The 55,563-nt window shown below is 70.4% G+C and carries 57 protein-coding genes and 1 riboswitch (2 of these 58 running past the window's edge); of the genes, 26 read left to right on the plus strand and 31 right to left on the minus strand.

Annotated features, from left to right (window positions below; all coding sequences use genetic code 11):
• On the plus strand, positions 1-966 hold the 3' portion of the coding sequence (locus ACZ6TB_RS36685; RefSeq protein ID WP_465562489.1) for a M14 family zinc carboxypeptidase. Its footprint begins 1,746 nt before the window's first position; only the last 966 of its 2,712 coding nucleotides appear in the window; the start codon falls outside the window, past its left edge; it ends in the stop codon at positions 964-966.
• Between the two features lie 37 nt (positions 967-1,003).
• On the opposite strand, the gene ACZ6TB_RS36690 is transcribed toward ACZ6TB_RS36685, so the two are convergent.
• Positions 1,004-1,498: a VOC family protein gene (locus ACZ6TB_RS36690; RefSeq protein WP_465562492.1), complete on the minus strand. Its 495-nt coding sequence runs from the start codon at positions 1,496-1,498 to the stop codon at positions 1,004-1,006.
• A 54-nt stretch (positions 1,499-1,552) separates the two neighbouring features.
• Between ACZ6TB_RS36690 and ACZ6TB_RS36695 the strand changes: the two genes are divergently transcribed.
• Positions 1,553-2,596: a LacI family DNA-binding transcriptional regulator gene (locus tag ACZ6TB_RS36695; RefSeq protein ID WP_465562494.1), complete on the plus strand. Its 1,044-nt coding sequence runs from the start codon at positions 1,553-1,555 to the stop codon at positions 2,594-2,596.
• 15 nt (positions 2,597-2,611) lie between these two features.
• Here ACZ6TB_RS36695 and ACZ6TB_RS36700 read toward each other — a convergent pair whose 3' ends face one another.
• The 5 genes from ACZ6TB_RS36700 to ACZ6TB_RS36720 all read right to left on the minus strand — a co-directional run bounded on the left by ACZ6TB_RS36700 (position 2,612) and on the right by ACZ6TB_RS36720 (position 8,739).
• Complete coding sequence (locus tag ACZ6TB_RS36700) at positions 2,612-4,426, minus strand: glycoside hydrolase family 127 protein (RefSeq protein WP_465562496.1); 1,815 nt, start codon at positions 4,424-4,426, stop codon at positions 2,612-2,614.
• Positions 4,423-5,307 carry a carbohydrate ABC transporter permease gene (locus ACZ6TB_RS36705; RefSeq protein ID WP_465562498.1) on the minus strand — a complete coding sequence of 295 codons (885 nt, stop codon included), beginning with the start codon at positions 5,305-5,307 and terminating at the stop codon, positions 4,423-4,425. Before ACZ6TB_RS36705 ends, ACZ6TB_RS36700 begins: the two co-directional genes overlap by 4 nt.
• Positions 5,304-6,182 carry a carbohydrate ABC transporter permease gene (locus ACZ6TB_RS36710; RefSeq protein WP_465562500.1) on the minus strand — a complete coding sequence of 293 codons (879 nt, stop codon included), beginning with the start codon at positions 6,180-6,182 and terminating at the stop codon, positions 5,304-5,306. The genes ACZ6TB_RS36705 and ACZ6TB_RS36710 overlap by 4 nt, the downstream gene beginning before the upstream one ends.
• A gap of 15 nt (positions 6,183-6,197) precedes the next feature.
• A complete protein-coding gene (locus ACZ6TB_RS36715; protein WP_465562502.1) occupies positions 6,198-7,472 on the minus strand; it encodes an ABC transporter substrate-binding protein in 1,275 nt (424 codons plus the stop codon).
• 124 nt (positions 7,473-7,596) lie between these two features.
• Positions 7,597-8,739: a DUF1996 domain-containing protein gene (locus ACZ6TB_RS36720; RefSeq protein ID WP_465562504.1), complete on the minus strand. Its 1,143-nt coding sequence runs from the start codon at positions 8,737-8,739 to the stop codon at positions 7,597-7,599.
• A 122-nt stretch (positions 8,740-8,861) separates the two neighbouring features.
• Here ACZ6TB_RS36720 and ACZ6TB_RS36725 point away from each other — a divergent pair, with 122 nt between their 5' ends.
• Together ACZ6TB_RS36725 and ACZ6TB_RS36730 are read left to right on the plus strand one after the other, a co-directional pair.
• Positions 8,862-9,092 carry a TM2 domain-containing protein gene (locus tag ACZ6TB_RS36725; protein WP_465562505.1) on the plus strand — a complete coding sequence of 77 codons (231 nt, stop codon included), beginning with the start codon at positions 8,862-8,864 and terminating at the stop codon, positions 9,090-9,092.
• Between the two features lie 69 nt (positions 9,093-9,161).
• Entirely contained in the window at positions 9,162-9,908 is a 747-nt protein-coding gene (locus tag ACZ6TB_RS36730) for a class I SAM-dependent methyltransferase (protein ID WP_465562506.1), read from the plus strand.
• Position 9,909: 1 nt separating this feature from the next.
• Here the strand turns inward: ACZ6TB_RS36730 and ACZ6TB_RS36735 are convergent, their stop codons facing one another.
• Positions 9,910-10,788: a Kelch repeat-containing protein gene (locus ACZ6TB_RS36735; protein WP_465562508.1), complete on the minus strand. Its 879-nt coding sequence runs from the start codon at positions 10,786-10,788 to the stop codon at positions 9,910-9,912.
• A 63-nt stretch (positions 10,789-10,851) separates the two neighbouring features.
• On the opposite strand from ACZ6TB_RS36735, the gene ACZ6TB_RS36740 reads away from it, so the two are divergent.
• The 5 genes from ACZ6TB_RS36740 to ACZ6TB_RS36760 all read left to right on the plus strand — a co-directional run bounded on the left by ACZ6TB_RS36740 (position 10,852) and on the right by ACZ6TB_RS36760 (position 16,381).
• Entirely contained in the window at positions 10,852-11,523 is a 672-nt protein-coding gene (locus tag ACZ6TB_RS36740; RefSeq protein ID WP_465562509.1) for a helix-turn-helix domain-containing protein, read from the plus strand.
• Between the two features lie 171 nt (positions 11,524-11,694).
• Positions 11,695-12,282 (plus strand): hypothetical protein, encoded by a 588-nt coding sequence (locus ACZ6TB_RS36745; protein WP_465562511.1) that lies wholly within the window; start codon positions 11,695-11,697, stop codon positions 12,280-12,282.
• Between the two features lie 4 nt (positions 12,283-12,286).
• On the plus strand, positions 12,287-12,643 hold the full coding sequence (locus ACZ6TB_RS36750; RefSeq protein ID WP_465562513.1) for a hypothetical protein: 357 nt from the start codon (positions 12,287-12,289) through the stop codon (positions 12,641-12,643).
• Between the two features lie 90 nt (positions 12,644-12,733).
• Positions 12,734-14,218, plus strand: a complete 1,485-nt coding sequence (locus ACZ6TB_RS36755) for a M1 family metallopeptidase (protein ID WP_465562515.1) — start codon at positions 12,734-12,736, stop codon at positions 14,216-14,218.
• 78 nt (positions 14,219-14,296) lie between these two features.
• Positions 14,297-16,381, plus strand: coding sequence for a M14 family zinc carboxypeptidase (locus ACZ6TB_RS36760; RefSeq protein ID WP_465562517.1), 2,085 nt, complete (start codon positions 14,297-14,299; stop codon positions 16,379-16,381).
• 135 nt (positions 16,382-16,516) lie between these two features.
• On the opposite strand, the gene ACZ6TB_RS36765 is transcribed toward ACZ6TB_RS36760, so the two are convergent.
• From ACZ6TB_RS36765 to ACZ6TB_RS36830, 14 genes are all read right to left on the minus strand, one after another.
• Positions 16,517-17,524: a sugar phosphate isomerase/epimerase family protein gene (locus ACZ6TB_RS36765; protein WP_465562519.1), complete on the minus strand. Its 1,008-nt coding sequence runs from the start codon at positions 17,522-17,524 to the stop codon at positions 16,517-16,519.
• 146 nt (positions 17,525-17,670) lie between these two features.
• Entirely contained in the window at positions 17,671-18,678 is a 1,008-nt protein-coding gene (locus ACZ6TB_RS36770) for a hypothetical protein (RefSeq protein ID WP_465562521.1), read from the minus strand.
• Positions 18,679-19,192: 514 nt separating this feature from the next.
• Positions 19,193-20,359 (minus strand): Gfo/Idh/MocA family protein, encoded by a 1,167-nt coding sequence (locus tag ACZ6TB_RS36775; RefSeq protein ID WP_465562524.1) that lies wholly within the window; start codon positions 20,357-20,359, stop codon positions 19,193-19,195.
• A gap of 11 nt (positions 20,360-20,370) precedes the next feature.
• Positions 20,371-21,411, minus strand: a complete 1,041-nt coding sequence (locus tag ACZ6TB_RS36780) for a substrate-binding domain-containing protein (RefSeq protein ID WP_465562526.1) — start codon at positions 21,409-21,411, stop codon at positions 20,371-20,373.
• Between the two features lie 40 nt (positions 21,412-21,451).
• Positions 21,452-22,456 (minus strand): ABC transporter permease, encoded by a 1,005-nt coding sequence (locus tag ACZ6TB_RS36785; protein WP_465562528.1) that lies wholly within the window; start codon positions 22,454-22,456, stop codon positions 21,452-21,454.
• Positions 22,453-23,973, minus strand: a complete 1,521-nt coding sequence (locus tag ACZ6TB_RS36790) for a sugar ABC transporter ATP-binding protein (protein WP_465562530.1) — start codon at positions 23,971-23,973, stop codon at positions 22,453-22,455. The genes ACZ6TB_RS36785 and ACZ6TB_RS36790 overlap by 4 nt, the downstream gene beginning before the upstream one ends.
• On the minus strand, positions 23,970-25,190 hold the full coding sequence (locus tag ACZ6TB_RS36795; RefSeq protein WP_465562532.1) for an ROK family transcriptional regulator: 1,221 nt from the start codon (positions 25,188-25,190) through the stop codon (positions 23,970-23,972). The genes ACZ6TB_RS36790 and ACZ6TB_RS36795 overlap by 4 nt, the downstream gene beginning before the upstream one ends.
• A gap of 1,159 nt (positions 25,191-26,349) precedes the next feature.
• The gene (locus ACZ6TB_RS36800) at positions 26,350-27,501 is read right to left on the minus strand and encodes a YihY/virulence factor BrkB family protein (protein ID WP_465562534.1); all 1,152 of its coding nucleotides are present in this window, start codon (positions 27,499-27,501) and stop codon (positions 26,350-26,352) included.
• A gap of 554 nt (positions 27,502-28,055) precedes the next feature.
• Positions 28,056-28,865: an ABC transporter permease gene (locus tag ACZ6TB_RS36805; RefSeq protein ID WP_465562537.1), complete on the minus strand. Its 810-nt coding sequence runs from the start codon at positions 28,863-28,865 to the stop codon at positions 28,056-28,058.
• Between the two features lies 1 nt (position 28,866).
• Positions 28,867-29,616: an ABC transporter permease gene (locus ACZ6TB_RS36810; protein WP_465562539.1), complete on the minus strand. Its 750-nt coding sequence runs from the start codon at positions 29,614-29,616 to the stop codon at positions 28,867-28,869.
• Positions 29,616-30,539, minus strand: a complete 924-nt coding sequence (locus ACZ6TB_RS36815; RefSeq protein ID WP_465562541.1) for an ABC transporter ATP-binding protein — start codon at positions 30,537-30,539, stop codon at positions 29,616-29,618. The genes ACZ6TB_RS36810 and ACZ6TB_RS36815 overlap by 1 nt, the downstream gene beginning before the upstream one ends.
• 43 nt (positions 30,540-30,582) lie before the next feature.
• A complete protein-coding gene (locus ACZ6TB_RS36820; protein ID WP_465562543.1) occupies positions 30,583-31,104 on the minus strand; it encodes a hypothetical protein in 522 nt (173 codons plus the stop codon).
• Positions 31,101-32,960 (minus strand): DNA primase, encoded by a 1,860-nt coding sequence (dnaG, locus tag ACZ6TB_RS36825; protein ID WP_465562546.1) that lies wholly within the window; start codon positions 32,958-32,960, stop codon positions 31,101-31,103. The genes ACZ6TB_RS36820 and dnaG overlap by 4 nt, the downstream gene beginning before the upstream one ends.
• A gap of 143 nt (positions 32,961-33,103) precedes the next feature.
• Complete coding sequence (locus ACZ6TB_RS36830; protein ID WP_465562547.1) at positions 33,104-34,399, minus strand: deoxyguanosinetriphosphate triphosphohydrolase family protein; 1,296 nt, start codon at positions 34,397-34,399, stop codon at positions 33,104-33,106.
• A 44-nt stretch (positions 34,400-34,443) separates the two neighbouring features.
• On the opposite strand from ACZ6TB_RS36830, the gene ACZ6TB_RS36835 reads away from it, so the two are divergent.
• Positions 34,444-36,033 (plus strand): methyl-accepting chemotaxis protein, encoded by a 1,590-nt coding sequence (locus ACZ6TB_RS36835; RefSeq protein ID WP_465562549.1) that lies wholly within the window; start codon positions 34,444-34,446, stop codon positions 36,031-36,033.
• Here ACZ6TB_RS36835 and ACZ6TB_RS36840 read toward each other — a convergent pair.
• Positions 36,030-36,383, minus strand: a complete 354-nt coding sequence (locus ACZ6TB_RS36840) for a VOC family protein (RefSeq protein ID WP_465562551.1) — start codon at positions 36,381-36,383, stop codon at positions 36,030-36,032. The genes ACZ6TB_RS36835 and ACZ6TB_RS36840 overlap by 4 nt on opposite strands.
• 166 nt (positions 36,384-36,549) lie before the next feature.
• On the opposite strand from ACZ6TB_RS36840, the gene ACZ6TB_RS36845 reads away from it, so the two are divergent.
• From ACZ6TB_RS36845 to ACZ6TB_RS36865, 5 genes are all read left to right on the plus strand, one after another.
• Positions 36,550-37,032, plus strand: a complete 483-nt coding sequence (locus ACZ6TB_RS36845) for a hypothetical protein (protein ID WP_465562553.1) — start codon at positions 36,550-36,552, stop codon at positions 37,030-37,032.
• Positions 37,033-37,173: 141 nt separating this feature from the next.
• Positions 37,174-37,521 (plus strand): hypothetical protein, encoded by a 348-nt coding sequence (locus tag ACZ6TB_RS36850; RefSeq protein WP_433302048.1) that lies wholly within the window; start codon positions 37,174-37,176, stop codon positions 37,519-37,521.
• Positions 37,522-37,538: 17 nt separating this feature from the next.
• Positions 37,539-38,579 (plus strand): DUF4388 domain-containing protein, encoded by a 1,041-nt coding sequence (locus ACZ6TB_RS36855; protein WP_465562555.1) that lies wholly within the window; start codon positions 37,539-37,541, stop codon positions 38,577-38,579.
• A 50-nt stretch (positions 38,580-38,629) separates the two neighbouring features.
• Positions 38,630-39,118 carry a roadblock/LC7 domain-containing protein gene (locus ACZ6TB_RS36860; protein ID WP_465562557.1) on the plus strand — a complete coding sequence of 163 codons (489 nt, stop codon included), beginning with the start codon at positions 38,630-38,632 and terminating at the stop codon, positions 39,116-39,118.
• A gap of 203 nt (positions 39,119-39,321) precedes the next feature.
• A complete protein-coding gene (locus ACZ6TB_RS36865) occupies positions 39,322-39,693 on the plus strand; it encodes a hypothetical protein (protein ID WP_433302043.1) in 372 nt (123 codons plus the stop codon).
• A gap of 78 nt (positions 39,694-39,771) precedes the next feature.
• Here the strand turns inward: ACZ6TB_RS36865 and ACZ6TB_RS36870 are convergent, their stop codons facing one another.
• The 4 genes from ACZ6TB_RS36870 to ACZ6TB_RS36885 form a co-directional block, all read right to left on the minus strand.
• A complete protein-coding gene (locus ACZ6TB_RS36870; protein WP_465562914.1) occupies positions 39,772-41,448 on the minus strand; it encodes an MFS transporter in 1,677 nt (558 codons plus the stop codon).
• A gap of 84 nt (positions 41,449-41,532) precedes the next feature.
• Complete coding sequence (locus ACZ6TB_RS36875; RefSeq protein ID WP_465562559.1) at positions 41,533-42,675, minus strand: DUF2786 domain-containing protein; 1,143 nt, start codon at positions 42,673-42,675, stop codon at positions 41,533-41,535.
• Positions 42,672-43,805, minus strand: coding sequence for a tRNA dihydrouridine synthase DusB (dusB, locus tag ACZ6TB_RS36880; RefSeq protein ID WP_465562561.1), 1,134 nt, complete (start codon positions 43,803-43,805; stop codon positions 42,672-42,674). Before dusB ends, ACZ6TB_RS36875 begins: the two co-directional genes overlap by 4 nt.
• A gap of 58 nt (positions 43,806-43,863) precedes the next feature.
• Positions 43,864-44,556 (minus strand): hypothetical protein, encoded by a 693-nt coding sequence (locus tag ACZ6TB_RS36885; RefSeq protein WP_465562564.1) that lies wholly within the window; start codon positions 44,554-44,556, stop codon positions 43,864-43,866.
• A 133-nt stretch (positions 44,557-44,689) separates the two neighbouring features.
• Between ACZ6TB_RS36885 and ACZ6TB_RS36890 the strand changes: the two genes are divergently transcribed.
• A complete protein-coding gene (locus ACZ6TB_RS36890; protein ID WP_465562567.1) occupies positions 44,690-45,142 on the plus strand; it encodes an XdhC family protein in 453 nt (150 codons plus the stop codon).
• Here the strand turns inward: ACZ6TB_RS36890 and ACZ6TB_RS36895 are convergent.
• The 3 genes from ACZ6TB_RS36895 to ACZ6TB_RS36905 all read right to left on the minus strand — a co-directional run bounded on the left by ACZ6TB_RS36895 (position 45,139) and on the right by ACZ6TB_RS36905 (position 47,598).
• A complete protein-coding gene (locus ACZ6TB_RS36895; protein WP_465562569.1) occupies positions 45,139-46,518 on the minus strand; it encodes a glycine--tRNA ligase in 1,380 nt (459 codons plus the stop codon). The genes ACZ6TB_RS36890 and ACZ6TB_RS36895 overlap by 4 nt on opposite strands.
• A 68-nt stretch (positions 46,519-46,586) precedes the next feature.
• On the minus strand, positions 46,587-47,093 hold the full coding sequence (locus ACZ6TB_RS36900) for a hypothetical protein (RefSeq protein WP_465562571.1): 507 nt from the start codon (positions 47,091-47,093) through the stop codon (positions 46,587-46,589).
• A gap of 163 nt (positions 47,094-47,256) precedes the next feature.
• Complete coding sequence (locus tag ACZ6TB_RS36905) at positions 47,257-47,598, minus strand: antibiotic biosynthesis monooxygenase family protein (RefSeq protein WP_465562573.1); 342 nt, start codon at positions 47,596-47,598, stop codon at positions 47,257-47,259.
• Between the two features lie 32 nt (positions 47,599-47,630).
• On the opposite strand from ACZ6TB_RS36905, the gene ACZ6TB_RS36910 reads away from it, so the two are divergent.
• The 7 genes from ACZ6TB_RS36910 to ACZ6TB_RS36940 are packed head-to-tail and all read left to right on the plus strand — an operon-like array spanning position 47,631 to position 51,841.
• Positions 47,631-47,888, plus strand: coding sequence for a DUF6703 family protein (locus ACZ6TB_RS36910; RefSeq protein ID WP_465562575.1), 258 nt, complete (start codon positions 47,631-47,633; stop codon positions 47,886-47,888).
• Between the two features lie 54 nt (positions 47,889-47,942).
• A complete protein-coding gene (locus ACZ6TB_RS36915; RefSeq protein ID WP_465562578.1) occupies positions 47,943-48,836 on the plus strand; it encodes a metal ABC transporter substrate-binding protein in 894 nt (297 codons plus the stop codon).
• Entirely contained in the window at positions 48,833-49,615 is a 783-nt protein-coding gene (locus tag ACZ6TB_RS36920; RefSeq protein WP_465562581.1) for a metal ABC transporter ATP-binding protein, read from the plus strand. Before ACZ6TB_RS36915 ends, ACZ6TB_RS36920 begins: the two co-directional genes overlap by 4 nt.
• The gene (locus tag ACZ6TB_RS36925; protein ID WP_465562583.1) at positions 49,615-50,484 is read left to right on the plus strand and encodes a metal ABC transporter permease; all 870 of its coding nucleotides are present in this window, start codon (positions 49,615-49,617) and stop codon (positions 50,482-50,484) included. Before ACZ6TB_RS36920 ends, ACZ6TB_RS36925 begins: the two co-directional genes overlap by 1 nt.
• Positions 50,485-50,496: 12 nt before the next feature.
• Entirely contained in the window at positions 50,497-50,796 is a 300-nt protein-coding gene (locus ACZ6TB_RS36930) for an ArsR/SmtB family transcription factor (protein ID WP_020512692.1), read from the plus strand.
• Positions 50,793-51,200, plus strand: a complete 408-nt coding sequence (locus ACZ6TB_RS36935; protein WP_465562587.1) for a Fur family transcriptional regulator — start codon at positions 50,793-50,795, stop codon at positions 51,198-51,200. Before ACZ6TB_RS36930 ends, ACZ6TB_RS36935 begins: the two co-directional genes overlap by 4 nt.
• Before the next feature lie 26 nt (positions 51,201-51,226).
• Complete coding sequence (locus tag ACZ6TB_RS36940) at positions 51,227-51,841, plus strand: hypothetical protein (RefSeq protein WP_465562589.1); 615 nt, start codon at positions 51,227-51,229, stop codon at positions 51,839-51,841.
• Here ACZ6TB_RS36940 and ACZ6TB_RS36945 read toward each other — a convergent pair.
• A complete protein-coding gene (locus tag ACZ6TB_RS36945) occupies positions 51,801-52,361 on the minus strand; it encodes a DUF6328 family protein (protein WP_465562591.1) in 561 nt (186 codons plus the stop codon). The genes ACZ6TB_RS36940 and ACZ6TB_RS36945 overlap by 41 nt on opposite strands.
• Positions 52,358-53,179: an alpha/beta fold hydrolase gene (locus tag ACZ6TB_RS36950; RefSeq protein WP_465562917.1), complete on the minus strand. Its 822-nt coding sequence runs from the start codon at positions 53,177-53,179 to the stop codon at positions 52,358-52,360. The genes ACZ6TB_RS36945 and ACZ6TB_RS36950 overlap by 4 nt, the downstream gene beginning before the upstream one ends.
• 141 nt (positions 53,180-53,320) lie before the next feature.
• Positions 53,321-53,425, plus strand: a riboswitch (TPP riboswitch).
• Between the two features lie 55 nt (positions 53,426-53,480).
• Here ACZ6TB_RS36950 and ACZ6TB_RS36955 point away from each other — a divergent pair.
• The 3 genes in view from ACZ6TB_RS36955 to ACZ6TB_RS36965 are tightly spaced (at most 20 nt apart) and all read left to right on the plus strand, a layout consistent with a single transcriptional unit that may run on beyond the window.
• Complete coding sequence (locus ACZ6TB_RS36955) at positions 53,481-54,065, plus strand: ECF transporter S component (RefSeq protein WP_465562594.1); 585 nt, start codon at positions 53,481-53,483, stop codon at positions 54,063-54,065.
• 20 nt (positions 54,066-54,085) lie between these two features.
• Positions 54,086-55,516, plus strand: a complete 1,431-nt coding sequence (locus tag ACZ6TB_RS36960; RefSeq protein WP_465562596.1) for an ABC transporter ATP-binding protein — start codon at positions 54,086-54,088, stop codon at positions 55,514-55,516.
• Positions 55,513-55,563: the start of an energy-coupling factor transporter transmembrane component T family protein gene (locus ACZ6TB_RS36965; protein ID WP_465562599.1), read on the plus strand. 735 nt of this gene lie beyond the right edge of the window; 51 of the gene's 786 nt are visible here — the first part of the coding sequence; it begins with the start codon at positions 55,513-55,515; its stop codon lies beyond the right edge, outside the window. Before ACZ6TB_RS36960 ends, ACZ6TB_RS36965 begins: the two co-directional genes overlap by 4 nt.

Raw genomic sequence — 55,563 nt, forward strand, 5'->3', positions numbered from 1 at the left:
GGCCTGTTCCGCGGCACCGGCGTCTCGACCACATCCGGCTCCTACGGCGAGGCCCGCTACGTGCTCGGTCAGCGCTGGGGCCTCGACCTGACGCCCGTCACCACGGCCGACATCAACGACAACACGCCCGCGTTCACCGGCCGTACGGTGCTGCTCGTGCCCGACGGCAGCAGCGCGACCGGCGGTCTGACCGCGAGCGGCCAGGCCAACCTGCGGAACTGGATCGCCCAGGGCCACACGTACGTCGGACTGCGCAACGAGGGCACCCGGGTGGCCCGGTCCGCCGGGCTGACCTCCACCACCGAGAAGGCCAAGCCGGACGACTACCTGGTGATCGGCTCGCACCTGCGGGTCGACGTCGACCCGAGCAGCCCGGTCGCGCTGGGCCGCCCGGCCGAGGACTTCGAGTTCAACAACGACGACCCGATCCTCAACCCGAGCACCACCGGCACCAACGTCCTGACCTACCCGGCCGGCGACACGTTCTGGCACAACGGCTACACCGTGGACGCCGACACCCTCCGGGGGACGGCGGTCGTGGTGGACGAGCCGACCGGCGCCGGGCGCGCGGTGCTGTTCGCGTACAACCCGCTGTTCCGCGCCTACAACGAGAGCGGCCTGCAACTGGTGGCCAACGCGCTGCTGACCCCGGCGGCGTCGCCGGCGCCGCTGCGCACGCTCGGCGCCGATCCGGCCCGCGCGGCCGCGGCGGCCGAGCCGGCTCCGGCCAACCTCGGCGGCGAGTGGCGTCCCGGTCGCATCCGGGTGGCGGCGGCCGACGCCGACCGTACGCGGCAGATCGTCGCCCGGTACACGAGCACGGCCACGATCTCGGTCGTGGGCGACTCGGCGTACCTGACGATTCCGAACCCGCAGGGTCTCGCGTTCGACGAGCACCCGTTCCTGCGGGACCTGGTGAGTGACCTGCGCGCGGCACGCATCCCGTTGCGTTCCGTCGTGGGCTGAGCAGTTCCGGCCGGGGCCGCGAGGCCCCGGCCGGCGCTTACAGCACCTTGGCGCCGTACATCTCGCCGAGCGGATCGGCGAGCAGCTCCAGGCGCGCGCCGTCGGGGTCGCGGAAGTAGATCGACGTCCCGCTCTCCTCCTCGTACGGCACGTTCGCGGCGCCGAGCCGGTCCCGCAGATGCCGCCATTGCTCCGGCGTCACCGAGATGGCGAGGTGGTGCAGCCCGCCGAGGACTTCCGCGTACGGGCCGAGGTCGAGACCCGGCAGATCGAAGAACGCCAGCAGATTGCCGTTGCCGATGTCGAAGAAGAAGTGGTTCGAGCCCGGGTAGTCGCGGTTCTCGAAGATCTCGGTCAGCGGGAACTCGAGCACCCCCTGGTAGAACTCGATGGTCCGCCGCACATCGGAGCAGATGAGCGCGAAATGGTGCAGGCCGCGGGCGCTCGTCGGCGGCCGCCCGGGCGCGGGGTGAAGGTAGTCGTCACGGATGCGGTCACGCTCGGCCGCGATGGCTTCGAGATCAATCGTCATGGCCGTTCCTCCCGACGCAATCGTATGCGCGCATACCGGTGTAGGCTCGCGCCGATGCCGAATCACGCGCGCCCGGTGATCACCATGCGCGACATCGCGGCCGCGTCCGGGGTCTCGCAGAGCACCGTGTCGCGCGTGCTCAACAACGCGCCGACCCGGGTGCCGATCGCGGCCGAGACCCGCGAGCGGGTGATCGAGGCGGCCCGTCACCTCGGCTACCGGCCCAACCCACTGGCCCGCGGCCTGCGCGGCGCGTCGACGAACCTGATCGGGGCCGTGGTCCGCGACTTCAGCGACGTCTTCTACGCCGGCGTCATCGAGTCGCTGGTGGTCGAGTCGATGGCCCACGGCTACAACGTGGTGCTCGGCCACGTCCACGGCCAGGTCGGCGAGGGCGCCCCGCTCACCACCGTGCTCGAGACGCGGCACACCGACGCGATCATCTTGCTCGGCGACATGCGGGCCTATCCGGAACTGCTCGCCGACCTGCGCGACTCGCCGGTGCCGGTGGTCGGGCTGTGGCAGGGCACGAGCCCGCTCGACTTCCCGGCGGCCAACCCCGACGACCGCGCGGGCGTGCAGGCCGGGCTCGAGCATCTGGCGTCGCTCGGGCATCGGCGGATCGGTTTCCTGAGCGCGGAGCTGCCCAACGAATACCGGATCCGCGAGGACGCGTACGTCGATTTCATGCGCGAGCGGTTCGGCGGGGTGCCCGACGGGTACCTGCAACGCTGCCCCGGCACCCTGGACGGCGGCGAGTCGGCGCTGACCGCCTTGATGAGCCGCCCCGAGCCGCCGACGGCGGTGGCCGCGTCGACCGACCTGGTCGGCGTGGGCGCGTTGCACGCCGCGCACGGCCTCGGCATCCCGGTGCCCGCCGGCCTGTCGGTGGTCGGCTTCGACGACATCCTCATCGCCGCCCACACCGTCCCCGCCCTCACGACCCTCCGGATGCCGATCGCCGAGATCGTCGGCTGGGGCGTGTCCCGCGCGGTGGCCCTGGCCAAGGACCCGTCCGGTGTTCACGACCCCGCCACCGCCGAGTTCCCGCTGCACCTGATCGTCCGCGGCTCGACCGCCCCGCCTCCGCAACCCTGATCCGCACGGCCCTGATCAGCGCGGTATCCAGACGCGCATACCGCCGGCGCCGCGGTTTCCCCAGGCGAAGTACGGAATCGCGCCGGCCGAACCGCCGCCGGACACCGGGACGGTGACGCCGACCATCGACTCGGCGAGGTCGGGTCGAGGCGCCGACCGCAGCGGCCGGCCCGGATCCCAGGAGAGCTCCTCGATCTCGGTCAGCGGCGGGGCGTCCGCCGCCTCGACGCAGTAGACGAGCGGGCCGCGTTCGACCGCCACGCAGCCGCGCACGGCGTCGACGCGGGGGTCGGGCTCGGTGATCCGGGGCGGCAGGTCGAGGCTCAGCTCGACGACGTCGCCGGGCTGCCAGCGCCGGTGCCGCTTCACCACGCCGGCGTCGACCGCGAGCGTGCCGTCCGGGCTGGTCAGGGTGGCCGACCGGCACCATCGGGGCACGCGCAGGGACAGGGTCCACGGCTCGGCCGGCGTTTCCACGAAGCGGACCGTGACGCGGCCGTCCCACGGGTAGCCGGTGCGCACCTCGAGGCGGGTCCGGTCGGAGGCGACGTCGGCCGACGCGTACTGGTGAATCTGGATGCCGCTCTCGTCGTACGTCGCCAGATATTGCGGCCAGGAGCTCAGCATGCGCATCAGGTTGGGTGGGCAGCAGGCGCAGCGATACCAGGCCCGTCGCTCGCCGGCGCCGCCCGGCGCGCGATGCGTGCGCCGCTGCAGGGGGTTGGTGTAGAAGAAGCGCGTCCCGTCGAGCGAGAGCCCGGGCAGCACGCCGTTGAACATGGTCCGCTCGATCGCGTCGGCGTAACCGACCTCGCCGGTCGCCAGCAGCAGCCGCCAGGCCAGCATCACGCTCGCGATCGCCGCGCAGGTCTCCGCGTACGCGCGATCGGGCGGCAGCTCGAACGGGTCGCCGAACGCCTCGTCGCGATGCCGGCTGCCGAGGCCGCCGGTCAGGTACGCGCGGGTGCGCATCATGTCGTCCCAGCGGCGGCGCACGGCGGCCAGCAGCCGGTCGTCCCCGAGCTCGACGGCGACGTCCACGGCGCCGCAGTCCAGGTAGAGCTGCCGGACCGCATGACCGGCGACCGAGGCGGCATCCCGTACCGGCTCATGGTCCTGGAAGTAGGTCGCGCCGAAGCGCTCCGCCCCGGCGAGCGTCCCCCGGCCACGCAGCTCGAGCATCCGGGCGGCCGTCGCCAGATGGCTCCGGTCGCCGGTCACCCGGGTGAGCTCCACGAGCGCCATCTCGATGCCGGGATGGCCGTCGATCAGCCCGGGCGGCACGTGCGCGGCGGCGCGGACCGCGATCGACAGCAGCCGGTCGTCGTCCAGCGCGCGGTGCCACGCCACCGCGGCCTGGATCAGGTGGCCGAGGCAGTACAGCTCGTGACCCCAGGACAGATCGCGGTACGGCTCGCCGCCGCTGACCACCTGGACGTAGCTGTTCAGGTAACCGTCGGGGCGCTGGGCCGCGGCGACGATCCCGATCACCTCGTCCGCCGCCTCGGCCAGGCCGTCGTCGGGCCGGCGGGCCAGCTCCCACCCGACCGCCTCGAGCCACTTGTACACATCGGAGTCGAGGAACGGCAGGGTGCCGCCGACCGAATCGGCCGAGGCGCGGTACTCCCCCGCCGAGTTCCCCGCCTTTTCGGCGGCCAGGCGGAGGTTGTTCAGGGTGCCGGCCGACCGCAGCTGGTCGAGGCCGTGCGGGATGGTGCGTTCGCGGTTGATCCGGATCCGGTCGCCCCAGAACCCGCCCACGAGCGAGACCTGCGGCGCGTCGAACGGGGAGAATCGGGCCCGGGAGGGCTGGACGACGACGACGCTCATTTCACGGCTCCGCTCATCAGGCCGGCCATGTAGTACCGCTGAAGCAACAGGTAGACGAGCACGCACGGGAGGATCGAGATGGTGACGCCGGCCTGGAGCATTCCCCAGTCGGTGCCGCCGAGGCTGGTCTCGGTGCGCGCGGTCGCGAGGATCACGGGCAGGGTGAACTTGGCGCTCGAGCTCATCATCACCAGCGCGCCGAGGAACTCGTTCCAGGACGTGATGAAGGCGAACAGCGTGACGGTGACGACGGCCGGCACGGTGGGCGGGATGAAGATCCGCCAGAGCGTCTGCAGCGACCCGGCGCCGTCCATGACCGCGGCCTCCTCGAGCTCGCGCGGCACCGCGGCGAAGCTGTTGCGCAGGATGTAGAGGCTGAACGGCAGCTGGATCGTGGTGTGCAGGACGGCCAGCCCGACCAGCGAGTTGGTCAGGCCGATCTTGGCGAACATCAGGAACATCGGGGTCAGCAGCGCCTGGTACGGCACGATCAGCGAGAGCAGGAGCACCACGAAGATCAGCTCCTTGCCCGGAATCGGAAACCGGGCGAGGGCGTACGCGGCGGGCACCGTGAGCGCCAGCGTGAACAGGATCGTGAGGACGGCCGTACCGAAACTGTTGCCCAGGTAGGTCAGCAGTCCCTCCTGGTAGTCCCACAGGCGCCGGTAGCTGTCCAGGCTGAACCCGTGCGGCAGGTACGTCGGCGGGGTGGCGGCGGCCTCGGCCGTCGGCTTGATCGAGGCCAGCACCGAGTAGAGCAACGGCAGCAGCATGACCACGCCGATCGCCACACAGCCGGCCGCCACCAGATAGCCGGCGCGCCGGACCGGCATGCCCCTCGTGGCGGCCCGGATCCGCGCCCGTTCCAGCGTCGCCGTCACGACTCGCTCCGGCGGGTCAGCACGAGCTGCACGATCGTGAACGCCAGGATCGTCACGGCGAGCATCAGCGACAGGGCGGCGCCGTAGCCGAGCTTCAGGTACGGGAACGAGTTCAGGTAGACGAAGAAGACCGAGGTCGCCGTCTCGTTCTGCGGCTGCCCGGCGGTCATGATGTAGAACTGGTCGAACGCCAGCAGCGAGCCGATGACGCTGACCAGGGTGACGAGCAGGACGGTGCGCATGGTGAGCGGCAGAACGACCCGCCCGATCCGCTGCCAGTAGCCGGCGCCGTCGACCAGGCTCGCCTCGGTGATCTCGGTCGGCACGGCCTGGATCGCGCCGACGAACAGGATCATCCCGAAGCCGATCACCTTCCAGACCACCGAGGTGCTGATCGCGAAGTTCGACGTGCCGGCGTCCACCCCGAGCCAGAGCACCGGGTGGTCGACGATGCCGAGGTCGAGCAGGATCCGGTTGATGACGCCGAAATTCGTGCTGAACAGCCAGTACCACAGCAGGCTCGAGACGCCGAGCCCGATGACGACCGGGACGAAGATGACCGTACGGGCAAATGCTCGTGCCCTTGATTTCGGCGCCGTCAGCAACGCCAGCAGGTAGCCCCCGACGATGAGCACGGGCGTGATGAAGACCGTGTATTTCAGCGTGAACAGGAACGACACCCAGAACTGCCGGTCGCCGAACGCCTGCCGGTAGTTGTCGAGCCCGATGAACCGGGGCTCGGTGATGAGCGACCAGTCGTGCAGCGACATCCACATCATCCGGCCCAGCGGATAGACCGTGAACGCCAGCACGAACGCGAGCGCCGGCGCCACGTAGGCCAGCCCGATGTACCGATTTCTGCGGGTGCGCTGCACGACTGTCCCCCTCACTCAGGATTTCGCTGCGATCTCCTTCATGGACTTCTTCGCGTCGGCGATGACCGCGTCGAGGTCGTCGTCGCTGTAGTAGGCGCGCTGGAGCATCTTGAGCCAGGGCCCCTGCGGCGAGTTGATCTGCTCGAAGAACGTGAGCGTGTACGGCGTGCGGCCGACGGTCAGCGCCTTGGCCACGTCCTGGACCAGCGGCTCGGACTTGAAGTACTTGTTGTCGACCATGTCGCTGCGCGTCGTCAGGTTCAGCGCCTTCGCGTACACCTCGACCTGCACCTCGTCGGAGAGCAGGAACTTCATGAAGTTGACCGCGTCGTTGACCCGCTTGCTGCCCTTGGGCACCACCACGAGGTCACCGCCGATGAACGAGGCGTTCTTCCCCGGCTCCATGCCGGGCAGCAGGGCGATGCCGAACTTCATCGACGGGTTCTGCTGGCGGGCGAGCGTGATGTTGAAGTTGCCGGTGCCCATCATGCCGACCTTGCCCGACCCGAACTGGAGGTGGAACGTCTCGCCGTTCTCGGTGCGGTCGCCGGCGTGCACGTTGCCGGCCTTGACCATGTCCCGCTCGAACTGGAGCACCTGCTTGACGCCGTCGCCGACGAGCGGCTCGTCGCCGGGGCCGGCCGCCTCGATCTTCGCGCCCGAGGCCCACATCAGCGGCCCGACCGTGAAGATGTTGCAGCCCGCGCAGTTGCCCGGCAGGTAGTAGCCCTTGATGTCGCCGCCGAGTGCGGTGATCTTGTCGGCGTCGGCCCGCAGCTCGGGCAGGCTGGTCGGCGGCTTCTCCGGATCGAGGCCGGCCTTCTTGAAGAGATCCTTGTTGTAGAACAGCGCGGAGACGTCGGCGTAGAGCGGGACGCCGTAGAGCCGCTTCTCGTAGGTCGCGACCGTCATGTGCCCCTTGCTGGCGGTCGCCAGCTCGGGCCAGCTCGAGATCCGGTCGGTCAGGTCGACGAGCTGCTGCGCCTTCTCGAACTGCGGCGCGTAGATGAGGTCCATCCCCATCAGATCCGGGACCTGACCGGACGCGATGCCCTGCGCGATCTTGCCGACCATCTCGGTGTGCGGGATGTAGGTCAGCTTGACCTTGCAGTCGGGATTCTTGGTGTTCCACGCCGCGACCAGCATGTCCACCATTTCCTTGTTGCCGCCCGAACGCTCCCACATGGTGAGCTCGCCCTTCGAGGCGCAGCTCGTCGTGGCCGCCACGTTCTGGCCGACCGTGGAATCCGGTGAATCAGCCCCCTGCGAGCAGCCCGCGACCACGATCACGGCCGTGACTGTAAGGAGGGACATCCTTCTCATCCGCGTGCCTCCCGTCTTCCGGTTGCCGGGGACGGTATCGCGACCGCATACGTTTGCATACATACGTTTGCGGCGGATGGAAAAACTCCTATTAGCGGAGATAGCCGTCGTTGTCGCAGGTGCGGCGCTGGACGACACAGTCCTTCGTGCGCTTGTTCATGGCGTCGGCGTCCCACACCAGGAACGCGTCGCCATGCATCGACGAGGCGCTCTTGCCGACCGGGTCCGAGGACAGGTAGTAGCCCTGCGTCGTGCCCCTCACCCCGTACTGGATGTCGAAGGTGAGCGCCGGGATCCGCACCGGATGATCGGCCGGGCAGCCCTTCTCCCTTGCGAAGGCGACGTGGTCCTTGTGGTTGGGGCTGTCCAGGTGCTTGCCGTCCCAGCAGTCCGGGAACTGGAGCATGAAATGCAGGGTGGCGGGCTCGCCGCAGATCGGCCAGTTGCCGTTGGCGCTGCGCGCGATGCCGTCGAGGTCGCCCGGGCCGTAGAAGGCGCAATAGAACTGGCCCTGGGCGCCGCGCGGGGTCGGCGTCTTCTTCTTGGCGTCGCCGGCGATCATCCGCAGTCCCGTGGGGATCGGCATCACGTCCGCCGAGCTGCCGCGGAGCGATCGGTAGTAGACGCGGAAGCCGGTGGTCTCGACCGGTTTCTTGGTGGCGGCGTCGTAGAGGGTCGGCACCCAGTACGAGGAATGGTCGACGCCGGGCTTGCAGGTGGAAGCGGTGAACCTGGTCAGGTCCGCGGCGGTGGTGTCGGCGTCGACCGCCTTGTTGCCGACGAAGGAATGCATGTGCGAGGCGCCCGGCAGGCCCGGGAAGACGATCGGGTCGTCGGCGCGGCGGTGGCTGTAGGTGCAGTCGGCGCGGAACTCCGGGAGATTGCCCACTCCGGACGGGACCGGGTCGATTTTGCGCGCCTTGAAGGCTGCTACCTGCTTTTGCCAGGCCGCCTTGTCGACGGGGATCCAGCCGTTGGTCTCCTTTTCGGCCGGCTTGCTCGCGGCCGGGCTCGCGGCCGGGCTCGCGGCCGGGCTCGCGGCCGGGCTCGCGGCCGGGCTCGCGGCTGGACTCGCTGCCGGGCTCGCTGCCGGATTTGTCGCCTCAGCGGCTTTTGCGGTCGCGGCCGTCGGCGGCTCCGGATTGCTCGCGGCCGGGTGCGCGCACGCCCCCGCCCCGGCGAGCAGAAGAACGACCAATGCACTGCCCCAGAAGGGCTTCGCGGTGTTGGACACCCTTGGGAGACCGCCGCTTCCGCCCGCCATAACACAAACAACCAGCGATCTTGCCAACGCCCGCGGCGGCTCGCTATCGTGCATCGCTTTCGACGCATCTCAAAATAGGGAGACCCGACATAATGACCGCCACCCAGACCGCCGCCACCGGCTCGAAGTCCTGGATCGCCGCGCTGCTGATCTGCTTCTTCCTGGGCTCGCTCGGCATCCACCGCTTCTACGTCGGCAAGGTCGGCACCGGCATCCTGATGCTGATCACCTTCGGTGGCCTCGGCGTCTGGACCCTGATCGACTTCATCACGATCGCCGTCGGCAAGTTCTCCGACAAGCAGGGCCAGGCCCTCGCCCGCTGACCCGCGTCTCGCCGGGCGTCCCCGCGTTCGGGGGCGCCCGGTTGTCGTTTGCCCTGTTAGCGTGCGTCGATGGAGCGGGTCGACTACGACGCGAGACAGCACGCGGTCTACGCCACCGGGCGGGCCATGCCCGACGACATGCGCGAGGCCTGGGCCCGGGTGTTCGCCTCCTGGGCGCCGCCCGCGCGGCCGCTGACGGTTCTCGACCTCGGCTCGGGCACCGGGCGGTTCACGCCCACGCTGGCCGGCACGTTCGGCGGGCCCGTCTACGGCGTCGAGCCGTCGGCGCGGATGCGGGAGCAGGCCGCCGCGCACCCGCGGGTCGCATACCTGGCCGGCAGCGCCGAAGCGATCCCGCTGCCGGACCGATGCTGCGATCTCGTGCTGATGTTCCTGATGTTCCACCACGTCGTGGATCGGCCGGCCGCGGTGGCCGAGATCCGGCGGGTGCTGCGGCCGGGCGGGCGGGTCCTGCTGCGCAGCACCTTCGCCGACCGCATGCCCGATCTGCGGTGGCACGACTTCATCCCGGCGGCGCGGCCGGTCGAGCAACGGATGTTTCCCACCCTGACCGAGGTGGTACGCCTTTTCGAGGCGGAGGGCTTGTCGATGGTGGCGATCGACCGGGTACGCGAGACGTTCGCCCCGAGTCTGGCCTCTTACGCGGCTCGGATGCGGCTGCGGCCGATCTCCACCTTCGAGCACCTCGCCGAGGACGACATCGTCCGCGGGCTCGCCGCCCTGGACCGCGCCGCCGAGGCGGAGACGATCCCCGAGCCGGTGACCGCCGAGGTCGACCTGCTCGTCCTCGGGTAGATCAGATCTCCAGGGCCTCGACGCGGGCGGACGCCACCGGGGAGCCGGCCGGCACCTCGAAGCCGCCGAACGCCACCAGATGGCCGCGGACCACGGCCGCCGACAGCGAGGCCCGGCCGACGGCGAGCGGGGCGTCGATGGTCCGCCACCGATCGGCGTGCGGGTCATAGATCTCGGTCGTCCGCAGCGGGCCGTCCGAGCTCGCCCCGCCGACCACGAAGATCCGCCGATCGCCCGCCGCCACACCCGGATTGCCGCGGCCCGTGTGCAACGGCGCGACCTTGCGCCAGGTGTCCGCGGCCGGGTCGTAGCGCTCCACCGTCGGCTGGAAGACCTTGATGTCGACGCTGCCGGCGATCGCGTACAGGTGACCGTCGAGCACCTCGGCCTTGAGCACGCCGCGCGCCGTCGGCATCGGGCGCACGTCGTGCCACGAGTCGCGCTTGATGTCGTAGTAGGCGACCGCCGTGGTCGCGTTGTCGTCCGCGTCGAAGCCCCCGACCACGTAGACGCGCTCGCCGATCGCGGCCGCCGCGGCCCCACCACGCGCGCCCGGCAGCGGCCGCCCGGTGCGCCAGCGGCCGGTCCGGTGATCGAGGACCTCGACCACGTCGACGGTCTTGTCGCCGACGAATCCGCCGAGCACGTAGACGTCACCGTCCCGAGCGGTCGCCGCGGCCGGATTGCCGCGCGCGGTCGGCATCGGCCGGATCTTGGTCCACCTTCCGGTCGCCGGGTCCAGCCGCTCGACGGAGTCCAACTCGGCCTCGAAGCCCGAGGTGAAACCCCCGATCGCGTACGTGATGCCGGTCGTCGTCCCGATCAGACCACCGCGCGCCTCGTTCAGCGATGGGCGGGCCTGCCATTCGTTGTGTCCCATGCTCTCCACGCTGCCGTCCGCTGTGCGACAGGCGCCATACGACGTACGTCGTAGGGTCACGCTGTGGCCATCGCGCTCGGTGACAACACACTCCGGCGGCTGCTCGCCCCGTCGCCGACGATCGACGACGTCCTCTCGGCCGCGGCCGAGGCCATCCCGTGCGACGTCGTCTCCTGGTCGCGGCTCGACGTGGCCGGCCGGCGAGTGCTGGACAGCGTGTGTTCCCTCCCGGATTCCGACGATCTCGAGGACGCCTTCTGGGCGACCTACCACGAGCACCCGCTGTGTCACGGTCGCGGCGAGCCGCTGCCGGTCTGCGCGATCGGCGACCTGCTGTCACCGCGGGAGTGGCACCGGACGGCCATCTACGCGGAGTACTTCCGGCCGTGCGGGATGGAACACGAGCTGGGCGTGAAGCTCGCCCACCCACCCGGCCAGACGAACGTGGTGCTGTTCGACCGCGGCCCCGGGCCCGACTTCGACGACCACGACCGCCTGGTGCTGACGCTGCTGCGCCCGCACCTGGAGGCCGCGATCCGGCGCATCATCACGCCGTCGCCGTCGCTCACCCGCCGCGAGAAGGAGGTGCTCGACCTCGTCCGCCACGGCCTGACCAACCAGGCAATCTCCCGGCGGCTCGGCATCTCGCCGCACACGGTGCGCAAGCATTTGGAGAACGCGTACGCCCGCCTGAACGTACACAGCCGCACCGAGGCGGCCTACCAGGGACATTGATGGACGCCGCTTGTTAGCGTCGGAAGACATGGACGCCGCCGAGCGGACCCACCGATGACGGCCCACCCGCGCCGACCACACGGCGGCGGTGGCGACGACGGCGGCAAGCCACCCGGCCACCGCCCCGGCGGCCCCGGAGGCCCGGATGACTTCGGCAGCGTGCGCGGCGCCATGGAAGCCGCCGAGCGAAGACTCTCGGCGAGCAGACCCACCTCGCCCCCGGGCGGAACACCCCGCGCCGCCGGCAGCCACCCCGACGACGTGCGACTTCAAAGCATCATGCGTCGGTACGAACTACTCGGCGACGATCCGCCCAAGTTCAATATCGCGAACAACGACGCCGCGCACGAGAAGGCACACACGCTCGATCACCACGGTCCGGACATGCCCATGACCAGGGATCCGAACGCCAAGACCGTCGAGGGCCGGATTTACGGCGATACGGGATGGGGCAAGGCGGCGAGCGGGTCCTACAAGTGGACCGATCACACGATCATGAATCGCGAGATCAACCAGTACGTCCGCGACAACTGGCCGGCCATCCGCGGCGATCTCGCCATCGACGGATCGCACGAGAGCGTCTTCGACGCCGGTCATCGGATCGGCGTGGGCTACTACAACAAGGGGATGTTCGGCGCGGGACCGCGTCAGTCGCAATACGACGTGACCAGCCTCGTCCGGATCCGCATCAAGGTCGCGGAAGGCTCGGATCCCCCGATCCCGTTCGTCCTCTCCGCCTTCCCGGCCGGACTAGGGTAAGCCGATGGATACGTCTGGCCTGCCGGAATCGGTCCGGGCGCGCATCGCGGAGCGGTCGGCGCTTCCCGCGATCGAGAAGGTGCGGGCACTGCTGCACGGATACGTCGCCGATGCGGAGACGTTCGAGGAGATTCGGGGAGATCTCGCGAGCACGGCGAGGACCGACACGCTGTTTCTCCGTCAGTATCTGTCGGCCCTCGAGACGATCCTCGGCGAGCCCCAGCCGGCCGGAACTCTCCTGCGACTGGTCGAGGGCGACGGCAACTGGGGGATCGACCGCGACCCGACCGACGCCGGGGCGGCGGGCTTTCTGCGGGAGCTGGCCGCCATGCTGCGGGACGTGATCGACCAGGCCGGGTAGGGCCGCACTTATCGGTGAACTTCGATATGTTCGCCGGGGACAGAGACCACGTCGGGCCGTGATCCGGTCCGCCGACGGAAGGAAGTTCCCGTGCGACGACTGCTTGTGGGCTTGATCGCCACGGCGTTGGCCCTGGCCGGGACGGGGGTGGCCGCTCAAGCGGCGCCCGCGCCCGGTGGGTCGGGTATCGGCGACAGCTACTACCCGGACTACGGCAACGGCGGGTACGACGTCTCCCACTACGACATCCGGCTCCGCTACACGCCGGCCACCGACAAGCTGACCGGCACCACGACGATCCTGGCCACCGCCACGCAGGACCTCAGCCGGTTCAACCTCGACTTCCTGCTCGACGTCTCCTCGATCTACGTCAACAACAGGCCGGCGGCGTACGCGCGAGAAGGCGACCACGAGCTGGTGGTGACCCCCGCCCGGACCGTCGCCGCGGATGCCCCGATGACGGTCGTCGTGCAGTACTCGGGTGTGCCGTCGACGAAGGTGGCCGAGGGTTTCACCGCCTGGATCCGCACGCCGGACGGGGCGATGGCGGTCGGCGAGCCGGAGATCGCCTGGTGGTGGTACCCGAGCAACGACCACCCGCGGGACAAGGCCACGTTCGACGTCTCCGTGTCGGTGCCGGACGGGGTCGAGGCGATCAGCAACGGGACGATGCCGCGGCCGCCCGTACGGGAAACGCTCGGTTACACACGGTGGAGCTGGCGCTCGTTGAAACCGCAGGCCACGTATCTGACCTTCCTCACGATGGGTCAATACGACGTCACTACTGACACGGCTGCGAACGGGGACACGGTCTACAACGCGTACTCCCAATTGCTCAGTCCCGACTTCCGCGACGCGGCCCGGGCGAGCGTCGAGCGCACCGCCGAGATCACCGATTGGGAGAGCACCGTCTTCGGCCCGTGGCCGTTCGAGGCCCGCGGCGGCATCGTCGCACCGCCGAACACGCTGGGCTTCGCGCTGGAGAACCAGACGAGGCCCAACTATGCCGCCTCGTTCTTCCGGCGCGGGTCCAACACGTACGTGATCGCGCACGAGAACGCGCACCAGTGGTTCGGTGACTCCGTGTCGGTGGCGGACTGGCAACACATCTGGCTCAACGAGGGCTTCGCCAGTTACGCCGAGTGGCTGTGGTCGGAGAAGAACGGCGAGGGCACGGCCCAGGAGATCTTCGACTACCTCTACGCCACGTATCCGGACGACGCCACGATCTGGGCCACGCCGCCGGCCGATCCGGGCGTGCCCGAGCTCTTCGGCGACGCCGTATACGACCGCGGCGCGATGACCCTGCACCAGCTGCGGCTCGCGGTCGGCGACGACAACTTCTTCACCATTCTCCGTACGTGGACCGCCGATCACCGCTACGGGAACGGCACCACGGCCGAGTTCGTCGCGCTGGCCGAGAAGATCTCCGGTCAGGATCTCGGCGCGCTGTTCCAGGCCTGGCTCTACACGCCGTCGAAGCCGGTCGTGGCCGCACTGAGCGCGAAGAAGGCCACGAAGGCGCCGAAGTCGTGGGCACAAATCAGCCGGACCCACGCGCTCCTGCAGGAATAGAAGTCCGTACCGATTGACAGTCCTGAATGGTCATCGACAGGGTGGAGAGCGACATCCTTCGATGACGCAGGAGGTTCGATGTCTTCTCGGGTCCGTTGGACGGCGGCGCTCTCCGCCGTCCTGCTCACCGTCGCGCTCGTCCCGTCCGAGGCGAGCGCCGCCGCACCCGCGACCACCACCCCCGCCGTGAACGTCGCGCTCAGCGGCGGCGAGCACGCCCTCATCCGCTTCCGCCTTCCCGACGACGCCGCGTTGCAACGGCTGGTCGCGAACGGCGCCGACATCGCCGCCCGGCCGAAGACGGCCGCGGACGGCGCGGTCCTGGCCGACCTCGTGGTCGACTCGGCCGAACTCGCCGCGCTGACCCGCGACGGCGCCACCCCGCTCCAAGTGATCGAGCGTCAGTCCGACGGTGCCCGCCGGCTGGCCCAGAGCAAGGCCCGGATCAGCGCGGCCGCCGCCGACACCCTGACGTTCCTCCAGGCCTACTGGTGGACGACCAACGGGCGGACGTTCCTGCAGACCCAAGTCGCGACCACGGCGACCGACGATCCCGATGTCGAGATCACGGTCACCTGGCGTACGGCCGATGGCACTACCGGCAGCTACCAGCTGATCCGCTTCGAGGACTCGGGTGAGTACCAGTACCACTACGCTCTGCCGCAGCGGCTGCCGGCCAAGCCCGTCTCGGTGACGGCCACCTCCAGCCTCGGCGGGCAGAGCCGGGCGATCACCCCGGCGGTCTGGCCCAATGCCACTCCCCCGGCGCTGCCGAGCGGATATCAGAAGGACTTCATTCAGGCGTACATGACGCCGACCGACATCAGCGCCCGCATCAAGCGGCTCAAGAAGCAGTATCCGAGCCTGGTCGACGTCATCGATCTGCCCAACAAGACCCAGGGCTACCGGCGTACGGCGGTGGCCTATCTCGGCGATCCGAATGCGGCCGCGGTCGTCGTCGAATCGGTCAAGTTCGGGGATCAGGGCATGAACGGTGTCCAGGTGAAGACCGTCGATCCCGGAAAGGCGAACCGGCCGCTGTCCGCCACGTACAAGGACCGGGTCTTGACCTTGAGTCTCGCCACCGACGCCGCCGGCCAGGTGATCAGCACGACCGACGATGTCGCCGCCTTCATCTCGGCGAAATACCCGCAGCGGTTCCGCGCGGTTGTCGAGGACGGGTCCGCCGGCCTGCCGATGCCGGTCGCCGGGCCGGTCAAGCTGGACGACGGGCTGCTGGGCACCGAGGTGTCGAAGAAGCCGTGGACCGTGCAGGCGCTGCGCATCGGAAAGGTGCGTGACGGATCGAAGGTCGGCGTTCTCGCGTACAGCCAGGAACACGCGCGGGAATGGGCGACGCCGTTGGTCACGCTCGAGTTCGCCGAGCGGATGCTGGCCAACTACGCCACCGATCCGGAGACCCGGCGGCTGGTCGACTCGGTCGACATCTTCGTGATCCCGACGGTGAACCCGGACGGCGCGAACTACACCTTCAACGACTACAACTTCCAGCGCAAAAACCTGGTCAATCACTGTACGGGCACGAGCCGCGACCCGAAGTACCGCAATTCCTGGGGCGTGGACGTCAACCGCAACTACACCGTCGGGTCCTACTTCGACGGATACGTGGGCGGCAGCGGGAACTGCCTTTCCGGCACGTACTCCGGCACCGGTGAGCTGTCCGAGTCCGAGAGCCGGAACGTGATCGCCCTTGCCTCCGCGCATCCGAACATCAAGTACGCAATGAACGTGCACAGCTACGGCGGTTACTTCATGTGGCCGCCCGGCAGTTACAAGGCGGACGGCCGGGTCACGCTGCCGCGACCGTCGATCGACGAGTCGAAGTTCTTCCTCGACAGCGCCCGCCGGATCGTGGGCGCGATCGCCGCCTCGCGCGGAACGGTGACGTGGCCGGCCCAGACCGGGCCGGTCGCGGACGTGCTCTACTCGGCGGCCGGCAACTCGGCCGACGAGCTGTACTACGAGCTCGGCATCGACGCGTGGGACTTCGAGGTCGGCAACGACCTGTGGAACGACGCGACCCAGGACTGGGAGGGTGTCGGCTTCCAGCCGCCGTACGACGAGGCGCACGCCGAGTCGCAGGAGTACGCCGGTGGTCTCGTCGAACTGGTGCGGGTCGCCAGCGAGACCGCCCCGATGTAGGCCGCGAAAGCGCGCCAGCGCTTGAACCAGCCGCTGGCGCGCAACCCTTTAGCCCTCCCCCACCCTCTTACCGGGTGGGGGAGGACTAAAGCACCCGCCTACGACAACTTTCCGCGGCCGTCCACAGGGCGAAACTCAGGACGACGAAGAGAAGGCGGCGTCAAACGCGGCCGTCGGGGCGTCGAAAGCCAGCCGCCGCACGAACTGCAACGCCTCCGGGGCTCCGAGCAGGCGGTCCATCCCCGCGTCCTCCCACTCGATCGAGATCGGGCCCGCGTAGCCGATCGCGTTCAGCGCCCGGAAGCAGTCCTCCCACGGCACGTCCCCGTGCCCGGTCGAGACGAAGTCCCAGCCGCGGCGCAGATCGGCCCACGGCAGGTGGGAGCTGAGCCGGCCCCGGCGCCCGTCACCCGTACGCACCTTCGCGTCCTTGCAGTCGACGTGGTAGATCAGGTCCTTGAACTCGAGGATGAAGTTCACCGGGTCGAGGTCCTGCCAGACGAAGTGCGAGGGGTCCCAGTTCAGCCCGAAGGCCGGCCGGTTGCCGATCGCCTCCAGCGTGCGGCGGGTCGTCCAGTAGTCGTACGCGATCTCGCTGGGGTGGACCTCGTGCGCGAACCGCACCCCGACCTCGTCGAACACGTCGAGGATCGGGTTCCAGCGGTCGGCGAAGTCCTGGTAGCCCCGGTCGATCATGGCTTGCGAGGCGGGCGGGAACATCGCGACCGTGTGCCAGATCGACGATCCGGTGAAGCCGACGACCGTCTTCACGCCGAGCTTGGCGGCCGCCCGGGCGGTGTCCTTCATGCGTTCCGCCGCGCGCTCCCGGACGCCTTCCGCATCGCCGTCGCCCCAGATCACCGCGGGCAGGATGTCCTGATGCCGCTCGTCGATCGGGTGATCGCAGACGGCCTGCCCGACGAGGTGGTTGGAGATCGCGTAGACGGAAAGGCCGTGCTTCTCCAGGACGGCCTTCTTGCGGTCGATGTAGTCGGGCTCGGCGAGCGCCCGGTCGACCTCGAAGTGATCACCCCAGCAGGCGATCTCGAGGCCGTCGTAGCCCCACTCGGAGGCCAGCCGGCACACCTCGTCGAAGGGCAGGTCGGCCCACTGGCCGGTGAAGAGCGTGATGGGTCGTGCCACTGTCGTCTCCCTGATCGCAGCCGAAATCGGCGGACGGCGAGGGGTGACCGACCGAGAACAGACGACCGCGCGGGCGGTACGACCGGCCGGGCTTGCGCCTCCCGAACCGGCCCGCCCGAAGCGGCTGAGAAAACCCTACCGAAAAATCAGCGCGCGGGGCAGGGCTCGTTCTCCGGCGCGAGGCCGAGGGCGGCCAGCTCGGCCAGCAGGTACGCGACGTCGCCGGCCACCTGCTCGGGCGTCGGGTCGGGCACTCGGCTGAGCAGCGTCAGGTATTCGGTGAGGGGTCCGCCGGCGCCGAAGACCTGACGCAGCGCGGACCGCCACGCCTCGGTCGTCCCGCCCGGCACCGCGGCCAGCCGCACCTCGATGACCGAGAGCCCGGCGTCCGTGAGCGACTCGATGCCGGCGGCCGGGTCGGCCCAGGTGCGCGCCACGTGCCCGAGGTCGAGGCAGACCCCGAGGCGTTCCTTGTCGAGCCGGCTCAGCGCCGTGACGGTCTGGTCGGGGCCGTCGAGCACGAGCCCGGGCGCGGGCTGGAAGCCGACGCGCACGGCCCGGCCGTTCTGCCAGGCCAGGTCGGCAAGGCCGGCGGAGAGGCGGCGCAAGATGCCGGCGCTCGCCTTGTCGGACGCCTCGGCCCAGCCGGCCCGCGGGCCGAGCCCGATCGTGCTGACCGCGCCGCGCACCGCGTCCTCGTCGAGCAGGTCGAGCAGGATGCGGGCCAGGTCGAGCGTGTACTCCCGGCGGGCCGGCTCGGTCCAGGCGGGCGACGCCCCGGCGGCCGACGTCCCGGCGGGCGACGTCCCGGCGGGCGACGTCCCGGCGGCCGACGTCCCGGCCGGCGACACCCCGGCCGGCTGTTCCTCGCCGCCGCCCTCGCCGAAGAGCGCGCCGCTCAACGTGACGACCTCGAGCCGGCGGGCGTCGAGCTCGGCACGAAGCCGGGTGCGGGCGCGGCTCTCGACGGCGAGGGCGGCGGCGAGCGAGGGGGGAAGGGCCAGGTTGACGCCGAGCAGGTCGACGCCGAGGCGCGCGCGGACGGCCCCGTAGGTATCGAGCTGGGAGACGATTCCCGGTAGATTGCTGTCGGGCCGGGGCGCGATCTCACAGCTGAGGTGCACGATCCGGCCGGAAGGATGTCTCAGCCGCATCAGAGTCCTCCCCGGGCACCGGTGCATCTGCACGTGCATCCGCGCGTGCTAAGGCGTCCAGTATGGACCATACGGGCGTCGATCCTCGACGCACGCGGAACGGCCCGTCGCGTTGCCATGACGCCTCCATCCATGGGGTGTGTCTGCCCTCGGATACGAGCGTCATGCGCCCACAGGATCAGCGGCGTACCGACCGTGCGACGCGGTGACATGCGCGGACATGATCCGGCGGCCGCGATTCCATCGGCGTTTGCCAATGCGCGCGGCTAGGGTGACCTGCCGGTAGGGAGCTGCGCGAGCAAGCGGCCACGCCCTCAGCGAGCGTGTTCAATGTGCACTATCAGCACCTTCGGACACGCACGCGCCGGTCACCCGTGCGGGCGCACGGGTAGTCCAGAAAGCGCGACAGTAATCCGGAAAGAGGGTTTTCCGTCGCGAGCCGGTCCGGCATGGGGCGCAACCATGCCGTCCCTCACCGGCTCGCGACGGACGCCTTCGTACGCGAAACGCGTTGTTAAAGATCCACCTTCGTCCACTGCGTCGACTCGGCCGACCGGGCGACCGCGTCGAGGACGAGCTGGATCTGGAGCGCGTCGGCGAAGGACGGGGCCGGGTCGGTCCCGTCCGCGATGGACGCGATCAGGTCGCGCATCTCGTGGGTGAACGAGTGCTCGTAGCCGATCAGGTGCCCCGGCGGCCACCACGCCGCCATGTAGGGGTGGGTCGGCTCGGTCACCAGGATCCGGGCGAAGCCCTGCTCCGCCTCGGGCCGGGTGGCGTCGTAGAAGCTGAGCTCGTTCATCCGCTCGAACTCGAACACCAGCGATCCGAGCGACCCGTTGAGCTCGACCCGGATGCCGTTCTTGCGCCCGGTCGCGAAGCGGGTGGCCTCGTACGTGGCGACCGCTCCCCCGTCGAGCCGGGCCAGGAACAGCGCGGCGTCGTCGACCGTGACGTCGCCGAACTCCTGACTCCCCGAGGCCGAGAGCCCGGACGAGGCGGTAGGCAGCGGACGAGATCCGACGAACGTTTCCGTCAGCGCCGTCACCGAGGAGATCGACTGCCCGGTCACGTACTGGGTCAAATCGATGATGTGCGCCCCGATGTCGCCCAGCGCACCGGAACCGGCCACCTCCTTGCGCAGGCGCCAGACCAGCGGGAACGAGGGGTCGACGATCCAGTCCTGGAGGTACGTGGCGCGGACGTGGCGCAGCACCCCGATCCGGCCGTCGGCGACCATCTGGCGCATGAGCGCCACGGCGGGCACCCGGCGATAGTTGAATCCGCACATCGCGCGTACGCCCCGGGTCTGTGCCTCGGCCGCGGCCGAAGCCATCTCTCTCGCCTCGGCCACCGTGTTGGCCAGGGGTTTCTCGCAGAGAACGTGTTTGCCGGCGGCCAGCGCCGCCAGCGCGATCTCGGCGTGCGTGTCACCGGGCGTGCAGATGTCGATGAGATCGATGTCGTCCCGTTCGATGACCGAGCGCCAGTCCGTGGCGTGCGACTCCCAGCCCAGCTTGGCGGCGGCGGCCGCTACCCCATCCGAGGAGCGGCCGCACACCACCGACATCCGTGCCGACAGCGGCAGGTCGAAGAAGTGGTTCACGGTGCGCCACGCCTGGGAGTGCGCGGCGCCCATGAACGCATAACCGACCATGCCGACCCGCAGCTGCTTCGACATGAAATATCCCCTTAGAAGCCCAACTTGGCGTACTTATCAGCGTTTTCTTTGGTGATCGTCTCGGACGCGAGCGTGATCTCCTTGGGCACCTGCAATTCCACAAGATCACTCATACCCTTACCCTGCCCGATCAGGCGAGCCAGCGAGATCGCCGAGGACGCCATCGACGGGCTGTACGTGACCGTCGCCTTCAGCACGCTGTTGTCGGCCGTGATCGCGTCGATGGCCGCCTTCGAGCCCGCGCCGCCGACCATGAAGAACTCGCTGCGGTTCGCCTGCTTGATCGCGGCGAGCACGCCGATGCCCTGGTCGTCGTCGTGGTTCCAGAGGGCGTCCATCTTGGGCAGCGCCTGGAGCAGGGCGGTCGCGGCGGCCTGGCCGGAGTCGGCCGTGAACTCGGCCGGGCGCCGGTTGGCGACCTTGAACCCGTACACGGCCAAGGCGTTGTTGAATCCCTGCGTGCGCTCCTGGGTGAGTTCCAGCGAGTCGATGCCAGGGATCTCGCCGATGATCGGGTTGCTGACGCCCTTGGCCTTGAGCTGCTCGCCGATGTACTGCCCGGCGGCCAGCCCCATGCCGAAGTTGTCGCCCTTGATCTGCAGGCGGAAGGCGGCCGGGGAGGGGAACGCGCGGTCGAGGTTGACGACCGGGATGCCGGCCTTCATCGCTTCGAGGCCGGCCGAGTTCAGCTCCTTGCCGTCCCACGGGAGCATCACGATCACGTTGGGCTTCTGCGCGATCAGCGTCGACAGGGCGGCACGCTGGGCCGCGGCATCGGCGCCGGCTTCGACGGTCTTGAGCTCCACGTCGGTGTACGCCGCGGCCTGCGCCTTGGCGTTGTTGGTGATCGCCGCGATCCAGCCGTGGTCGGCGGCCGGCGCGGAGAACCCGATGACGACCTTCTGACCGGCCGCCGCGTTCGCGTCGCCGCTCGAGTTGGTCTTCACCTGCGCGTCGGTGCCGGGGTCGTTGCTGGTGCAAGCGGTCAGGAGCGCGCCGGCGCCGACGGCCGCGCCGCCGAACAGAACGCGCCTACGGGACAAAGCGGACATGATTCCTCCAAGGGGTACCCGGCTTCCGGGTCGGGAAGTGTCAGCGCTTGAGAAGGTTGGTGAGGGAGCGATACCGGAACTGCTGGATCAAGACGGCGGCGACGATGATGCCGCCCTTGACCATGTTCTGAACCTCGGTGGAGAGGTTGTTGATGGCGAACAGGTTGGTGATGGTGGAGAAGACCAGCACCCCGAAGAGGGCGCCGATGATGGTGCCGCGGCCGCCGCTGAGCAACGTGCCGCCGATGATCGCCGCGGCGATCGCGTCCAGTTCGTACAGATTCGCCATGGCGGCCTGAGCACTGGTCGCCTGGGACGTCAACATGATCGCGGCGATGCCGCAACACAGGCCGGAGAGCGCGTAGAGCAGCACGGTGTGCCGCTTGACGTTGATGCCGGCGAGCCGGGCGGCCTCCGGGTTGCCGCCGACCGCGACCGTGCGCCGGCCGAACGTCGTGCGGTTGAGCAGCACCCATCCGGCGGCGACCACCACGGCCAGCATCCAGACCAGCAGCGGGATGCCGATCAGCTTCGTGGTCGCGATGGCGTTGATCGTGTCGTTGGCCGAGACCTGGGTCTGCTTCCCGGAGATCTGCGCGGCCAGGCCACGAGCCGAGACCAGCATCGCGAGCGTGGCGATAAAAGGAACCAGCCGCCCGTACGAGATGAGCACCCCGTTGACGAGACCCACCGCGATGCCGACCACCAGGGCCGTGAAGATCATGCCGATGGCGCCATAGCTCTGGGTCGCCAGCGTGGTGCTCCAGACGCCGGCGAGCGCGATGATCGCCCCGACCGACAAGTCGATGCCGCCACCGATGATCACGAACGTCATCCCGACGGTGACGACACCGATCGCCGACGCCTGCTGGAGGATCGTGAGGATGTTGTTGCGTACCCAGGTCGGGTCGGAGTACAGCTCGGGCTTGGTGATGATCCCGATGACCACCAGCGCGATCAGCACGCCGACCAGGCCCAGGTTGCGTACCGCGTTCTCGTCGAGCCCCCACTTTTTCCGGGAGGCGGGCGCCGTTTCGGCGATCATGCTGGCTCACCCTCCAGAAGCGACCCCGCCATCACGAGGTCGAGAACGGTGTCTTCGTCAAGTTCCCCGGCCGGCGCCTCATGGATGAGCCGGCCCTCGCGCATCACGAGCACCCGGTCGGCCAGGCCGAGCACCTCGGGCACCTCGCTGGAGACCAGGAGCACGCCCACCCCGTCGGCGGCCAATCCCCGGATCACCTGGTAGAGCTCGGCCCGCGCGCCCACGTCGACGCCGCGGGTGGGCTCGTCGAGCAGCAGCAGGCGGGTGTCGCCCAGCAGCCAGCGGCCCACGACCACCTTCTGCTGGTTGCCGCCGGAGAGCGTGCGGGCCGGGCGCTCCACGTCGCGCGGTCGCAGCTCGAGCTGGTCGGCCGTCTTGAGGGCGGCCGCCCGCTCGTCCCGGGCGTCGGTGAATCCGCCGTGCGCGAAGCCGGCGAACGACGACAGCGTCATGTTCTTGTAGACCGGCTCGTCGAGCAGCAACGCCTGGCTCTTGCGCTCCTCGGGGGCCATTCCCATGCCCAGTCGTACGGCCTTTCCGACGCCGGTGATCTTGCTGCCGGCCAGCGTGATCGTGCCGGCGTCGGGTCGTCGCGCCCCGAAGATCGTCTCGAGCAGCTCCGACCTTCCGGAGCCGACCAGGCCGGCGATTCCCACGATCTCGCCCGGCGCCACCGTGAGGCTCGCGTCGGCGAACTCGCCGTGCCTGGTCAGCCCGTCGACAACGAGCAGCGGATCTCGTTCTGCTGCTTTCTCGGGGCGCGGCGGGAACACGTACTCGATGCTCCGGCCGGTCATCTTTCCGACCAGCTCCCGTGTCGGCGTGGTCCGCGCCGGCAGGTTCGCCGCGGTCGTGCGCCCGTCCTTCAGCACCGTCACCCGGTCGCCGATCTCGCGGATCTCGGCGAGCCGGTGCGAGATGTAGATGACCGCGATGCCCTCGGCGGTCAGCTCGCGGATGATGCGGAACAGGTTGGCGACCTCGTCATGGGCAAGCACGGCGCTGGGCTCGTCCATGACGATCAGCCGGGCGTCGTGCGACAGAGCACGGGCCATGCTGACGATCTGCTTGCCGGCCGCGGGCAGCTTCCGGACCATCTGCGTGGCCGGGATCTCGGCGTGCCCGAGCCGGGTGAGGATCTCCTTGGTGCGCCCGGCCGTCGAGCGCCGCCGGGTGAACCCGAACCGCCCGTGCTCGTGACCGAGGAACGCGTTCTCCGCCACCGACAGGTCGTCGACCAGGTCGAGCTCCTGATAGATGGTGGCGATGCCGGCCCGCATCGCGGCCTGCGGCGTGGCCGGCGCGAACGGCTCGCCCTGCCAGGTGATCTCGCCGCCGTCGGCGTGGTGCACCCCGGCCAGCACCTTGATCAAGGTGGACTTGCCGGCGCCGTTCTGCCCGAGGAGGCAATGCACCTCTCCCGCGCGCACCTCCAGCTGCACGCCGTCGAGCGCGCGTACGCCCGGGAAGGTCTTGACCACATCGGTCAGTTGCAGCACGACCTCGCCGGTGCTCATGACGCCTGCTCGAAGGCCATGTCGCTGGCCAGCACCGCCGCCCCGGTCACCCCGGCGCGGCCACCCAGCTCGGACAGGACGACGGGGAGATTTCCGGTGGCCAGCGGCAGCGACCGGCGATAGACGACGCTCCTGATCTCGGCTAGTAGCACGTGCCCGAGCTGGGCCAACCCACCCCCGATCACGATCATCGAAGGGTTGCCGAAGGAGACCAATGTGGCGAGCACGCCGCCCACCCGCCGGCCGCCCTCGCGGATCAGCCGGATGCAGGTGACGTCGCCCTCGGCCGCGCCGTCGGCCACGTCCTTGGCGGTGAGCTCGCCGCCGCCCTCTTTGCCGCCTTGGCCGTCTTTGCCGTCTTTGCCGGCCAATCTCTCGGCCAGTGCCGGCGACTCCCCCGCGCGGGCCGCCGCCAACGCGTCCCGCGCCAGCGCCGCGCCGCTGAACAGCGCCTCGAGGCATCCGGCGTTGCCGCACGAGCAGACCGGCCCGTTCGCGTCGACCTGAATGTGCCCGATGTCGCCGGCGCACCCGTCGACCCCGCGATAGACGGCGCCGGCCAGGTGGATGCCGCACCCGATGCCGGTGCCGATCTTCACGAACAGGAAGTCGTCGACGCTGTGCGCGACCCCGCCGTGCCGCTCGCCGATCGCCATGATGTTGACGTCGTTGTCCACCACCGCCGGGCAGCCGTGCTCGCGGGCGAGCACCTCCCGCACCGGATAGCGATCCCATCCCGGCATGATCGGCGGCGAAACCGGCACCCCGTCACGGAAGCTGACCGGCCCCGGAACCCCGATTCCCACGGCATCGAGGCGCTCGTACGCCCCGTCGGTGCGCGCCTTGGCGAGCAACTCGTTGACCCGTTGCAGTATCGCCTTGGGCCCCGACCGGATGTCGGCCGCCTCCCGATAGGCGGCGACCGGCTCGAGCCGCCCGTTGGTCACCTCGATGTCGATCGAACTTGCCCCCAGATCGACAGCCGCGAACCGTAGCCGCGGGTGAATCTCCACGAGCGTCGACCGCCGCCCCCCGCGCGAGGCCGCCATCCCCGCTTCGGCGATCAACCCACCCCCCACCAGGCGCTCGACCTCGGCGAGCAGGCGTGGGCGGGTCAGCTCGAGCCGGTCACCGAGCTCGGCTCGGGACACCGGCCCTTCGTCCCGAAGCAGCCGCAATATCCGCAGGTGCGGAGCGTCGGCATAAAACACGGACACCTCCGGGCACTCACAAGTTCATCAACACCGCCGTGTTGTGCCCGTCACATTAGGCTCCTTCCGCCTCCACAGTCCATACCTTCTCGAAGATCACTCCCAACTTTCGTCGCCCCCACCAAAAGTTAGGCCCTTGCCCGGCATTTGATCATGCCCAGAGCCCCGTTCTCGTACGCGCCACCCAGTCCCCGAACCACCTACGCAGACGGCGTCCGACCGGTGCAACACGGCTCACGGCTTGTTGTCGTAGCCCACGGCTCACGGCTTGTTGCTGTAGCTCACGGCTCAGCGCTGGTGGCCGTGGCGCACGGCTTGCTGGCTCGCGGCTCGCGGCTCGTGGCTCGCGGCTCGTGGCTCGTGGCTCGCGGCTCGCGGCTCGCGGCTCGCGGCTCGCGGCTCGCGGCTCGCGGCCCAGCATGGCCGCCCAGCCCTTGCCGGCCTACTTTGCTCTGCCTGCTATCCGATCCCACGGCCCAGCCCGCTTGTGGACAACCGCAGAGAAACGTCATACCCGGTTGCTCAAATGGGCCCCACCCGAAAAGGGTGGGGGTGGCCTGGGTACGGCCAGTAGCTCGAAATTCAGCGCTGACCCTCGGGCGGATGCCCAGCCGGCTCAGCGCGGCGGACCGGGGCGGGTGAGCTCTGCGCGGCGGGACTGAGGCGGGTGAGCTCTGCGCGGCGGACCGAGGCGGGTGAGCTCGGCGCGGCGGACTGAGGCGGGTGAGCTCTGCGCGGCGGGACTGAGGCGACCGCCCGGGCCTGCCCAATGCGGCGGACCGGGACAAACGCCGGACCGGCTCAACGCGACGGACCAAGGCAAGTGCCGGGCCGGCTCAACACGACGGACCAGCACAAGCGCCCGACCGGCTCAACACGACGGACCAGCACAAGCGGCCGACCGGCTCAACACGGCGGACCAGCGCAAGTACCGGGCCGGCTCAACGCGGCGGACCAGGGCAATTGCGGCGGGCCGTCGTAGCTGGGCGAATGCGGGGCGGCGCGTCCGGAGAATGGGGTAAGCGCAACCGCCTACGCAGGTCGCCCGGGTGGGGCGAGTGATTTGGGCGCGTCAGCGCCCTGCTCGGCCCGCCCGGGTCCCGGCGGGAGCGACGGTCTGTACCCACCACCCACGCACGACAATGGTGAATTCGACGACGCCCGGCTAATCGACCGTCAGGCCCTTTTCGCTGCCCTTCTTGAGCTTTCGGTCGTCGCGCAGCTCGAGGAACGGCTCGTCGGACGGGTCGTGGCCGGCGGCGATGGCGCGGCCGCGTTCGAGTTCGGCGTCCAGCTCGGCGCCCAGCAGGATGGCGATGTTGGAGATCCACATCCAGACCAGGAAGGCGATTACACCGCCCAGCGTGCCGTACGTTTTGTTGTAGTTGGCGAAGTTTGCCAAGTAGATCGCGAACGCGCCGGAGGCCACCAGCCACAGCACCACCGCGAAGATGCCGCCGGGGCTGACCCAGCGGAAACCGCCGGTCTTGGCGTTCGGCGACGCCCAGTAGAGGATCGCGAACATCAGGCTGACCAGGATCACCAGCACCGGCCACTTGGCGATGCTCCAGGCGGTGACCGCGACGCCGCCGAAGCCGAGCTTTTCGCCGACCACCCGGGCCACGTCGCCGGTGAAGACGACGATGAAGGCCGAGATGATCAGCATGAGGCCGACGACGGCGGTGACGCCGACGCGGATCGGCAGGGTCTTCCAGATCGGGCGGCCCTCGGGGACGTCGTAGACCGCGTTCGACGCGCGCATGAACGCGGCGATGTAGCCGGACGCCGACCAGAAGGCCAGCACGATACCGATGATCACCGAGAGGCTGGCCTTGCTCGAGCCGTTGACCTGGCCGAGCACGGTGTTGACCAGGTCTTGGATCTGCTTGTTGGTGGTCACCTGGTCGATCGTGTTCTGCACCGTTTGGCGGCCGTTCGAGCTCAGGAACCCGAGGATCGACACGAGCACCAGCGCGCCCGGGAAGATCGACAGGACGCCGTAGTAGGTCAGCGCCGCGGCCCAGTCCGAGATGTTGTCCTCGGAGAACTGCTTGAACGTCCGCTTGACGGCCGCGAAGATCCCCTTGAACCGCAGCTGCGACGGCGAGTCGGGGCCGGCGTCGGGCGGCACGGTGTGTCCGATCTTTCCGGCGTCGGGGCCGGTCCGCGTGGTCGAGGCGGCCGCGACGTCGTAGTCCTCGGCCCCTCGGGCGCGAGCCTGCGTCGCCTCCGGCCCGTCCTGCGCGGCGGCCGTAGCGGTGCCGGCGCTCGACTTGGCGTCGTCGTGGTCGTCATCGGCCTTGTGGCGAAGCTTCATAGCGGGGTCCCTCCGGGCAGCGTTCTCTCCGGGCCGTCCGCACGAAACCTCCCCGCTACGTGCGACAACGCCCACCTTGGCAATGCCCGCGGATGCCGCCTCCCTAACGCAACCGGCCAAATACGGTCGTTCGCGCTGGGGCAGCGGTGCGGGGGTGGGGGGTCATGGGAGCGGGGCCGTCGCCCGGTTCGGCGACAGCCGACAGCTCACGTTGCGCGACCGCCAGCACCGGCCTCGGGCCGCACGCCTCCAGATCTTGGAGAGTTTGTGCTCGCCACGCGCCCGGATTCATCAAGATCTCGAGTGAGTCACCGGCCTGGCACTGGCTACGGCAAGCACGCTGTCACCAGGGGCCTTGAACGGCCGGCTCGGCGGCAGCTCAGCGGCGGCCCGGCCACGATCGACGGGGAATCGGCCGCCACGCATCCAGGGCATGTCCTTTCGATCGCCCGCTGCCGGATCAAAGCAACGACGAGCAGCAGCGATGACCGGCGCAGCGCGTGGCCGGAGCAGGCCATTGCGCGCGACTCTGATGACCCGCTCGACCGGCACCCCTACTTGCAGAGCATCTTCTGCATGCGGCGACCCGCCACGGTCAGGCCGAGCCCGAGCAACCCCAGCAGGTAGAGCACGTCGAGCAGCTGGATGACGCCGAGCGGGCCCAGGCTCAGGGCCCGGATCAGGTCGACCGAGCGGTACAGCGGGGTCGCCTCGATCACCCAGCGGAGCGCGGCCGGGTAGCGAGTGGCGGGGACGAACGTGCCGGAGAACAGGAACAGGGCGAACTGCGCCGAAGCGATCAGGTCGAAATCCTGCCAGCTGCGGATGATCGTGGACGTGGCCATGCCCAGGGCGCCGAAGGCGAAGCCGACCAGGACCGTGGCGGGGAGCATGGCCAGCGCGCGCAGCGGGGTCGTCAGGTCGAGCCCCACCATCAGCACCAGGAACGCGGCCGAGTAGAGCACGCCGCGCACCATCGCCCAGGCCAGCTCGCCCAGCGCGATCTCGATCGGGCGCACCGGCGTGGCCAGCATGCCGTCGTAGAGGCGCATGAACTTCATCTTCCCGAAGAAGTTGAAGGTGGTCTCGGACAGCGCCCCGGTCATCGCGGCCGAGGCGAGCATGGCCGGCGCCACGAACTCGGCGTAGCTCACCAGCCGGCCGTCGGGCAGCGGCAGGTCGCCGATCAGCCCGCCGACGCCGACCCCGATCGAGAACAGGTAGAGCACCGGCTCGAGGAAACCGGAGAGCATCACCACCCAGTACGCCGAGCGCAGGCAGGCGACGTTGCGCTCGGTGACCGACATCGCGCGCCGGCCCATGCCCGCGGCGACCCGCGGAAGCACCAGATTGACGACCGGCATCTCAGACCACCAACTGCCGGCGGAAGCGGTCGTGCGCGAGCCAGGAGCCCAGCCCGCACCAGGCGAGCAGGTAGACCGCGTGCCCGAGGCCGCCGAGCCCGGGTGCGACGCCGAGCATCGCGTCGCGGCTGAGGTCGACGCCGTGCGACAGCGGCAGTGCCCACGCCACCCAGCGCAGCAGGGTGGGCAGCGACTCGATCGGGAAGAACACCCCGGAGAACAGGGACATCGGCAGCACCGCGAACCGCATCAGGATCGCCAGGTAGCTGTCGATCCGGACCGACGCGCTGTAGGCCACCGTGGGCGCCGCCACCGCCAGGCCGACCAGCAGCGAGATCGGCAGCACCAGCACCGCCCACCCCGAGTGGACCACTCCGAACAGGACGGCCACGACGAGGAACACCACGGTGCTCAGCAGGATGCGGAACAGCATGAACAGGATGTGGCCGCCGAGGATGTCGGCCACCCGCAGCGGCGCCGCGGCCTGCGCGAAGTAGACCTTGAGCCACTTGAAGTAGCTCAGCACCGGCCAGGTCGCCTCGCCGAGCGCGGCCTGCACCGCGGTCGAGGCGATCAGGCCGGGGACGATCCAGTCGAGGTAGGGCACGCCGTCGACGCCGCCGGTCACGTACGCCCCGACGCCGACCCCGAACCCGAGCATCGTCAGCAGCGGCATGACCAGCATGGACAGCGCGCTCGACCGCCACGTGCGGCGGTAGTGGACCAGGTGATATTCCAGGACGTGGGTCATCAGTCCACCAGCGTCCGGCCGGTGAGGTGCAGGAACACGTCTTCCAGGCTGCTGCGGCGGACCAGCACGCTGGCCGGGCTCAGCGACCGGCGCTGCACCTCGGCGGCGGCCTCGTCGCCGTCCTCGACGTAGAGCAGGATGCGGTCGGGCAGCACCTCGACGCGCTCGCCCAGGCCGGCGAGCTTTTCCGCGTACGCCTCCTGGGACTCGGCGGCGAACCGGAGCTCGACCACCTCGCGCGTCGAATACTGCTCGATCAGGGCCCGGGGCGAGCCCTCGGCCACGATGCGGCCGCCATCCATCACCACGAGCCGGTCGCACAGCTGCTCGGCCTCGTCCATGTAGTGGGTGGTCAGCACCAGCGTCACGCCCTGCCGCTTGAGCCGGAACAGCCGCTCCCACACCAGATGGCGGGCCTGCGGGTCGAGGCCCGTGGTCGGCTCGTCGAGCAGCACGATCTCGGGCTCGTTGACCAGGGCCCGGGCGATCGTGAGCCGTCGTTTCATGCCGCCCGACAACGGCTCGACCTGACTCGTCGCCCGCTCGCCGAGCTGCACGAACTCCAGCAACTCGGCGGCCCGGCGGCGGGCCACCTTGCGCGGTATGCCGAAGAAGCGCGCGTACGTCGTCAGGTTTTCCTGGACGGTGAGCTCCATGTCGAGGTTGTCGAGCTGCGGGCAGACGCCCAGCTTGGCCCGGATGCGGGGGCCGTCGCGCCGGGGATCGAGCCCGAGGATCCTCAGCACGCCCTCGGTCGGTGGCGAGACGCACCCGATCATGCGCATGGTCGAGCTCTTGCCGGCGCCGTTGGGCCCGAGGAAGCCGAACGCCTCACCCCGCCGCACGTCGACGTCGATGCCGTCGACGGCCGTGAAATCGCCGAATCGCTTGACCAGACCGCGCGCATGAATGAGGGAGTCCACGCCGCCGACCCTAGAGAACGGGTATGACAAAAACCGCCGAATATCAGTCCGCCGGGGTGGTCGCTCCCCGCGCGGCCGAGACGAGCTCCTCGGTCAGCTCCACGACCGCGGGCAGCGCCACCGGCGTGCCGGAGTCGTAGCGCACGGCCCAGGAAAGCCCGTTCCGCCCGGGAACGCGACGGCCCACCACCCGTACGCCGCCGGTGTTAAGCGTGTGATGGGCGGTGTACGCCACCGACCGGGTCACCCGGGTGCGCACCTGGTCGGGCAGCTCGCCGGGCTCCAGCAGCAGGAAACCGATCACCGGGCCGTCGACGAGAACCACGTACTCGTCGCGCTCCTCGGCCTTCTCGGCCGGCGTGATCCGCAGCTCGCGCCCGGACCAGGCGGCCTTGTGGATCTCGTGCCAGCCCAGCTTCTCACCGCCCGGCAGCCACAGGCCGTGGTTGGTCGCCACCAGCGCCTTCGTCTCGTCGACCGGGGCCCACGCCACGACCCGCTCGTCCGCACCGAGCGCCGGCCGCAGCGCCGCCGGAAGCTTGGGGCGCCTCTTCAAGAAAGTCACAGTCCACCTGCCGCCTGATCGCGCAACGCGCGCGCCTGCTGTTCGAGCGAGAAGAGCTCCCCGGCCAGCGCCAGGTACTCATCCTTGTGCGCCACCGGGTTGAGCCGCTGCACCTTCGACTTGAGATCACGAATACGGGTCGTCACCGAGCCGACCTGGAGCCGGGCCAGCGTGATCTGCACGTACCGCGGGTCGACCGCGCCGTCCACGCGCAGCGGCTCGACCGCGAGCTCCGAGATCAGGCCCTTGCCGGCCAGGTCGTCGCAGCAGTCGCGCACCTTCTCGATCCACACCACGCCACCGGCCGACGCCGAGCCGGCCCCGCCCGCCTCGGCGATCGCCGCCCGGATCGCCCGGTAGACGCCGTCGCCGTAGTCCTCGGGGCCGACCACGTCGTACATCGGGCCGGCCAGCACCGGCTCCTGGAGGGCGAGCTTGAGGGACTCCCGCTCCACCAGCCGCTGCGGCGACTCGGCGGCGCGGGCCGCCTGGGGCGAAGGCGACGCTTCCGTGCCGCGCATCGCCGCGCTCACGGCCCGCTGCACCGGCTCGAGATCCATCCCGAGGTCGCCGGCGAGCTTTCGCGCGTACTCCGGCCGCTTCTCCCTGTCCTTGATCTTGGCAACCAGCGGCGCGGCCTTGCGCATGGCCTCGACCCGGCCCTCGACCGTGTCCAGATCGAAGCGCGAGATCGTGTGCCGCAAGGCGAAGTCCACCAGCGGCTCCCGGCCGGCGATCATGTCCCGTACGGCGAGATCGCCCTTCGCCAGGCGCAGCTCGCAGGGGTCCATGTTGTCCGGGCTCACCGCGATGAACGTGCGGCCGACGAAGCGCTGGTCCTCCTCGAACGCCCGCAGCGCCGCCTTCTGGCCCGCGGCGTCACCGTCGAACGTGTAGATGATCTCGCCGGTGAAGCTGTCGCTGTCCATCAGCAGCCGCCGCAGCACGCCGATGTGGTCGACGCCGAACGCCGTGCCGCAGGTCGCGACCGCCGTCGGCTCGCCCGCCTCGTGACAGGCCATCACGTCGGTGTAGCCCTCGACGATCACCGCCCGGCCGCGCTTCGCGATCTCGCGTTTCGCCTGGTCGATGCCGTAGAGCACGTGCGACTTCTTGTAGAGCGGCGACTCCGGCGTGTTGAGGTACTTCGGGCCGTCGTCGTCGTCGAACAGCTTGCGCGCGCCGAACCCGATGACGTCGCCGGTGAGGTCCTTGATCGGCCAGAGCAGCCGCCGCCGGAACCGGTCGATCAGCGAGCCCGAGCGGGCCGGCTTGGTGAGACCGGCCGAGTTGAGCTCCTCGGCGGTGAAGCCCTTCTGCCGCAGGTGCTTGGCGAGCGCGTCCCACGAGTCGGGGGCGAAGCCGCAGCCGTAACGCTCGGCCGCGTCCTTGCCGAAGCCGCGCTGCGCGAGGAACTCGCGGGCCTTGCGCGCGCCGGGCGTGCCGAGCTGGTCGCGGTAGAACTCGGCCGCCGACACGTGCGCGGCGAGCAGGCGCTGCCGCTGCCCGGTCTGCGGGCGGGGCGCGCTGGGCGAGTTGTCGACCTCGTACCGAAGCTGAATCCCGGACCGCGACGCGAGGCGCTCGATCGACTCGATGAACGACAGATGCTCCGCGTCCATCAGGTACTTGATCGCGTCCCCGCCCTGGCCGCAGCCGTGGCAATAGTAGACATTTCGGGCAGGGGCCACCGTGAAGGACGGCGTCTTCTCGTCGTGGAAGGGGCACAACCCCTTCAGGTTTCCGCCGCCCGCGGGCCGCAACGTCACCGTCTCGCCGATGATGTCGGCGATCGACGTCCGGTCCCGGACCAGCGCGATGTCCTCGTCCTTGACCCTGCCCGCCACGGCATACATCCTGCCTCGCGCGAGGCAGGAGCCGCCACCAGGGTCCCGCGCGGCGTTTGAAGCGTCAGGCGCGAGCCGCCACCAGGGTCTCGCGCGGCGTTTGAAGCGTCAGGCGCGAGCCGCCACCAGGGTCCCGCGCGGCGTTCAAAGCGTCAGGCGCGAGCCGCCACCAGGGTCCGGTGCCACGCGACGGCGGCGTGATCGGTGAGCGACGCGACCTGGTCGACCACCACCCGCAGTGCCGCGGCATCACTCTCCGCGGCGTCGTAGAGCGGTCGAAAGACGACGTCCAAACCGGCGGGCGTACGCAGTAAAGCCCCCACCAGCTCGACCAGGATCTCCCGCTGCTGCTCGTACCACTCCTCCGCCGCCCGGGTTCGCATCACGTAGCGCAACGCCATCCCCTTGAGCAGGGCGCACTGATTACGCACGGTTCGCGGCACGATCAGGTCGGCGTCGTACCGGCGTACCGGGTCGGTCCCGTACCGGCTCTGCGTCGCGCCCACCGCCGAGGCCACGAACCGGCCGGTCAGGACGCTCGTCATCCGTTTGAGCGTGACCTGCGCGCCGAACGTGCCGTCGTAGCCGGCGACCGCCGCCACCGCGGGGTCGGCGAGCAGCTGGTCGAGGGCCGGAGACAGGGCGGCGGGAGGCTCCTCGGAGTACACCGCGGCCACGTCGGCGCACAAGGCGGCGCGCTCGTCGGCCGAGTCGAGCAACGGCCGCAGCGACAGATATCCGCCGTGCACCCCGTCCTCGACGTCGTGCACGGAATAGGCGACGTCGTCGGCCCAGTCCATCACCTGCGCCTCCAGGCAGCGACGCTCGCCGAGAGAGCCGAGAGAGCCGAGAGAGCCGAGAGAATCGAGAGAATCGAGAGAATCGAGAGAATCGAGAGAATCGAGAGAGCCGAGAGACGAGGAGCGCATCCAGTCGAACACCGGGCGGTCGTCGGGATAGACGCCGAACTTCCGCCGGCCGGAAACACGCGGCCACGGGTACTTGCTGCACGCGTCGAGGGAGGCGCGGGTGAGGTTGAGGCCGGCGCCGGGGACCTTGGCCTCGAGCCGGGTGAGCACGCGGAGGGTCTGCGCGTTGCCCTCGAAGCCGCCGCAGGGCTGGGCGACCTGGTCGAGGGCGTGCTCGCCGTTGTGGCCGAAGGGCGGGTGGCCGAGGTCGTGGGCGAGCCCGGCGACGTCGACGACATCCGGGTCGCAGCCGAGGCGGGCGCCCATCTCCCGGGAGATCTGGGCCACCTCGAGGGAGTGCGTCAGACGCGTACGGAGGAAATCGTCCGACCCGGCGGTGTGCACCTGGGTCTTGGACGCCAGACGCCGGAAGCCGGCCGAGTGCAGCACTCGTGCCCGGTCGCGCTGATATGGGGTTCTTCCGTAGCCGCTGTCCTTGGCCGGTTCGGTGATCCACCGCTGGGCGTCGGGCGCCGTCATGATCCCAGCCTAAGCGTCCCGTCCCCTGTGCCGATCTAGTAGCCGTGGAGTCCGATTCGCGAAGCGGCCGAGGCCTGACCATCGTCGCGCGCCTTTTGATCATGGGTGCGGCGGGGCTGCTGTCCGTCGCCCTGGTGGTGGGTTTCGCCATCTACAGCTCGTCGGTGCAGGCCGACGCCAGCCGGGAGATCGCCCGGGTGAGCAACGGGATGAGCGACCAGTGGAACGCCGACATGATGCACGACGCGCTGCGCGCGGACGTCATGTCGGCGCTGGACGCCACCACCGATGCGCAGCGCGAGGCGTACGGGGTCGCCGATGTGACCGATCACGCCACCACCATCCTGGAGATGTTCGACGCGGCCGCGGTTGAGGCGCCGGCCGCCCTCCAGGGCGAGTACGCGCAGGTGCGGCCCCGTCTGGTGGTCTACGCGGACACCGCGAAGGCGGTCGTCGAGACCGCCGCCACCGACCACGCCAAGGCCGCCGCCGACCTCGCGGGGTACCTGAAGATCTACTCGGAGCTGGAGGAGAAGCTCGGCGCGCTCGACGATCACATGCTGGCGGCGGTGGAGGCGGCCAGCCAGCAGGGTGTCGCGTCGGCCCGCAAGAGCAACTGGATCATCGCGATGGCCGGCCTGGTGGGTGCGCTGATCACGATCCTGGCCGGGTGGCAGACCCTGCGGGCGATCCGGCGGCCGCTGCGGGAGATGCTGTTCGGCCTGCGTGCGGTGGCGGGTTGCGATCTGACCGTACGGGTGCCGGTGCTGCACCGGGACGAGCTGGGTGAGATGGCCGGCGCCCTGAACAGCGCGATGGGTGCGCTCCGGGAAACGGTGTCGGCGACCGCCGTGCGCGTCGGCACGTTGACGACGGCGAGCGGCGATCTGCGGTCGCTCGCCGGCGACCTGGACGCGTCGGCCGAACGGACGTCGACCGAGGCCCGCAGCGCGGACGCCTCGGCCCGGCACGTGTCGGTGGCGGTGACCGACATGATGACCGCGACCGAGCAGCTGTCGGCGTCGATCCGGGAGATCTCCCGGCAGACGGCGTCGGCGTCGGTGACCACCGGCGAGGCGACCCGGAACGCGGCGGAGACGGCCCAGGCCGTGGCCCGGCTGAGCGAGGCGAGCCGGGAGGTCGGCGACATCGTGCAGCTGATCACCAACATCGCCGAGCAGACCAACCTGCTGGCGCTGAACGCGACGATCGAGGCGGCCCGGGCCGGCGAGATGGGTAAAGGTTTCGCGGTCGTGGCGACCGAGGTGAAGGACCTCGCGCAGGAGACGGCGCAGGCGACCGCGGACATCACCGCGAAGATCTCGGCGATCCAGGAGATGACCTCGGGCACCGCCGACGCGATCGCGGCGATCACCGGGGTGATCCAGCAGATCGACGACGGTCAGCGGACCATTGCCGCGGCGGTCGAGGAGCAGGCGGCCACCACCGACCTGATGACCCGCAACGTGCACGAGGTGTCGGCGGCGGCCGGGGAGATCAGCGGCACGGTCTCGAACATCACCCGATCGACGGAGGCGACGGCCGAGGGGGCGAACACCACCCGCGGCTCCGCCGAGCAGGTGAGCTCGGCGGCCGGCGAGATCGAGACGTTGGTGGCCCGCTTCCGGTACTAGACCTTTCGCGCCGAGAGCACGCAGAACTCGTTGCCCTCGGGGTCGGCGAGGACGACCCAGCTCACGTCGCCCTGGCCGATGTCGACGGGCCGGGCGCCCATGTCGACCAGGCGCTCGACCTCGGCCTCCTGGTCGTCCGGGCGCAGGTCGATGTGCAGCCGGTTCTTCACCGTCTTGGGCTCCGGGACCGGGGTGAACAGCAGGCCGGGCAGCTCGTCGGGCGCGCGCCGGATCTCGACCTCGTCCGGGGCCTCGTGCACGATCTCGTACTTGAGCGCCTCGGCCCACCATCGGGCCAGCCGGTGCGGGTCCTCCGCGTCCACGACGACCTGTTCCCAGCTGATCGGCATATGGCGCCCTCCTTATCGAAAAGTGACGATCATGTTACGCGCCTCCGCCGGGGGAACCTCGCACCGAACGGCGCACCGAGCGTGCGACGACACGTCTCGATGCCGATGAGGATGCGAGATGTGCCGGGACGGACGAGGTCCCGGCCATCCGTTCGGGGAGCGAGTCGTGACATCTGTGGCACCGGCCATCGGCGCCTTGCGGCGCCTGCTGAGCGAGTTGGGCGAGGACTGGCGGACCGGGGCGGTCGAGGTGGGTGGCCGGCCCGGCGGCGTGCTTTATCTGGTCGCGGGGCGCATCGCGTACGCGGAGACGCCCGCCACCCCGACGCTGGGTGAGCGGCTCGTGGTCTCGGGCCGGGTCAGCACCGAGGCGTGGGCGGCCGCCCGGGCCGAGGGACGCGGCGCCCGGGTGCTCGTGCGGGAGGGCCTGATCGGGCAGAACGAGCTCGCCCTGCGGCTGGTCGCGGCGATCGGCGACGCGACCCGGCTGTTGCTGCGGGCCGAGGGCGCGCCGGTGCGGTTCGTCCCCGGCGCCCGGCATTGGCTCGGTGGCGTGGTGCCGCACCGCGTACCCGGTCCTGATCTCTATCGACGCAGCGTGACCAATGCGCCGAGGCCGCGTCCCGGCCGCTCGCGCTCGGCGGTCTGAGGCTCCGGACCATGACGCACAGCGGGTGCGACTTCTCGCCGCAACGTCGCCGCAGGATGGCCCACGGTGACGGCGCGGGGAAGCCGTCCCGCGGAACAAGGGGAAAGCGTGCCCGGGGTCGATCACTGTTTGCAGGAGGCCATGGCGATTCCTGGCGCGGTCGGCGCCAGCATCGTCGACTACACCACCGGCTTCCCGGTCGCCACGACCGGAGCCGCACCGAACTCCGACCACGAGGCCGCCGCGGCCGGCACGGCGGACGTGGTCCAGGCCGCGACCAGCCGATCGCTGTTCGTCTCGGCCGTCCCGCACGACCTGCTCGAAGACCTGATCATCACGACCGCCGGGGGCTATCACCTGCTCCGCCTCGTGCAGACCGACTTCGACAGCCGGCTGGTCCTCTACGTCTGGCTCGACCGGGTGCAGGGGAACCTCGCGGTGGCCCGCCGCCGCATGCAGAAGCTCGCCGACGACCTCGTCGTCGTCTGACCTTTCCGGGAGAGACGTTGTCCACCTCGAAGACCGCCACGCCGGCGCGCCTGCTCTCGCAGGTCGCCGGGGAGCGGGAGACCGGCGCACTGGTGGTCGGCGGCCACCCGGGCGGCGCGGTCTACGTCCTCGAGGGGCGGGTGATCTACGCCGAGTCGCCGGCCGCGCCCGGCGTCGGCGAGCTGCTCACGTCGTCGGGCCGGTTGGCCGGGCGCACCTGGCAGGGCGCGCTCGACCAGGGCACGTCGACCGCCCGGGTCGGCCGGCTGCTGGTCGAGCAGGGCCATCTCACCCAGGGCGAGCTGGAGCTGTGCGTGCTGGGCGCGACCTACGACGCCGCCTACTTCGCGCTCGCGCCGGCCTCGGCCCCGGTCGAGTTCCTGGCCGGCGCGACGCACTGGCTGGGACCGGTCGTGCACGTCGACCCGGCCGCGGTCGCCCGGGAGGTGCGCCGCCGGGTGCGGCTGCTCGACGAGATCTTCCCGGACGCGCGGGTGGACACGGCCGCGGTCACGCCGGTCCCCCGCCCGCCGCGGGAACGGCTCACGCTGACCGCGCCGCAGTGGGAGCTGCTGGTGCACGCCGACGGCCAGCGGACCCCGGCCGACCTCGCGCTGCTGCTCGGCCGGGCCGGCTACGCGACCATTCAGGAACTGCGCCGGCTCGCGGCGGCGGGGCTCCTGGATCTTCCGGACGTACGCGTGGAGAGCCCCGAGTTCGTCCGGCTCCCGCGGGCCCGGGGCACGGCGGTCCCGTCGCGGCGCCCGGTGGTCACGCCGGACGACTCGCCGACCGTCCCGGTCATCCCCGCGCCCGCCCCGGCTCCGGCCCCGGCTTCAGTTCCGGCTCCGGCCCCCGTTCCGGCCCCGGCTCCCGTGCCCGCGGCCCCGGACGAGACCGGCGCCAACGGGACGGTCTACCGGCCGCCGCGGCTGGCCCGCCGGAAACCCGGGGCCAAGCTGCCGAAAGAGGTCGCCGGCGAGACCCCACCGGTCCATCCCGGCACCGACGAAGTGCTTCTCAAACGCATCCGTACCGCACTGAGGGCCCTGCGGTGACGCGCGCGCCCCCGACCCTCCGACCCTCCGACGAGAAAGCGAGACCGAGGATGACGGTGGACCCGGCGGTGCTCGAGGAGCTCGACCGCCTGCGGGGCCGGGTGCCGGAGCTGTCCGGCAGCGTGCTCGCCACCACCGACGGGCTGGTGGTCGCGCACGACGCGCACGGCATCGAGCCGGACGGGCTCGCCGCGCTGGCCGCCGCCCACCTGGCGCTGGCTCGCCGGTTCGCCCACGCGGTGAACCACGGCGAGCTGCGGGAGTCGGTCGTCGAGTGCGACCGGGGCTACATCACCACCTACACCGCCGGCCCGAACGCGCTGCTCACCCTCGTCACGTCGGGCGACGCGAACCTGGCGATGGTCCACCTCGAGGCGCGGCGATGCGTACGCCGGCTCGTGAAGATCCTCGCCATCGGGGCGAAGCCGCAGGCCCGCCCCGAGATTCCCACGCAGGCCGGCCCGGCCGCGCCGCTGGCACGGCGCACGCCGATGGCCACTCTGCCCAACAACGCCCGCCGCCGGCAGGCGGCGGGGTGAGCGACCGGCGCATCCCATGTGCCGGGCCACCGGCTCACTCACCCGAGCTAGCGGCACCCGCCGCATGCCGGGGAAACGCGGCTCCCGCCGCCCCGGCGCGACGCTTCCGGGCGTCACGAAGGAGAACAGCGGCACCCGCCGCGAATCAACCGGTACCGCCGGCAAGCGGCGGACCGCCATCCCACGCATACGGAGGACCATCCATGGGTGACATGGACACCGCACTCAAGGAAATCATGGAGATCGACGGCGCGATCGGCGTCGCCCTCGTGGACCACACGAGCGGCATGGCGCTGGGCACCGTGGGCGGCGGCAAGGAGCTCGACCTGACGGTCGCCGCGGCCGGCAACACGGACGTGGTCCGGGCCAAGCTGCGGGCGATGGAGATGCTCAACATCTCCGAGAAGATCGAGGACATCCTCATCACGCTCGACACGCAGTACCACATGATCCGCCCGCTCACGAGCCGCTCGGGCAAGGGCCTGTTCCTCTACCTGGCCCTGCGCCGCGACCGGGCCAACCTGGCCATGTCCCGGCACCAGCTACGCCGCATCGAGAACGACCTCGACGTCTGACCCGGCCGGCGTTTCCATGCCCGCTCCCGGCGGGGAGGGCCGCACCGCCCTCCCCGCCCGCAGGCGCCGAGTGCCCGTTCAGTAGGGCTGGGGGTTCTTGTGGCCGCCGAAGGTCTCCAGGAGGATCTCGCGCTCGCCGTCGGTCAGGTTGGTCTCGACCAGGCGGCTGTGCTCGCCCATGCCGTGGAAACGCTCACCCAGGCGGTCGAGGTTGCCGGCGTCGGTGACCAGGAACAGGGCCGACGTGCCCTCGGTGATCTCGGTGCGGATCTTCTCCAGCTGTTCCTTGGTGATGCCGGAGTCCTCGGTGGCCTTGGAGAGGGCGCCGATCGCGGCGCCGGCTACGCCGCCGATGACGGGGATCAGGAAGAGGGTGCCGGCCACGATGCCCCACAGCGCGCCCCACCCGGCGCCACGCCGGACGCTGTCGCGGCTGTGGTGCACCCGTTGCGGCTCGGCGGCGCCCTTCGGCCAGGTGATCACCGCGTGGTCGAGTACCTTGACCAGACCCTCGCCCTGCGCGTCCTTGAGCACATCGGCGGCATGCTGCGCGCCATCGGGGTTATCGAACTTCCACACCGTAAACGTCGTCATGTCGCGCTCCTGAGAGAGACTCCGGACGGAGGACTGACGCCCATCGTCGGACGCGCGGCGGGCGCCTCCCTCATCCCGGGCGGACGAAATCATGCCGACGAATCGACCTCGGACGATCTCGAGCAGGGCGGTCAGCGCGATCGGGAGCGCGGCCAGGGCGAACACCACCGGCAACGGAAGCGGCAACGCGAACCCGGCGAAGAGCAGCACGGCGAACACCTCGGCCGCGAAGCCGCTCACCGACAGGACCGTGCTGCGGGCCGACCCGGTGATCTCCTCCTGGAGCCGGGTCTCGGACCGGATCATCGCGTACTGCAACAGCCCGAACGCCGCGGCCACCGGAACCATCCCGACCAGGTGCGGCATCAGCGCGCCGCCGGCCAGCAGCACCGCGGCGGCGGCGATCACACCGGGAAGACCCGTGGCGTAGCGTCCGGCGAGCGCGCTTCCCGCGGCCATCGCCAGGGCGGTCAGACCGAACAGCAGGGGTACGGCGGACGTGGCCGCCCCCTTCTCGCGGGCGAGCAGAGGCAGGTACTCGTCGAGCGCGCTGAACCCGGGCAGCAGCGCGGCGACCAGGACGGCGAGGACCATGCGCCGGCCGCGGACGGACTCGCGCAGGCCGGAGCGCAGCAACGAGAAGTAGCTCTCCTCGGCAGCTTCCTCACCCGTACCGCGGGAATCGGGAAGTCGCAGCGCGAGCAGCGCACCCAGCGTGACCACCGCGATGCTCGCGATCCCGACCAGACGGTAACCGCCCAGGGTGTAGGCCGGCGTCGCGAGCAGCGTGGCCGCGAGCATGGCGAGAATGCCCACGGTGCCCGCACGACCCATGATCTTCGCGTACGCCGCGGGCGCCCCGACCTGGTCGTAGACCAGCGCCTCGAGCGTGCCCGACGCCATCGCGCCGCCCAGTCCCCACAGGACGAAGCCGAGCGCGAAGCCCGGGAAGGCCGGCCAGATCAGCCACAGCGCGTAGCCGGCGGCGGTGAGCAGCTCACCGATCGCGTAGAGGCCGCGGCGGGACCAGGCGTCGGCCAGCGCGCCGGACGGCACCTCGAACGCGAAGGCGACCACCGACCAGATCGCGAACAGCGTCGAGATCTCGCTGGTGGACAGCCCGGCGTCGGCGAACAGCAGCGCGTAGACCGGGTAGAGCAGGACTCCGTCGGCGCAGGCGCGGACGGCGTAGAGAAGTCGTGATCAACGTCAAGCCGGATGCATGCCCTCATCCTGCCCCGGCCGTCAACCCAGATTCGCCTCGTCGGCCGCGGCGCGACCGGACTCCCATCCCTCGAGGCTGTCCACACGACTTCCGCGGGCTCGCACCGTACGGGGAAATGCTTTGGTCACCGCGTCCCGGACCCGCAGCTCGCGGCCGCGCAGGACCGGCAGCAGATCGGGTTGGTCGTGCTGGGCGATCTCGCGGCGGGTGGCCTCGGCGAGACGTTCGCCGATGCGATGGGCGTACGCGACGAGGAAGCTCCGCCGGAAGGCCTTGATCCGCGCCTTGCCCTTCGCCGGCTCGTCCCTGGCCATCGCCCGGTTGGCCTGCACCAGCAGCGACGTGTAGAGCAGCTCGACGCCGTCGATGTCGGCGTCGAAGCCGAAGATCGTCGAGAAGGCCAGCTCCGGCGACCAGACGGTGTGGCAGTGGTTGGCCCGCGCCACCGCGTCGAGCAGGCTCGCCTTCTCACTCTCGTAGGGGTGGTCGACGCCGATCCGGCGGGCCAGCGGGGTCTCGCCCGGCTCGGCCGTCAGCACCTCCTCGATGCTGTGGCGGGCGATGAGTTCCTGGGCCTTGGCCGAGAACGCCTCGGCCTCGGCCGGGAAGTCGGTCGCCTCGGCCTTGGCGAGCAGCGCCCGCACCCGTTCCAGGACCCGGTTCTCGGCGCCCCGCAGCCGTTTCACCGGTTTCGCACCGGGCGGCGGGACGAGGGTCTCGATGCGCGGGAGTTTGCGCAGCTCTTGAAGGAGGCTCAGATGCGCGTCGAGCTGCTTGAAGCGGTCGGCGGCCCCGGCTCCCCCGCCGCCCCGGCCCGCGTTACCGTCCCGGCGCGCGCTGCCGCCCCGGCCTGCGCCGCCTCCACCGCCGCCGGCCAGATCGTCGGCTTGCGCTTTCCAGCGCGGGTCGATGTCAGAAAATTTCGGCACATAGCGGTGCGTGGCCTCGGCGATCGCGCGCGCTTGGAGCGGATCGCCGAGCCGGGCCACCACGCGGTGCAGCTCGGCGGGCTGCCAGCCGGCCTGGAACAGCCGGTCGACGGCCACGTCGAGGGCGCTCCGCAGGGCCGCGTCGACCTCCTGCGCCGGCGCGACGGTCAGCCTGTCGAGCCCGTCCTCGTAACGGAGAGTTCCGTCCAGCACCTCACGGATCGTGCTGGTCATCCGCCCGACTCGTCGGTCTCGGCGCCGACCGGCACCGTGTCGTCGTCGCGGCTGTCGAGCCAGCCGTACGGCAGCGAGACCTTGCCCGGCGCGTTGACCCGTCCCCGCGGCTGGCCCAGGGCGTCGACCGGGAACGGCACCGAGGGGTCGAGCTTTTCGAGCAGGTCGTCGAGCTCGGCCAGCGACGAGATCATCGCGAGGCTGCGGCGCAGGTCACCGCCGACCGGGAAGCCCTTGAGGTACCACGCGACGTGCTTGCGGAAGTCGGCGCACCCGTGCTTCTCGTCGCCGAGCGCGTCGACCAGCAGCTCGGCGTGCCGGGACATGATCTTCGCGACCTCGCCGAGGGCCGGCAGCACCGGGCGGTAGCTCGCACCCTGGGTGAACGCGGCCTCGAGGTCGGCGAACAGCCACGGCCGGCCCAGGCAGCCGCGGCCGACCACGACCCCGTCCACGCCGGTGTGCTCGACCATGCGCAGCGCGTCGGAGCCCTCCCAGATGTCGCCGTTGCCGAGCACGGGCACGTCGAGCGCCCGCTTGAGGGTGGCGATCGCGTCCCAGTCGGCCTTACCCGAGTAGCGCTGCTCGGCGGTGCGCGCGTGCAGGGCGACCGCGGCCACGCCCGCCTCCTGCGCGATCAGACCGGCTTCGACGTACGTGAGATGGTCGTCGTCGATGCCCTTGCGCATCTTGATCGTGACCGGAATGCCGAAGGGCCGAGCCGCCTCGACGGCCTGAGCCACGATCCGCCCGAACAACCGCCGGCGCCAGGGCAGAGCCGACCCCCCGCCGCGCCGCGTCACCTTGGGCACCGGGCAGCCGAAGTTGAGGTCGATGTGATCGGCCAGCCCGTCCTCGCCGACCATGCGCACGGCCCGGGCCGTCACGTCCGGATCGACCCCGTAGAGCTGAAGGCTGCGAAAGTCTTCGTCCTCGGCAAACGCGATCATCTTGAGCGTCTTGGGGATCCGCTCGACCAGCGCCCGCGTCGTGATCATCTCGCACACGTAGACGCCGCCGCCTTGCTCGCGGCAGAGCCGCCGAAACGCCACGTTGGTGATCCCCGCCATCGGAGCCAACACAACAGGCGGCTTGACGGCGTGGTTTCCGAGCACGAGCGGCAGTGTCACCCCTCAAGGGTGCCATGTCGCATGCCTAGCCCCAAATCCACGGCCGTGGTACTCTCCCCTACGAAAACCCCGGTCGCCTCTGCTTCGGCATGCCGCCGGGGTTATTGATTTTCCCGGGCCTCTTTCCGAGCGCCACCGCCGTGCGGCCGTGCCGCTCGATCCACGCCCGGCCGATCGGGCAGATCCAACGGGCGACCGTCAGCGCGGTGGCATGAATGTCGGCGATGGGCCGGGTGAACATCGCCTCGTGATGCGCCAGCCGATTGCGCGAAACCTGCAACGTCTGCACGGCATCACGAACCACGCGCCGGGACCGGCCGGGGAAGACCTGATAAAGACTCGTCCGCCAGAGCGTGCGGTCGTAGTGGTTGGCGAGCAGGAACCGCCAGAATCCCAGACTCAGCTCCGCCACTACATGACCGGGAGTCTCGCCGTGCGAGGCCGCGCGCTGCCGAGCGATGCGGATCACTTCACCGAGACGCGGTTGGAAGACCTGGCCGGCATCGAGATACCACCTCGGCTCGGCGAAACGCCGGGTCGACCATTCCGTCAGGTTCTCGTGGATCGCGTTGCGCAGAACGACCTCCACGTGCCCGATCGTCGTGGCCAGCGCCGCCGAGACCTCCGCGTTCCAGACGTAGAGGTCGAGAGCCGCGGCCGGATCGCCGCCGGTGGCAGCGACGTAAGGGCTCAGCCTCTCGGGTGACAACCTGCGGGTCACCACTGCAATTTCGGCCAAATCGATGGACATCGTCCGGACTCCTCCCCCGTCGTGATCGGCCTATCCTAGTCCCATGACAACTCGTCACGCAGCAATCATCGGGCGCGTCCGTCACGGATCTGGCACAGTCGGGGGCATGGGTGACGACGGGGCTCGGCGGCTGGTGGTGGTGTTCGAGTCGCCGGTGGCGGAGGCCCTTCTGCGGCTCGCCGTCGAGGTGGGGTTTCAGTCGGTGCTCGTCGAGCCGGATCAGACACGGCTGCAAGGGACTCCGCGGCCGCACGGCGACCTCTTCGTGCACGATCTCGCGGCGGCGCACCTGGACGAGACGACCGACGTCGTGCTCAGCGATCACCATCGGGCTGAGATCGGCGAGGTGCTGCGGGAAGCACTGGCCGCAAAGACGCGGTGGATCGGGATTCTCGGGAAGCCGACGATCGAGGGGCCGCACGTCGGGATGCTGCGCGACCTCGGGGTGCCGGACGATCAGATCGCGCGGGTGCACCGGCCGATCGGGCTCAACATCGGGGCGAAGACCCCGGCCGAGATCGCTGTCGCGACCCTGGCCGGGCTCATCGCGGACCGTAACGACAGGCCTGGCGGCCTGGAGTTCTAGCAGCCCGGAAGCCGCTTGAGCAGGTAGTCCTCGACCTGCGACAGCGCGACCCGCTCCTGCTTCATCGTGTCGCGGTCGCGGATCGTCACCGCGTCGTCGGTGAGGGTGTCGAAGTCGACCGTGACGCAGAACGGCGTGCCGATCTCGTCCTGCCGGCGGTAGCGCCGGCCGATCGCCTGCGAGTCGTCGAACTCGACGATCCAGCGCTTGCGCAGCGTGTCGGCCAGGCCGCGGGCCTTGGGCGACAGGTCGGGGTTGCGCGACAGCGGCAGCACGGCCACCTTGATCGGCGCCAGGCGGGGGTCGAAGCGCATCACGGTGCGCTTGTCGACGCCGCCCTTGGTGTTGGGCGCCTCGTCCTCGTCGTACGCCTCGAGGAGGAACGCCAGCACGGCACGGGTCAGGCCGGCGGCCGGCTCGATCACGTACGGGACCCAGCGTTCCTGCTTTTCCTGGTCGAAGTACGAGAGGTCGACCCCGGAGTGCTTGGAATGCGTCGACAGGTCGAAGTCGGTCCGGTTGGCGATGCCCTCGAGCTCGGCGAACTCGGTGCCGCCGAACTGGAAGCGGTACTCGATGTCGACGGTCCGCTTCGAGTAGTGCGAGAGCTTCTCCTTGGGGTGCTCGAAGAACCGCAGGTTCGACTCGGAGAGGCCGAGATCGCGGTACCAGTTCCAGCGCTGCGACAGCCAGTACTCGTGCCACTGCTCGTCCGACCCGGGCTCGACGAAGAACTCCATCTCCATCTGCTCGAACTCGCGCGTCCGGAAGATGAAGTTGCCCGGCGTGATCTCGTTGCGGAAGCTCTTGCCGACCTGGGCGATGCCGAACGGCGGCTTCTTGCGGGCCGCGGTGGCCACGTTGTTGTAGTTGACGAAGATGCCCTGGGCGGTCTCGGGCCGCAGGTAGTGCAGGCCCTCGGCGCTCTCGGTCGGGCCGAGGTAGGTCTTCATCAGGCCGTTGAACATCTTCGGCTCGGTGAACGTGCCCTTGTTGCCGCAGTTCGGGCAGTTGATCTCCTGCAGCGAGGACGGGAGCGAGCCGTGCTTGGCCTCCCACGCCTCCTCGAGGTGATCGGCGCGGAACCGCTTGTGGCAGGACTGGCACTCGGTCAGCGGGTCGACGAACGCGTCGAGGTGACCGGAGGCGGCCCACACGTCACGGGCCAGGATGACGGCGGAGTCGAGGCCGACGATGTCGTCACGCTGCTGCACCATCGTGCGCCACCACTGGCGGCGGACGTTCTCCTTCAGCTCCACGCCCAGCGGACCGTAGTCCCAGGCCGAGCGGGTTCCTCCGTAGATCTCGCTGGAGGGGAAGACGAAGCCACGGCGCTTGGCCAGGCTGACGACGGAGTCGATACGGTCGGCGGGCATGTTCCTCCTACGCCGGCTGGGTGTCGGCGGGGACTGCGAGTGCGAATGGATCGGGACAAACAGCGAGATTACTCTCCGAGCTCACACACCTCGAACGCGCCCGTGTCGTTGTCCACGCCCAGGTAGGCCTCGAGCTTCGCGCTGTCGCCGTTGTCATAGACGGCGTCGACCGGCACCGACCAGCTGACCAGATCGAACTTCCCCATCGTGTACGTCCGGATGGCCGGCTCCGAGGTGACCTTGGTGCGGAAGGCCGCCGGGCTCTCACCCTGTTGCGTCTCGTCGCAGAGCATCCCGTAGGCCGCGTCGTACCGCCCGTCGCGCAGCGCGTTGAGGTAGCCGCCCACCGCCGCGTGCGCCTTCTCCTGGTACGACCCCTGGCTGGACAGGGCGATGCCGATGATCGCGGCCAGGCCGCCGCCGCAGACCAGCACGATGACGCCGGCCGCGATGCCGATGCTGAGCCCGATGCGCTTGCCCTTGCCCTCGACCGGCGGCGCCGGGAACGGCGGGTAGACCCCGGGCCCCGGCGGCGGGGCGGGCGGCTCCTCCGGCACCGGAAAGGACTCCGGCACGGGCGGTGGCGGAAAAGCGGAAGCAGGCGGAAAGGCGGGAGGTGGCGGGTATGCCGGCGGCGAAGACGGCGGGGCGAAAGCCGGCTGCGGGTACGACGGATAGCCGGTGCCCGGCTGCGGCACGGGAACGTGAGGCTCCGTCGTCATAGGGCCAGATTAGCCGTCAGCGCCAGGGCTCGGCCGCCCGGTCGCTGGCCGTCACGACCACCTCGCCCCCGGGCGCCGCGCTCGCCAGCGTCTCGAACGCCGACGGCTCGTCCACCGACTCGGAGAGCAGCGGCGTCGCGTGCACCTTGACGTCGAACCCGCCCAGCGCCCGCCGGTAGGCTCCCACCGACTCCCACTCGGTCACGAGGGTCCAGTGGGTGGGGTCGTCGAGCGCGCGGGTGAGCCGGCCGGAGAGATAGCCGGGCCGTTCGGCCAGGGCGGTGAGGGCGGCGTGCGCCCGGAGCACGAAGCCGTCCTGCGTGTCCGGCTGGACCATGAAGCGGTTGAGCACGAGCATGCGACGAGCGTACGCAGATGCGAGGAGGCGACATGGTGGCACCGTCCGAGAACCTGCTGCGCCGGCTGGCCCGAGTGAGCCCGACCACGGCCTTCATCGTGGCACTGGCGCTGATGCTGGCCGGTCTCTTCCTGCCCGGGATCGTCGGCGCGGCCCTGCTCTTCCTGCTGGCCGCCGGCCTGGCCGCGCTGACCTTCACCACCTGGCCGGTGCAGCCCCCGTCGACCCGGGCCTTGCGCGTGGTGATGCTCGTTCTCCTCCTCGCAGGTGTTGTCGCGAAGGCGATGTAGCAACGACTCATGCGCTTTTGACAATCATTATCATTGTCGGCGACAGTGGGTGGTATGCCCCGCGCCCTGCTTGCCGTGCTCCTGACGCTCGCCGTCGCCGCCGGCTGCGCGGGCCGGGCCGCCGCCGGGGGGTTCACAGGCGGGAAGCTCAACGTCGTCACGGCGTTCTACCCGTTGCAGTTCCTCAGCGAGCGGATCGGGGGCGACCAGGTGACCGTCACGAACCTCACCAAGCCCGGCGCCGAGCCGCACGACGTCGAGCTCAACCCGCGCCAGGTCGCCCAGGTGGCGGACGCCGGTCTCGCGGTCTATCTCAAGGGCTTCCAGCCGGCCGTCGACGCCGCCGTCGGGCAGGAGGCGAAGGGCCGTTCGTTCGACGTGGCGACCGTGGTCGAGCTCATGCCGTTCAACCCGGACAGCGACGAGAGCGGCCTCGACCCGCACGTCTGGCTCGACCCGGTCCGGTTCGCCACCATCGCCGGGGCTCTCGGCGATCGCCTGGCGCAGGCCGATCCGGCACACGCGGCCGACTACCGGACCCGGGCGCACGAACTTCAAGGTCAACTTCAAGGGCTGGATGACGCGTACGCGAAGAGCCTCCGCAGTTGCGAGCGCCGCGAGCTCGTCACCAGTCACGAGGCGTTCGGTTATCTCGCCGCCCGCTACGGGATGACCCAGATCGGCATCACCGGCATCTCGCCCGAGGCCGAGCCCTCCCCGCGCCGCCTCGGCCAGGTCGCGGCGGAGGCCCGCCGCACCGGTACCACCACGATCTTCTTCGAGACGCTGGTCAGTCCCAAGGTCGCGAACACGATCGCGCGCGAGGTCGGCGCCCGCACCGCCGTGCTCGACCCGCTCGAGGGCCTGACCGACCGGGACGCCGACTATTTCACCGTCATGCGCGCCAACCTGGCCGCGCTCACCACGGCATTGGGGTGCACCTCATGAGCGTCGTCGACGTACGCCATCTCGCGGTCGGTTACGACGGCCGGGAGATCCTGCACGACGTCTCGCTCGCGGTCACCGGCGGCGAGGTCGTCGCCATCCTCGGCGCCAACGGCTCCGGCAAGTCGACGCTGATCCGCACGATCCTCGGGCTCGTTCCGGCCGCCCGCGGCGACATCGACCTGTTCGGCACCGCGCAGCGGAAGTTCCGGGACTGGGCCCGGGTCGGCTACGTGCCGCAGCGGCTCGGCGCCGGCAGCGGGGTGCCGGCCACGGTCGGCGAGGTGGTCGCCTCCGGCCGGCTGGCCCGCCGCGGCATCTTCCGCCCGTCCGGCGCCGCCGACAAGACCGCGGTCCGCGAGGCGCTCACCGACGTGGGCCTGCTCGACCGCATCGGCGACCCGGTCTCGACGCTCTCCGGCGGCCAGCAGCAGCGCACGCTGATCGCCCGGGCGCTGGCCGGCCATCCCGACCTGCTGGTGCTCGACGAGCCGACGGCCGGCGTGGACGCGGCCAGCCAGGAGGCGTTCGCCCAGGCGCTGGGCCGGTTCGCGGCGGCCGGCGGCACGATCCTGCTGGTGGCGCACGAGCTCGGCCCGCTGCGGCCGCTGATCGACCGGGCCGTCGTGGTGCACGAGGGCCGGATCGCGCACGAGGGCCCGCCGCCGGAGCCGGCCGGTCACCACGCCGACCCCGACCACGACCACGTGCACCCGCACGCCGTCCTCGAGCAGGCCGGCATCTGCGAGTGGGCCCCGACCGATCGCATGACCGCCAACTGATGGACCTTTTCGCGTACGACTTCATGATCCGCGCGTTGATCGGCGCGTTGGTGATCGGCCTGGCCGCCCCCGCGCTCGGCATCTACCTCGTGCAGCGGCGCCTGTCGCTGATTGGCGACGGGATCGGTCACGTGGCGCTGACCGGCGTCGGCGTCGGCCTGCTGCTGCACCACTCCCCGGTGATCAGCGCGGTGATCGTCTCGGCGGCGGGCGCGGTCGGCATCGAGCTGATCCGGCAGCGCGGGCGCACCTCCGGCGACCTCGCCCTGGCGCTGCTGTTCTACGGCGGCATCGCGGGCGGCGTGGTGCTGGTCGGGCTCTCCGACGACAGCAGCAACGCGAACCTGATGCAGTACCTGTTCGGCTCGCTGATCACGACCTCGCCGCAGGACCTCGTGGTGATCATCGTGCTCGGCGTCGCGGTGCTGGTGGCGATGACCGTGTTCCGACCGGCGCTGTTCGCGGTCTGCAACGACGAGGAGTACGCGCGGGTCAGCGGCCTGCCGGTGCGCACCCTCAACCTGCTCATGGCGATCACCACCGCGGTCACGGTCACGATTGCCATGCGTACGGTCGGCTTGCTCCTGGTCTCCGCCCTGATGGTCGTGCCGGTCGCCGCCGCCCAGCAGGTCACCCACGGTTTCCGCACCACCATGGGACTCGCCATGGTGATCGGCCTCGGCGCCGCCGGCGCCGGCGTGGCCGTCTCCGCCGAGATCGACACCGCGCCCGGCGCCACCACGGTCATCCTCGCCCTCGGCGCCTTCGTGGCGATCTCGGTCGGCGGCGGGGTCCTCCGGGCGCTGCGCCGGCGCGCCCACCAGCCAGGGGAGGTGGAGCCACCCGATGTCGTCCTCGCCTCGCGATAGGTTGGCACCAGCATGACGACGACGGGCTACGAGGCGTACGAGTCGGCCGGGGAGCTGCTGCGTGCCCTCTCCGCGCCGATCCGCGTCGCGATCGTCGCCGAGCTCGGCGTGGGAGAGCGCTGCGTGCACGAGCTCGTGGAGAAACTGGGCGCGCCCCAGCCCCTGGTGTCCCAGCATCTGCGGGTGCTGCGCGGCGCCGGCGTGGTGCGCGGCGCCCGGCGCGGACGCGAGATCGCCTACTCCCTGGTGGACGATCACGTCGCGCACATCGTCGCCGACGCCGTCAGCCATGCGAGGGAGGTCCGATCGTGAACGCCGCCGACTCGACCGCGCAGCGCAACACGAAGCAGCGCAGCGCGGTGAGCGCCGTGCTCAACGACGTCGAGGGCTTCAACAGCGCCCAGGATCTGCACGCGAAGCTGCGCGAGCGGGGCGAGCGGGTCGGCCTCACCACGGTCTACCGCACGCTGCAGGGCCTCGCCGACGCCGGCGAGATCGACGTGATGCGGCCGCCCGGCGGCGAGCACCTCTACCGCCGGTGCAGCCAGGGCCACCATCACCACCTGGTGTGCCGCTCGTGCGGCCGGGCGGTCGAGGTCGAGGGCCCGGCGGTCGAGTCGTGGGCCGACCGGGTGGCCGACCAGCACGGCTTCGTCGACGTGTCGCACACGATGGAGATCTTCGGAACCTGCCCGGAGTGCGCGGCCAAGCGATAGCACCAGCCACATGGGACGCTTTGCCGGTGAAGCTTTACGCCGAGCGCATCCCCACCGCCATCCGTCAGCTGCTCACCGACATCCTCGTCGTTATCTGGGTCTACGTCTGGATCCGGGCCGGTCTGTGGGTGCACGAGATGGTCGAGAAGCTCGCCGTCCCCGGGCAGAAGCTGGAGACCGCGGGCGGCGGCATCGCCACCAATCTCGCCGACGCCGGCAGCAAGATCAACCGGGTCCCGCTGGTCGGCGACCAGCTGGTCAAGCCGTTCAACGGCGCCGCCGACGCGGCCCGCTCGCTGGCCGACGCCGGCCATCAGCAGCAGGCGATCGTCGACCAGATGGCGCTGGTCCTGGCGCTCCTCGCGGTCTCGGTGCCGTTCGCGCTGGTGCTCTTCCTCTGGCTGCCGCTGCGGTTGCGCTGGATGCGCCGGGCCGGGGTGGCCACCTCCGTACGCACCGAGCCCGCCGGCCGCGACCTGCTGGCCCTCCGCGCGCTGGCCACCCAGCCGCTCAACGAGCTCGCCCGGCTCGGCCCCGACATCGCCCAGAGCTGGCGCAACGGTGACGCCGAGGCGGTCGACGCGCTGGCCGGGCTCGAGCTCAAGCGCCTGGGTCTGACCGTGTCGGGCCGCCGCCGCTGACCCGCTCGTCCTCCTCCTCGGCGTCCTCGTCGATCCAGCTGTGGCGGTACCACGGGAAGGCCGCCCACAGCAGGACGAACCAGAACGCCGCGACGCCCGCGAGGATCAGCGCGATGCCCCGGCTGAGGATGAAGTCGGTCACCAGCAGCACGCTGCTCGCCATCGAGACCAGCAGGAACGCCAGGCCGCCGGTGGCCATCCGGTGCGCGTAGCGGACCAGCTCGGGCTTGCGGCCCTGCCGGAACAGGGCGCGGTGGAAGGCGACCGGGGCGATGATCATCGCGGTGGAGAACGCGGACGACAGCAGCGCCACCACGTACACGTTCTCCTGGAACGACGTCGTCCGCGGGAAGCCGTTGGTGAACGGCAGCGTCAGCAGGAACGCGAACAGGATCTGGACGCCGGTCTGCGCGACCCGCAGCTCCTGGAGCAGGTCGCCGAAGTTGCGGTCCCAGCGCTGTTTCTCGGTCTCGTCCCGGACCTGGCGTTTCTGAAGTCCCAGCCGGGACGCGATGTTCATGCGCCGGTTATCCGGGCCAGCGCCGCGTCCGCGACCGCCGCCGGGCTCTGCTCGGGCGCCCAGTGCGAGACGCCACGCAGCACCACGAGCTGGTAGCCGGCCTCGACCCAGTCGCGGGTGCGCAGGGCGGCGGTACGCGCGACGACGCCGTCGCGGTCGGGCCAGATGTACGTGGTCGGCACCGTGATCACCCCGACCGGGGCCAGGTGCTCGCCGACCAGGCCGCGGTACCAGTTCAGCCCGCCGGTCAGCCGGGCCGGGTCGTCGCGCATCGCGTCGGCGTAGAGGGCCGCGCGGTCGCCGATCGGGCGCAGCATGGTCCGCAGCGCCGCTGCGTTGCCGGCCGTCAGGACGCGCTCGGCCACCGGCGACCGGAACAGGGCGAAGTAGGCGAACCGGGCGCGCTGGGTCGGGCGTACGCGCATCGCCAGCCGCAGCGCCCGCGGGTGCGGAACCGAGATCGCCGTCAGCGTGCGCACCCGCTCCGGATGCGTCGCCGCGAGCATCCAGCCGACCTGCGCGCCCCAGTCGTGGCCGATCACGTGCGCCGACTCGACGCCGAGCGCGTCCAGCACCGCGATCGCGTCGGCGGCCGGTTCGGTGGCCCGGTAGGCGGACACCTCGGACGGCCGGGCGCCGGGCGAGTAGCCGCGCTGGTCGAGGGCGTACGTGCGCAGACCGGCCTCGTGCAGCCGGGGCAGGATCAGGTCGAACTCGCGGTGGTCCTGGGGAAAGCCGTGCAGGAGCAGAACCGGGTCACCGTCGGCGGGCCCGCCCTCGTACACGTCAAAGGTGAGGCCCCGCGCCTTGATCTCCATGTTCTTGATCACTCCTCAACTGTCCCAGTGCCACCCACGGTGTTAGCGTCATCGAAACACATGCAATGAAAGTTGTTCGCGACGGCGGAGATCGTGTGCATCGCTTCCGCGCTGCGCGGGTCAAGGTAGGTCGCGAACAACCTTCACCGACAGGGGAGCGCACAGCGCTGAGAGTGCGGGGTAACCCGCAGACCCTCGTACCTGATCTGGGTAATGCCAGCGCAGGAAGCTCGGTCTTTTCTCCAGCCGCGCCGTGTACCAGCGGCGTGCGTCTCCTCCCGGTACCTACTGGGAGGCAATCATGGCAACCAACACCACCAACCGATGGCGCACGATCGACATCGTGATCGCCTCGATCGTCGCGGTCGCGTTCGGCGTCATCTTCTGGGCGTGGAACCTGCTCTGGAACGGGCCGGCCGACGCCATCCCGCTGCCCGGGCGCGCCCTGCTCTACGGCATGTGGCTGGTCCCGGCCGTGCTCGGCGCGCTGATCGTGCGCAAGCCCGGCGCGGCGTTCTACACGCTCACGCTCGCCTCCCTGGTGAGCGTGGCGATCGGCACCAGCTGGGGCTGGACGCTGGTCGTGCAGGGCCCGCTGGAGGCGCTCGGCGCCGAGCTGATCTTCGCGGCGTTCGCCTACAAGCTGTACAACCTGCCGGTGGCCCTGCTCGCCGGCGCCACCGCCGGGGTCGTGGCCTCGGTCTACGACGCGTTCGTCTGGTACGGCGGCACGTCGTGGGCCACGCTGCGCATCCCGTACATTCTGCTCGCCGCCCTCTCCTCCCTGGTGGTGGCCGGTCTCGGCAGCATTCTGCTGGTGCGGGCGCTCGCCCAGACGGGTGTGCTCGACCGGTTCCCGGCGGGCCGATCGCGCGCGCTCGTGTGAACCTTGATTCCATGTGAATCATGAGCAAGGTCGAGCTGCGGGGTTTCGGATGGCGGCATGCGGGCCGCCGCGCCTGGGCGGTCCGCGACGTCGACCTGTCCGTCGAGCACGGCGAGCGGGTGCTCCTGCTCGGTCCCTCGGGGGCCGGCAAGAGCACCCTGCTCGCGGCCCTGGCCGGGCTGCTCCCCGACGACTCGGGCGAGCAGGCCGGCACGGTCGCGATCGACGGGCGTGACCCGCGCGAGGCCCGCGACCGGGTGGGCATCCTCTTCCAGGACCCGCAGACCCAGCTGGTGATGGCCCGCAGCGGCGACGACGTCGCGTTCGGCCTGGAGAACCGCGGGGTGCCGGCCGCGGACATCTGGCCCCGGGTCAGCGACGCGCTCGACCGGGTCGGCTTCCCCTATCCGATCACCCGCTCGACGGCCGCGCTCTCCGGCGGCGAGGCCCAGCGGCTGGCGCTGGCCGGCGTGCTCGCGCTGCGGCCCGGCCTGCTGCTGCTCGACGAGCCGACCGCGAACCTCGACCCGGCCGGCGCCGCGCTGGTCCGGGAGGCGATCGGCCGGTCCCGCGGCGACGAGACGCTGATCGTCGTCGAGCATCGGGTGGCCGAGGCGCTGCCGCTGGTCGACCGGGTGGTGGTGCTCGAGCCGGGCGGCGGGATCCGGGCCGACGGCGCTCCCGAGATGGTTTTCGCCGCGTACGGGGACCGCCTCGCCGCCGAGGGCGTGTGGGTTCCCGGCTTCGCCATCCCGCCGTTGAAGTCCCCGACGCCCGCGGCCGACCAGGTGATTTGCGCCGAGGAAGTCGCGGTCGCGCAGCGGCTCGCCCCGGTGTCGATGGCCGTGCGGGCCGGCGAGGTGCTCGCCGTGACCGGTCCGAACGGGGCCGGCAAGTCGACCCTGGCGCTGGCCCTGGGCGGCCTGCTCCCCCCGACCGGCGGCCGGGTCACCGGGTTCGGCGATCCGCGGCCACCGCACAAGTGGCGGGCCGCGACGCTCACCCAGCGGATCGGGTCGGTCTTCCAGAACCCGGAACATCAATTCGTGACCGCCCGGGTCGCCGACGAGCTCGCGGCCGGGCCCCGGCGCGTCGGGCGGACCGATGCCGAGATCAAGGACATCGTGGACGCCCTGCTCGACCGGCTGCGCCTCACCAAGCTGGCCCAGGCCAACCCGTACACCCTCTCCGGCGGTGAGGCCCGCCGGCTGAGCGTCGCCACCGCCCTGGCCACCGCGCCACGCCTGCTCGTGCTCGACGAGCCGACCTTCGGCCAGGACCGGCGCACCTGGATCGAGCTGGTCACGCTGCTCGCCACGCTGCGCGACGAGGGGCACGCGGTCGTCGCGGTCACGCATGACGACGACTTCGTGCAGACACTCGCCGACCGTACGTTCGCGCTGGGGTCCTCCCGATTGGGCGACCCACTCCCCCGCCGGCGGCGGTCATGAGCCTGGCCATGCAGCCGGTCGCCAACACCGCCGCGCCGCTGGCACGC

This window comes from Actinoplanes sp. NPDC051537 (genome assembly GCF_055586105.1).

Bases quoted from the DNA above. Each gene is read 5' to 3' on its own strand.
- ACZ6TB_RS36690 (WP_465562492.1), bottom strand. From the start codon at position 1,498: ATGACGATTGATCTCGAAGCCATCGCGGCCGAGCGTGACCGCATCCGT.
- ACZ6TB_RS36695 (WP_465562494.1), top strand. From the start codon at position 1,553: ATGCCGAATCACGCGCGCCCGGTGATCACCATGCGCGACATCGCGGCC.
- ACZ6TB_RS36700 (WP_465562496.1), bottom strand. From the start codon at position 4,426: ATGAGCGTCGTCGTCGTCCAGCCCTCCCGGGCCCGATTCTCCCCGTTC.
- ACZ6TB_RS36725 (WP_465562505.1), top strand. From the start codon at position 8,862: ATGACCGCCACCCAGACCGCCGCCACCGGCTCGAAGTCCTGGATCGCC.
- ACZ6TB_RS36730 (WP_465562506.1), top strand. From the start codon at position 9,162: ATGGAGCGGGTCGACTACGACGCGAGACAGCACGCGGTCTACGCCACC.
- ACZ6TB_RS36735 (WP_465562508.1), bottom strand. From the start codon at position 10,788: ATGGGACACAACGAATGGCAGGCCCGCCCATCGCTGAACGAGGCGCGC.
- ACZ6TB_RS36745 (WP_465562511.1), top strand. From the start codon at position 11,695: ATGGAAGCCGCCGAGCGAAGACTCTCGGCGAGCAGACCCACCTCGCCC.
- ACZ6TB_RS36750 (WP_465562513.1), top strand. From the start codon at position 12,287: ATGGATACGTCTGGCCTGCCGGAATCGGTCCGGGCGCGCATCGCGGAG.
- ACZ6TB_RS36760 (WP_465562517.1), top strand. From the start codon at position 14,297: ATGTCTTCTCGGGTCCGTTGGACGGCGGCGCTCTCCGCCGTCCTGCTC.
- ACZ6TB_RS36770 (WP_465562521.1), bottom strand. From the start codon at position 18,678: ATGCGGCTGAGACATCCTTCCGGCCGGATCGTGCACCTCAGCTGTGAG.
- ACZ6TB_RS36775 (WP_465562524.1), bottom strand. From the start codon at position 20,359: ATGTCGAAGCAGCTGCGGGTCGGCATGGTCGGTTATGCGTTCATGGGC.
- ACZ6TB_RS36780 (WP_465562526.1), bottom strand. From the start codon at position 21,411: ATGTCCGCTTTGTCCCGTAGGCGCGTTCTGTTCGGCGGCGCGGCCGTC.
- ACZ6TB_RS36785 (WP_465562528.1), bottom strand. From the start codon at position 22,456: ATGATCGCCGAAACGGCGCCCGCCTCCCGGAAAAAGTGGGGGCTCGAC.
- ACZ6TB_RS36790 (WP_465562530.1), bottom strand. From the start codon at position 23,973: ATGAGCACCGGCGAGGTCGTGCTGCAACTGACCGATGTGGTCAAGACC.
- ACZ6TB_RS36800 (WP_465562534.1), bottom strand. From the start codon at position 27,501: ATGAAGCTTCGCCACAAGGCCGATGACGACCACGACGACGCCAAGTCG.
- ACZ6TB_RS36805 (WP_465562537.1), bottom strand. From the start codon at position 28,865: ATGCCGGTCGTCAATCTGGTGCTTCCGCGGGTCGCCGCGGGCATGGGC.
- ACZ6TB_RS36810 (WP_465562539.1), bottom strand. From the start codon at position 29,616: ATGACCCACGTCCTGGAATATCACCTGGTCCACTACCGCCGCACGTGG.
- dnaG (WP_465562546.1), bottom strand. From the start codon at position 32,960: ATGTATGCCGTGGCGGGCAGGGTCAAGGACGAGGACATCGCGCTGGTC.
- ACZ6TB_RS36830 (WP_465562547.1), bottom strand. From the start codon at position 34,399: ATGACGGCGCCCGACGCCCAGCGGTGGATCACCGAACCGGCCAAGGAC.
- ACZ6TB_RS36840 (WP_465562551.1), bottom strand. From the start codon at position 36,383: ATGCCGATCAGCTGGGAACAGGTCGTCGTGGACGCGGAGGACCCGCAC.
- ACZ6TB_RS36850 (WP_433302048.1), top strand. From the start codon at position 37,174: ATGGCGATTCCTGGCGCGGTCGGCGCCAGCATCGTCGACTACACCACC.
- ACZ6TB_RS36860 (WP_465562557.1), top strand. From the start codon at position 38,630: ATGACGGTGGACCCGGCGGTGCTCGAGGAGCTCGACCGCCTGCGGGGC.
- ACZ6TB_RS36865 (WP_433302043.1), top strand. From the start codon at position 39,322: ATGGGTGACATGGACACCGCACTCAAGGAAATCATGGAGATCGACGGC.
- ACZ6TB_RS36875 (WP_465562559.1), bottom strand. From the start codon at position 42,675: ATGACCAGCACGATCCGTGAGGTGCTGGACGGAACTCTCCGTTACGAG.
- ACZ6TB_RS36885 (WP_465562564.1), bottom strand. From the start codon at position 44,556: ATGTCCATCGATTTGGCCGAAATTGCAGTGGTGACCCGCAGGTTGTCA.
- ACZ6TB_RS36895 (WP_465562569.1), bottom strand. From the start codon at position 46,518: ATGCCCGCCGACCGTATCGACTCCGTCGTCAGCCTGGCCAAGCGCCGT.
- ACZ6TB_RS36905 (WP_465562573.1), bottom strand. From the start codon at position 47,598: ATGCTCGTGCTCAACCGCTTCATGGTCCAGCCGGACACGCAGGACGGC.
- ACZ6TB_RS36910 (WP_465562575.1), top strand. From the start codon at position 47,631: ATGGTGGCACCGTCCGAGAACCTGCTGCGCCGGCTGGCCCGAGTGAGC.
- ACZ6TB_RS36915 (WP_465562578.1), top strand. From the start codon at position 47,943: ATGCCCCGCGCCCTGCTTGCCGTGCTCCTGACGCTCGCCGTCGCCGCC.
- ACZ6TB_RS36920 (WP_465562581.1), top strand. From the start codon at position 48,833: ATGAGCGTCGTCGACGTACGCCATCTCGCGGTCGGTTACGACGGCCGG.
- ACZ6TB_RS36925 (WP_465562583.1), top strand. From the start codon at position 49,615: ATGGACCTTTTCGCGTACGACTTCATGATCCGCGCGTTGATCGGCGCG.
- ACZ6TB_RS36930 (WP_020512692.1), top strand. From the start codon at position 50,497: ATGACGACGACGGGCTACGAGGCGTACGAGTCGGCCGGGGAGCTGCTG.
- ACZ6TB_RS36945 (WP_465562591.1), bottom strand. From the start codon at position 52,361: ATGAACATCGCGTCCCGGCTGGGACTTCAGAAACGCCAGGTCCGGGAC.
- ACZ6TB_RS36950 (WP_465562917.1), bottom strand. From the start codon at position 53,179: ATGGAGATCAAGGCGCGGGGCCTCACCTTTGACGTGTACGAGGGCGGG.
- ACZ6TB_RS36955 (WP_465562594.1), top strand. From the start codon at position 53,481: ATGGCAACCAACACCACCAACCGATGGCGCACGATCGACATCGTGATC.
- ACZ6TB_RS36960 (WP_465562596.1), top strand. From the start codon at position 54,086: ATGAGCAAGGTCGAGCTGCGGGGTTTCGGATGGCGGCATGCGGGCCGC.